The following is a 55461-nucleotide window of genomic DNA, read 5'->3' on the forward strand; positions in this document are numbered from 1 at the left end:
CTGACCCCATGCCGAACTCAGAAGTGAAACGCCGTAGCGCCGATGGTAGTGTGGGGTCTCCCCATGCGAGAGTAGGACACTGCCAGGCATCAAATAAACGTTATCAGCCTGACAACTGGTAATGAGCAGGATCGCCAAGCGCGGTTTTGCCCACATCGAAAGATGTGACGTAAAAGAATCGGTGGAGCGGTAGTTCAGTTGGTTAGAATACCTGCCTGTCACGCAGGGGGTCGCGGGTTCGAGCCCCGTCCGTTCCGCCACTTATTTGATAAGCCCTGAGTCTATGACTCAGGGCTTTTTCATATGCAAAATTCAAGAAAATCCAAATCACTACGTGATTTATGCGGTGAAAATCTGCTTTTATAAATCATTATCTGAATTGTGCACCAATATAAAGAATAATATACCCGGCAATGTTATTCTCGCCGGGTAGTCTTTTTCTTTATCGTTATTTGATATTCTGACGGGCCAGTTCCAGTTGAATATCTTTATCCAGGTTGGCGACCCAGCGGTTATAATTCGGGTGAATATTTCCGCCTTTGGCATCCATATTACTGCTGGCAATATACTTAATCTGATAACTATTCGAATTGTAATTTATACGAATATCGGCGCTATGGCCACGCAGTAAGATCTTGCCATCGATCACACCGTCACTGACTGGGTTCATGATCCAACCACGGTTAAGCCCTGCGGCGAGAATGGCCTGACGCACCTGCACATTACTGTGGCTACCTGCAACGTTTTGACTGACGTTTTTTACTGGCGCAGTGCCTGCACAGCCGCTGACCAGAATCGCTGCGAATACACCAGTTAAAATGAGTTTTAAAGGTTTCATACTCTTTTCCATGAGTGTTCGTTATTAAGATGTGTAATATTCATACATGAGATGTTATGTATGCTTACCCTCAATAAGATACTCCTCCGGGAGATTTTCGACAAATATTGCGGCTTTTCATTGTGATAATTCCCTCTGCGCTCAAGTCTCATGGCGTTATGTCGATAAATAACTCTAATCGGTTAATCGCGCATTTCAACTAAAAATAGGAATTTTGGGAATGCAATCCAGGATTAAATATAATAGATTTAGCCACGGAACTTTTCTGACCGGTAATACCATTAATGGCGGGCGACATGAATATACTCAGTTGGTGGGCAATGGCTCCCGATCGTGGAACGCGTGAAGCATGGCGTCAATGGTCATCAGATGACTTTCTTGCCTCCGATTATCAGGGCTCGTTGCCTGCCTGTTCTCATATCCCCATGATGTCGCTGCGCCGAATGAGCGCCGGAACGCGTTTGGCAGTAGAAAGCGGGCTGATCTTATTGAAGGACTATCGGGCAGATATGGCGATCTTCACCAGTCGGCATGGTGAGCTGGAGCGGACGCACAAGATTCTTCAACATCTGCATCAGGAACAACCGCTATCGCCAACGGATTTTGCCATGTCGGTGCATAACACGGCGGCGGGATGGTTAACGATTATAGCGAAGAATACCTTGCCAACCACCTCGTTGGCTGCTGGCGAGGACAGTTTTCAGCAGGGCATGATAGAGGCTCAGGCCTTGTTAGCTACGGGCAGTGCGCAGCGGGTGTTATTAATTGATTTCGACGGTACCGTACCGGATGTCTACCGGCCTTTCGCGCCAGAAAATACATTCCCTTATGCCGTCGCCCTGTTGCTGGAAAACGGTGGCTCGTTACACTGCAAGGTTGCTGAATCGGCGCAGGTTGAGGCTAGCCGTCGGGAACCACAGAGTATGGCATTTTTGCGCGGTTGGCTTGGCGCTGATGATGCATTCACGGTCCCCGGCCAACGGCATGACTGGGTGTGGGGACGCTGATGGAAAAGGCGATGCCTGCAGAAAATACGCCGGAACAATCCTCATGGTTTAACCGTTGTTGGCGGGTGATAGCTACGGGTTTTTGTTTCTCGTTGTTTGGCCTGGGCGGTCTGTTATTGTCCGGTGTTTGGTTTAATCTTATGCGTCTTGCAGTGCGTGATCCTGCTCGTCGCAACCAACTGACGCAAAGTTCTATCCGCCACAGTTTCCGTTTCTTCCTGGCTACCACGAGGTTTTTCGGCGTACTGGACTACCATTTCGACAATGCGGAGCGCTTTCGCGAAGATCGCGGTTGTTTGGTGATCGCCAATCATCCCAGCCTGTTGGATTACGTGTTATTGGCTTCGCAAATGCCACGTTGCGACTGCATAGTGAAAGAGGCTTTGCTGAGCAATGTGTTTGTCAGCGGAGTGATCAAGGCCGCCGGATATCTGGCCAATGCGCAGTCGGATATATTGTTGGAACAGTGCGGACAAAGGCTGGCTGCCGGGGGGACAATCTTAATCTTCCCGGAAGGCACCCGCACCACACCAGGCAAGGCTCTGGCACTGCAGCGAGGAGCGGCCAATATTGCGCTGCGCGGTCAATGTAGCATCCGCATTGTGCATATCCACTGCCACCCCCCCATGCTGACGAAGCAAGGCAAATGGTATAAGATCCCGGCGGTAAAACCGCAATTCCGGATCACCGTTCAGGATAAGATCGACACCCGCGCATTCATTCATGCAAATGATGTTTCGCCCGCCCTTGCGGCAAGAAGATTAACCCAGCATTTAACTGACGCTTTACAGTCAGAACCTATAAATAATGAGAAATAGCGTAATGAATTTATTGAGCACCGAAATCAAGCAATTGATCATTGATACGCTCAATCTTGAAGGTATGACACCGGAGGAGATTGACGCCGAAGCGCCGCTGTTTGGTGATGGACTGGGTCTGGACTCCATTGATGCATTGGAACTGGGGCTGGCTTTAAAAAACCGTTACGGCGTGGTGCTGTCGGCTGAAAGCCAGGATATGCGCCAACACTTTTATTCCGTGGAAACGCTGGCGAAGTTTGTTTCTGCACAGCGTAGCCAATAAGGGGTTTTCATGGATAAGCAAGAAATTTACCTGCAAATTCAGTCGCTTCTGGTCAAGCTGTTCGAGCTGGACGCCGATGACATCAAGCCAGAGTCCCGTTTGTACGAAGAGCTGGAGCTAGACAGCATCGATGCGGTGGATCTGGTGGTGCACCTGCAGAAAACGACCGGCAAAAAGATCAAACCGGAAATGTTCAAGTCAGTGCGAACCGTACAGGACGTGGTTGACGCCATTGATGAACTGCTGAAGTCAGAAAGCTAAGGCTGCGGGCTAAGGTGGAGAGTCGTTGGCTGACCCCGATGTTGCGGTTGCTGCAGGGCGCAGTATGGCTGGTGCTGTTGCTGTATCCGCTGACGGTTTGGGTCGGCCTGACGCATTGGGGAACCGCTCTCCTGGCACCGTTATTGGTGGGGGTCTTTAGCTTGCGCCTGCTGATGTTGCGCGGGAAACTGCGCCAACAAATGTGGCTGGGAAAAGCCTTGGCCCTAGTGGGCATCTTGCTGGCGCTCGCCAGTTGGGCGTTAAAGCAGAGCCACTGGTTGCTGTACTACCCGGTGCTGGTCAACGCAATACTGCTGCTGCTGTTTGCCTACTCGCTGTTTGCCCCGCCTACGGTGGTGGAGCGATTGGCCCGTATAACGGAACCGCAGTTGGACGCTGCCGGCATTGCTTATACTCGCCGGGTGACTCAGGTGTGGTGCGGGTTCTTTATTGTTAACGGTGCGATAGCGCTGACAACCTGTCTGTCCGGTGATATCACACTCTGGACGCTGTATAACGGCGGCATCAGCTATCTGCTGATGGGGGCATTAATGGGTATTGAATGGATAGTCAGGAAAAGGATCCGGCACGCCTGAGTTTGCCAATGAACCGCTGGCTCAGCACGCAACGCGATGATTCGGTGCCGATCGCCTGGCGTGGCGATCAGCTATTCTGTCTCGGCCAATTTCGCCGTGATGTTGCCGCATTGGCCGCGATACTGGCGAGTAGGGAAGAGCACCGCTGGGCGCTGTGCTTTGATGATAGCTATCGCTTTGCCGTCGCCTTGCTGGCGTCGTTGTATGCCGGCAGGCTGCCGGTGATTTTTGGTCACCAGCGAGAAGCTATCCTCAAAGAGCAACGAGCGGATTACGATGCGCTACTGACCGATTTGCCTCTCGATCCTGGCGTGCCCGTTTTGGCAGTGCGCGAGGGCGGTTGTGAGGATATCGCGCTACCCGCCTGGCCTCAGGATCCTCGTTTTATTCTTTACACTTCCGGCTCGACCGGCCAACCGCAGGCTGTGTGCAAATCCGTCGCCTGCATGGACCGTGAAAGCGAACTGTTGGCTGCCGCTTTTGGTGACGTCTTGCGAGGATGCTGCGTCGTCGCATCGGTATCCCATCAGCATATGTATGGCCTGAGCTTCCGGCTGTTTCTGCCGCTGGCTTTAGGGCTGCCGTTTGATGCGCAGTTGACGCAATACCAAGAGCAGTTGATTGCCCGACATCAGGGCCGGCGTTTGGTGTTTGTCAGCAGCCCGGCATGGCTCAAGCGTTTGGATAATCGTTTGACGCTCGCCGAGTGCGTGGAGGTTTTTTCCGCCGGCGGCCCGTTATCCGAGGTGGAAGCACAGCTTGCCCGGCAAATGCTGGGGGTATTGCCACTGGAAATCTACGGTACCACGGAAACCGGTTCACTGGCCTGGCGCAGGCAAAATCGGGACATTGCCCTGTGGCAGCCGTTTGCTTGCGTCAGGTTAAAGGTGGATTCAGACAATCGGATTGAGGTTATGTCACCCCTGATACCTGACACGGGTAAAACGTTGCTGAGCGACATTATCGAACTGGCGCCGGATGGTCGACAATTCCAGTTAAATGGCCGCGCCGACCGCATTATCAAGCTGGAAGAGAAACGGTTGTCGTTAACCGAGGTGGAACGTCGCCTGGTGGCCTTGCCGGAGGTTGCCGATGCTGCCGTGCTAACGCAGCAGCAAAGAGGGCGCACGCTGCTGGTGGCCGTTGTCGTGCTATCTCCGTACGGCGAGCTCCGCCGACAAAGCTTGTCCGAAGGGGCTTTTACCCGTGAACTGCACCAGGCGCTGCGAGGCTGGCTGGAGCCGGTGGCTCTGCCGCGCAGTTGGCGCATTATCGATGCCATTCCGCTTAATCCGCAGGGCAAGCGCGCCTATGCTGAGCTACAGGAGCTGTTCTTATGATGCAACCTGAGGTGCTGCAACAGCAGGTGAGCGATGCCACCCATGCCAGCCTGCAGCTGCATTTGCCCGCTGAACTGTTTTGGTTTCGCGGCCACTTTCCGCAGCATCCGATCCTGCCGGGGGTCACGCAACTGAACTGGGTCATGCAGTATGCCCGTCAGCTGCTGGCTATCGAGGCCGGATTCAAAGGGATCGAGGTGGTCAAGTTTCAACAACCGTTACTGCCGGGGCAGAGGGTGTTGCTGCAACTCGAATGGCAACCGGAACGGCACAAGCTGTTGTTCAGCTATCGCGTCGGTGAGGCGATCGCCAGCAGCGGCAAGATCTCGTTATGTCAGTAAGCGCCCCTTTTTCCCCCTGTCTTCTTATCCCTTGTTTTAATCACGGGCAGATGATGGCCGCGGTACTGACATCGTTGGCGGATTATGGCCTGCCTTGCCTGGTGGTGGACGACGGCAGCGCTGCTGCCACCGCCGAAACGCTACAGCGGCTGGCCGCCGAACTGCCCTGGGTTAGCCTGTTGCGGTTGGAAAAAAACCAGGGGAAGGGCGCAGCGGTCATCGCCGGTCTGCAATTGGCTCAGCGACAGGGCTACAGCCATGCTTTGCAGGTGGATGCCGACGGTCAGCATCAACTGAGTGATATACCGGCCATGATTGCCGAAGCGCGCGCTCATCCGGACTGTCTGATTTCCGGCCGGCCAGTCTATGACAGCTCGGTACCCAAAGCGCGCCTGTATGGGCGTTACGTCACCCACGTCTGGGTGTGGATCGAAACCCTGTCGCTGTCATTAAAGGACAGCATGTGCGGTTTCCGCGTTTACCCGGTAGCGCCGACGCTGGCGTTGACGGCGCGCCAACCGCTTGGCAAACGCATGGATTTCGATACCGAAGTGATGGTCCGGCTGTATTGGCAGGGGGTGCAAAGCCGTTTCTTGCCGACGCGGGTTACTTACCCGGTCGATGGCGTTTCGCATTTCGATGCGCTGCGCGATAACTTGCGTATTTCCTGGATGCACACCCGGTTGTTTTTCGGCATGTTGCCGCGGATTCCGCGTTTACTGCGTCAACGCCAACGGGCGAAGAAAGCGCAGCATTGGTCAGCAACTCAGGAGCGTCATGGCCTGTGGGGGATCCGACTTATGCTGCAGGTCTACCGGATGTTTGGCCGCCGGGCATTTCAATGGCTGCTGTACCCGGTGATCGGCTACTTTTGGCTGACCGGGCGTGCCCAACGTGAAGCTTCGCGTGATTATCTGCAACGTCTGCAGCAGTTTGCCCACAATCGACAGCAACCATTACCCACGCCGCTCAACAGCTTTCGGCACTTTATGCGTTTTGGCGATGCGATGCTCGACAAGCTGGCGAGCTGGCGTGGTGAACTTCGTGACGTTCGGCTGGTAGATCCCGCAGCCTGTGAACGGCAGATCGCTTCCGGCAGAGGTACGCTGATCCTGGCCTCGCACTTGGGGGATATCGAGTCTTGCCGCGCGTTGGGTGAGTTGAATTCTGGCGTCAAGGTGAATGCTCTGGTGTTTACCGAGCATGCCGAGCGCTTCAATCAGGTGATGAAAGAGGTCAACCCTCGTGCCAACCTTAACCTGATACCGGTGACTTCATTGGGGCCTGAAACCGCCATGCGTCTGCAGGACAAACTCGACGCTGGCGAGTGGGTGGCTATCGTTGGCGATCGCACCTCGGCCGGAAAACATCAGCGCGGTGAGCAACCGAGGGTGGTGTGGAGCCGCTTTCTCGGTCAATCGGCACCTTTCCCTCAGGGGCCTTTTGTTCTGGCCGCTGCGCTGCGTTGTCCGGTATACCTGATGTTCGGTCTCAAACAGCAGGGGCGTCTGAACGTTTATTTCGAACCGTTTGCCGATCCGCTGTCATTACCCCGGCAGCAGCGCCAACAGGCGTTGCAGGATGCGGTGGACCGCTATGCCGCCCGGCTGGAGCATTATTGCCTGCTGGCGCCGCTCGACTGGTTTAATTTTTTCGATTTCTGGCAGTTGGCGGCACCGTCGCCAACGCAACAGGGGCCTGAGACATGAAGCTTAAAGACAATCCGCGATTCTCCGTCAGGGTTGAAATCACCATCCCTTTCCATGATACCGATGCCATGGGCGTGGTGTGGCACGGGAACTACTTCCGTTATTTCGAGATCGCCCGCGAAGCCTTGCTCAAACAGTTCAATTACGGATACCGGCAGATGCAGGCGTCGGGCTATGTCTGGCCGATCGTAGATACGCGGGTGAAATATATTGCGCCTGTCCTGTTTGAGCAGCGCATCATCGTCTGTGCAGAGCTGGAAGAGTATGAAAACCGCCTGCGCATCGGCTACCGCATTCTGGATGCAGAGAGCGGAATAACCACCACCCGCGGCCATACTATTCAGGTCGCGGTGGACGCCGACAGCAAAGAAATGTGCTTTGTCTCCCCGCAAGTACTGTTGGATAACATCGAGGGGGCACAATGAAGTTTTGGATGCTGGCTGTTGTGACTTTCTTCAGTCTGGGCGTGCAGGCGGTAACGCTGCCGGAGCTGCAGCAGCGGTTTAGCCAACAGCCGGTGCTGCGCGCCGAATTTGAGCAGCAGCGCAGTATCAGCGGCATGGCAAAACCGTTAAAGTCCAGCGGTGAGCTGTTGATTTCCCAGCAGAAAGGATTGTGGTGGGCGCAACAGAAGCCTTTCCCGCTGACCCTGCTGCTGGATGATAAACGCATGGTGCAAACCCTGGCGGGCCAGCCGCCGCAGGTGATAACGGCGGACAACAACCCGCAGATGTTCCAGTTCAATCACCTGCTGACTGCGCTGTTTCATGCCGACAGCCAGGCGCTGGAACAAAACTTTGCTCTGCAGTTCACCGATTTGGGGCATAACCACTGGCGGCTGGTGCTGACGCCGAAAACCACACCGCTCGACAAACTGTTCAAGCGCATCACCCTCAACGGCGAACAGTACCTGGAAACTATTGATATCGATGATATGCAAAGTGACGCCACCCATATTCGCTTCTTTAATCAACGTACGGTGCCGCAGGCGCTGACTGACGAGGAGCAACAGCGTTTTGCGTCCTGAACTGCATCGGCGGCTGGCATTTGGCTGGCTGGCGATTTGCCTGCTGCTGATTGCGGCCTTGTGCTGGCTGTTGCCGCGCAGTCAAATCAACAGCAGCGTCCTGGCGTTATTGCCGAAACAGCAACTGGTTGGCGTGCCGGATGAATTGGCCGACGGCTTCAGCCGCCGCCTGGATCGTCAACTGATGTGGCTAGTCAGCCCGCCGCCAGGGGCGGATAACGCCGCAGTGGATTGGTGGTGGCAGCAGCTACGTCAGATGCCCGAGCTGCAGCGGGTTGGCGGGCCTATGGATGCACAACGTCAGCAGCAGTGGGGGCGTTTTTTCTACCAGCATCGCAATGTGCTGCTGGATGATGCCACTCGGCAACGTTTGCAGCAGGGGGCAGACGCGCAGAGCCAGTGGATCCTCGGCCAACTCTATTCTGCTTTCGCCGGCGTCAGCGGCAAAGAGCTGGCGAACGATCCGTTGATGCTGGTACGTGCCTCACAGTTGGCGCAGCAACAGAACGGCGGCTTGCTGAGCCTGTCCAAGGGGTGGCTGGTGGCGCGTGATGTACAGGGGCGCAGTTGGTATTTGTTGCACGCCGAGCTTAGCGCATCATCTTATGACATCAGCAGTGCCCGGCTAACGGTAGATAAACTGACAGCGTTGCAGCAACAGCTGCAGCAGCGCTGGCCGGGAACCGAAGTGCTCAGCCGCGGCACGTTGTTTTACAGCAACTACGCCAGCCAACAGGCCGAAAAGGATATTTCCACGATTGGCCTGGCGTCGGTGGCGGGCGTGTTTTTATTGGTGTTGTTTATGTTCCGCTCACCTTTGCCGCTGTTGTTGTGCGCGCTGTCGGTGGGTATTGGCGCTCTGGCCGGCACCGTCGCTACGCTGCTGGCCTTTGGCGAAATACATTTGATGACGCTGGTGCTGAGCATCAGCATCGTCGGCATTTCGGCTGACTACACGCTCTATTTCCTGACCGAGCGAATGGTGCATGGTCGGCAGTCGACGCCATTAGCCAGTTTGCAAAAGCTGTTGCCGGCATTGTCGATGGCGTTGCTGACCACCGTAGTGGCCTACCTGGCGCTGTTGATTGCGCCGTTCCCCGGTTTGCAGCAGTTGGCGGTATTTGCCGCTGCCGGATTGAGCGCCGCCTGCATTACCGTTATTTGTTGGTACCCGCAATTGTCGCGACGGTTGCCGGTACGCCCAGCGCCGGGGTTAACGCTGATCCTGAATTGGCTGCATGCCTGGCGCCATCGGCCGCTGTTGCGTTATGGGTTGCCCGGCGCGGTGCTGTTGCTGGTGGTCGCGGGGTTCAGCCAGTTGAAGGTAGATGACGACATTGGCCAACTGCAGGCATTACCTGTGGCGTTACAGCAGCAGGAGCAGCGTATCGCCGTACTGACGGGCCAACATAACGATCAGAAGTGGCTGGTGGTCTACGGCGCCAATGCCGAGCAGCTGTTGCAACGTATCGAGTTGTTGCAACCCAAACTGGCTGAGGCCAAACGGCAAGGCGTGCTGGCGGATTATCGTCTGTTGCCTCTGCCTTCTCTCCAACGCCAGCAAGAAAACATCGCTTTATTGCAGCGCGTGGCGCCGCAGGTGATGAACAACCTGCAGCAGGCAGAGTTGGTACTGAGTACACCAGATTTAACGCCTGAATGGGTGAGCCCGCAGCAGTGGCTGGGCAGCGTGGTTAGCGAGGGTTGGCGTCTGCTGTGGCTGACGTTGCCCGATGGGCGCAGTGCGGCGCTAGTGCCCGTTAACGGCGTGAAGAACAGTGCGATGATGAAGACACTGGCGGAGCAGGTTCCCGGCACCGGTTGGATCGATAGGAAAACCGAGTTCAGTGACCTGTTTGGTCAATATCGCCTGTATCTTTCTTATCTGTTGGCATTGTCAGTTGCAGCGATTGCGCTGATTTACCTGTGGCGTTTTGGTCTGCGTCATGGCTTGCGCTGCATGGTGCCGACGCTATTGTCACTGGGTAGCGGTATTGCGGTATTGGCACTGAGTGGCCATACGCTAAATCTGTTTTCACTGTTGGCGCTGGTGCTGGTTTTGGGGATCGGCATCAACTATACGTTGTTCTTTACCAATCCCCGGGGCACGCCGACCACCTCGATGTTCGCCATTTTTATGGCGGTATTCACCACCCAACTGACGTTCGGCATGCTGGTACTGAGCCACACTCAGGCCATCAGTAGTTTTGGTATCGTATTGAGCAGCGGAATTGCCGTGGCATTTTTATTGGCACCGCTGACGTTAGTATCGAAAAGAAAAAGAGGGAAAGCCTGATGCGCGGCTTACGAATGGTGCTGTTAATGTGGATTGTCGTGCTGGCCGGCTGCGCTGGTTCGCAGGATCCGACGCTGCCGCAGGCGTGGCTAAAACCCGGTACGCAGGTGACCTTACCACCTCCTGCGCGGGCTCAGCCGATTAATCAGCAACAGTTGCTGACCGCCGAAGTCAAAGGGCAACAGCACTCGATGCTGGTGCTACTCAATGCCGACGGCCAGCGTTTGCAACTGGTGGGCATGTCGCCGCTCGGTATCCGTCTGTTTAACCTGACCTACGATCGTCAGGGGATCCACACCGAACAATTGATCAAGGTGGGGGAACTGCCGCCAGCCAGCCAGGTGCTGGCGGATATCATGTTGAGCTACTGGCCGGTGAAGGACTGGCAACCCTTGCTGCCAGCAGGGTGGCGACTGGAAGACCAGGCGCTGGTACGTCGCTTGTATGACGAGCATGGGGCGGTGATCAATGAAATCCGTTACCAGCAGATGGACGGAAGGCGAGAACCGGTGTCGATCGCGCAATCCGCTTTCCATTACCGCATCATCATTCAAACGCTGGGGAACGAATAATGATCTATTTCTCCGCCGTAGGGATGGTGAATGCGCTGGGCAACGATCTGCCGCAGATCGCGCAAAACCTGGCGCGCGGTATTTCGCCCGGCATGCAGCAGCAGACGCAGTGGCTGACGGGCGGCGCGCCATCCTGGTTTGGCAACGTACAGGGGGATTTACCGGTGATCCCCGAGTCGCTCAAGCGGCATAATTCTCGCAATAATCGCCTGCTGTTGGCCGCTTTGGCGCAGATCGAGACGCCGGTACGCGAGGCCATTGCCCGTTACGGCGCCGATCGTGTCGCGGTGATTATGGGCACCAGCACTTCCGGCATTCACGAAGGCGAACTGGCGCTTCACCAGTATCAAGCGGGGCAATGGCCACCGGGTTACCATTATCACCAGCAGGAGCTGGGCGATCCGAGCCAGTTTCTCAGCGCTTTTCTCTCGACCCGTGGTCCGGCCTATACCCTGTCGACGGCCTGTTCCTCAAGCGCGCGGGCCATCATCAGCGGTAAACGTCTGATTGCAGCCGGGTTAGTGGACGCGGCGATTGTAGGCGGGGCAGACAGCCTGTGCCAAATGCCGATTAACGGTTTCCACAGCCTGGAGTCACTGTCCGCGGAGCGCTGCACGCCTTTTGCAACAGGACGCAGCGGGATTAATATCGGTGAGGCGGCGGCGTTAATGCTGTTGACGCGGGAACCTGCGCCGGTGGCGTTGTTGGGCGTTGGCGAATCTTCGGATGCCTGGCACATGTCGGCACCGCATCCAGCCGGTGAAGGCGCCGAGCGTGCAATGACCATGGCATTGCAGCAGGCCGGTTTGAGTACCGACCAAGTTGGTTATATTAATTTGCACGGCACGGCCACGCGGCTTAACGATCAGGTTGAAGCCCTGGTGGTAAATCGCCTGTTTGGCGAACAAACGCCGTGCAGTTCAACCAAGCATCTTACCGGCCATACGCTGGGGGCGGCTGGAGCGGTGGAGGCAGCGCTGAGCTGGCTGTTGTTGACCCAGTCATTGCCGCTGCCGCAGCAAGATTTCAGTACAGTTCCCCGCGATGCCGAACTGGCGCCGATCGGTCTGGTGTGTGAGCCCCAGACGTTGGGAGCGCGCGCTATCCTCTCCAATTCATTTGCCTTCGGCGGCAACAATGCCTGCCTGTTATTGGGAGATGCTCCATGAACGCTTTCCGGACTGCAGAATATTACTTACCTCATGCCTCACCGATGGTGCTGCTGGAACGGGTGCTGGAAGTGGGTGAAGAGCATGCACGCTGCGCGGTCAACGTCAGTGCGAATAGCGTGCTGGCGCCGTTTCTCGACGAGCAGGGGGCACTTCCTGGTTGGTACGGCATTGAGCTGATGGCGCAGGCGATTGGGGTTTGGAGTGGCTGGCACGGTCGCCAGAGTGCCAAGCCGCCGCAGTTGGGTATGCTGCTCGGCGGGCGGGCCATTCACTGCGAATTGTCCGCTTTTCCTGCCGGCAGCGAGCTGGTGGTTAGCGTGCAGCAGTTGTTGAAAGACGAGAAATTAGCCAGTTTTGAGTGTGAAATCAGTATCGATAATGTGCCGATCGCACAGGGCAGGTTGAACACCTATCAACCTGATCAACAAGAAATTATTCAATTGACGACCTTAAGGGGAGACGCATGATGCGTTCCGTTTTAGTCACCGGCGCCAGTAAAGGGATCGGTCAGGCCATAGCCTGCCGCCTGGCTGCGGATGGCTTTTTGATTGTAGTCCACTACCACAGCGATAAGACCGGGGCAGAACACACCTTGCAGCAAATTGTCAGTGCCGGCGGGCAAGGGCGATTGATGCAGTTTGATATCAGCAACCGCATGCAGTGCCGTGAGGTGTTGGAGCAGGATATTGAAACCCACGGCGCCTACTACGGCGTGGTGAATAATGCAGGGATCACCCGCGACGGCGCTTTCCCGGCGTTAAGCGAGGAGGATTGGGATGGGGTGATCCATACCAATCTCGACAGCTTCTACAACGTGCTTCACCCCTGTGTCATGCCAATGATTGGCCTGCGCAAGGGCGGGCGGATCATCGCGCTGTCGTCGGTGTCGGGCGTCATGGGCAACCGTGGACAGGTAAACTACAGTGCGGCCAAGGCAGGTGTGATCGGTGCCTGTAAGGCGTTGGCTATCGAACTGGCGAAACGCAAAATTACCGTTAACTGCATCGCCCCGGGTTTGATTGACACTGGCATGATCGACATCGAGCCGGCGGCGCTGGATGAAGCGATGCGGGCAATCCCGCTTAAGCGTATGGGATCGGCGGAAGAGGTGGCGGGGTTGGCCAGCTACCTGATGTCGGATATCGCCGGCTATGTAACGCGGCAGGTCATTTCCATTAATGGAGGAATGGTATGACGCAACGAGTGGTCGTCACCGGCATGGCGGGCGTTACGGCGTTCGGCAATAGCTGGGCAGAGGTATCCAGCCGGTTGAAGCAGGGCAAGAATGCGGTGCGTTACATGACGCAATGGGAAGAATATCAGGGGTTGAACACCCACCTCGGTGCCCCTATCGAGAATTTCGTACTGCCTGATCACTATACGCGCAAGCGTATTCGTTCCATGGGCCGTGTTTCGCTGTTGGCGACTCGAGCGACGGAACTGGCGCTCGAACAGGCCGGGTTGCTGGGCGAGAAGGTGCTGACTAACGGTGAGACCGGTATCGCCTACGGTTCTTCGACCGGCAGCACCAAGCCGGTCAGTGAATTCGCCACCATGCTCACCGAGAAGCACACCGGCAATATTACCGGCACCACCTATGTGCAGATGATGCCTCATACCGCGGCGGTAAACACTGGCCTGTTCTTCGGCCTGCGAGGCCGGGTGATCCCGACATCCAGTGCCTGCACCTCCGGCAGTCAGGCGATTGGTTATGCCTATGAGAGTATCCGCCACGGTTATCAGACGGTGATGGTGGCCGGCGGGGCCGAAGAGCTGTGCCCTTCGGAAGCGGCGGTGTTCGATACGCTGTTTGCAACCAGCCAGCAGAACGATCGCCCCGAGTTTTCGCCACGGCCGTTTGACCGTCAGCGAGATGGATTAGTGATTGGCGAAGGGGCAGGAACGCTGATCCTGGAGTCACTGGAACATGCACAGGCGCGTGGTGCGACCATTTACGGCGAGGTTATCAGCTTTGCCACCAACTGTGATGCGGCACATATCACTCAGCCGCAGCAGGAAACCATGCAGATTTGCATGCAGCAGGCGCTGAGGGCTTCCGGGTTGGCAACCGGTGATATCGGCTATATCAGTGCCCACGGCACGGCGACCGATCGTGGCGATATCGCGGAAAGTCAGGCAACGGCGGCGATTTTCGGCAATCGAACGCCGATCTCCTCGCTGAAAAGTTATTTTGGCCATACGTTGGGCGCCTGTGGTGCGTTGGAAGCCTGGATGACGTTGGAGATGATGCGCGAAGGCAGCTTCGCCCCTACCATCAACCTCAGCGAACCGGACAGCGCCTGTGGCGACCTAGACTATATCATGGGCGGCTATCGTCAGATTGATACCGAGTTTGTGCAGTCGAATAACTTCGCTTTCGGCGGCATCAATACTTCACTGATCCTGCGCCGCTGGGCGTAATCTTGCACTGCCGGAGGTTTTCCTCCGGCAATTGTTGCTATCTAATCAAAAGTCTTATGCACAATAGGGCGTTTTTGATCAACAAAACAGTTGCCATAATCCTCCCATATCGCTTCAACATCCTAATGAGAGAATAAAATTATGAGCATCCCTGCATTTGGTTTAGGCACCTTCCGTCTCCAGGATCAGGTGGTGATCGACTCGGTCACTACGGCACTCGAGCTGGGATACCGCGCGATCGATACGGCGCAAATCTATGAAAACGAAGCGGCGGTGGGGCAGGCGATTGCCGCCAGCGGCGTACCGCGTGAAGAGCTGTTTATCACCACCAAGATCTGGATCGCCAATTTGGCGAAAGGCAAGCTGATCCCGAGCCTGCAAGAGAGCCTGAGCAAGTTGCAAACCGGCTATGTTGATCTGACCCTGATTCACTGGCCTTCGCCGAACGACGAAGTTCCTGTTGCCGAGTTTATGGCCGAACTGGCGGAGGCGAAAAAATTAGGCCTGACGCGCCAAATTGGCGTTTCCAACTTCACTCTGGATCTGATGCAGCAAGCGATTGACGCCGTTGGGGCAGAGCAGATCGCCACAAACCAGATTGAGCTCTCGCCCTACCTGCAAAACCGCAAAGTGGTGGAGTTTGCCCAGCAGCACGGCATTGCCATCACTTCCTACATGACGCTGGCCTATGGTCAGGCGCTGAAGGATGAGACCATCAAGGCGATTGCGGCACGCCGCAATGCCACTCCGGCACAGGTTATTCTGGCCTGGGCGCTGCAGCTGGGTTACGCGGTGATCCCATCATCGACCAAACGTGAAAACCTGGCGAGCAACCTGTTGGCGCAGCAGTTGACGTTAAGCAGTGAGGAAATGGCAGAAATTGCCAAGCTGGAAAGCAATGGCCGTTTGGTCAGCCCGGAAGGCCTGGCACCGAACTGGGATTAATTTTCCGTACCTTTACATCAGAGGCGCCCAGACGGGCGCCTTTTTTATTGCCCCAGATGTTTGCTGAGAAAATCGATAAAGCTGCGCAGGCGGTTGCTGACGGCACTGTCGCTGTAATACACCGCATTGATTGGCATGGCGACCGGCAGCGTCTCCTCCACCAAGATCGGCACCAGATCGCCGCGCTCGATGTCTGCGCTAATCATAAAATCGGACAGGCAGGCAATACCGTTGCCATGCAGGCACAGGTGACGCTGAGTTTCACCACTGTTGGTGGTCAGGCCTGGGGTGATTTCCAACTGCCGACCGTCGGCGCAGGCCAGTGGCCAACGATTCAAACTGGGCAGATCGTTAAAACCGATGCAGCAGTGTTGCGCCAGGTCTTCTACCTTTTGTGGCATGCCATATTGTGCCAAATAGGCAGGGGAGGCCAGCACGCGTCGATAGCTGGTCATCAGTTTGCGTGCCTTCAGGCTGGAGTCGGTCAACTCACCGACGCGGATGGCAATATCCACCTTACGCTCAATCAGGTTAATAAAGTTCTCTGACGACACCAGTGACAGCGACATTTCCGGATACAGGCCCCTAAATTCCGCCACTAGCGGCGTTAATACGTGCAGCACGACTGGCGTGGCAGCATCGACGCGCAACAGCCCCTGTGGACGCTGACGGCTTTCCATCAGCGCATTCTCCGCCGCGGCCATATCACTCAGTACCTTCTGCACCTGGCGGAAATAGTTTTCCCCCTCCTGCGTCAGGCTGATCTGACGCGTCGTGCGGTTGAGCAGCGTGACTCCGAGCTTGGTTTCCAGCTTTTTGACGGTGCGGCTAACCACCGAATTGGCCTGATCCAGCCGTTCGGCCGCACGGCTGAAACTGCCGCTTTCCACCACGGTCACGAAAGTAATCAATTCATCGGAATTCGCTTTCACTGTTGCTCCATTGGCAAAATTCATTTGATATTTTGAGCATTTTTATCATTTAAGCACAGGCCGATAATAGCCGCCATCAACCTGAACGCTATTTGGAGTAAAAAAGATGCCTCTCGCATTACTTGCATTGACCATCAGTGCCTTTGCTATCGGCACCACCGAGTTTGTGATAGTCGGGCTAATCCCGACTATCGCGGAACAACTGGGGGTGACAGTACCGTCCGCCGGGCTGCTGGTTACCATTTATGCTATCGGCGTGGCGATTGGTGCGCCGGTACTGACTGCTTTAACCGGCCGCGTACCGCGCAAGCTGCTGCTGATCAGCCTGATGGTGCTGTTTACCCTCGGCAACCTGCTGGCCTGGCAGTCGCCGAGCTACGAGTCGTTGGTTGTGGCCCGCTTGTTGACCGGTCTGGCCCACGGGGTATTCTTCTCCATCGGCTCTACTATCGCCACCAGTCTGGTTGCGAAAGAGAAAGCCGCCTCGGCGATCGCCATTATGTTCGGCGGCCTGACCGTGGCGTTGGTGACAGGGGTACCCTTGGGGACCTTTATCGGCCAGCATTTTGGCTGGCGTGAAACCTTCCTGGCGGTGTCGCTTATTGGCGTGATTGCCACGGTGGCCAGCGTCATCCTGGTACCCAACAACATTAAAAATCAGGCCAGCGCCAGCATTGGCGAGCAGTTTAAAGTGCTGACTCATCCACGCCTGCTGCTGATTTACGCCATCACCGCGCTGGGTTACGGTGGCGTATTCACCACCTTCACCTTCCTGGCGCCAATGATGCAGGAACTGGCGGGGTTCTCCGCCCCCGCGGTCAGTTGGATCCTGCTGGCCTACGGCATTGCGGTAGCGATTGGCAACATTTGGGGCGGAAAATTGGCCGACCGCCATGGTGCCGTCCGTGCCCTCAGCTTTATCTTTGCCGCGCTGGCCGTTTTGCTGCTGGTGTTCCAGTTCACAGCCAGCCATAGCATCGCAGCGCTGATGACGGTGGTGGTGATGGGCGTATTCGCCTTCGGTAACGTACCGGGGCTGCAGGTTTACGTGGTGCAGAAAGCCGAACAGTACACGCCGAATGCGGTAGATGTCGCTTCCGGTCTGAACATCGCAGCTTTCAACGTGGGCATTGCTCTGGGATCGGTCATCGGCGGTCAGACCGTATCCACGCTGGGCCTGGCGCAAACGCCGTGGATTGGTGCGCTGATCGTGCTGGTGGCTCTGCTGCTGGTGGGGGTTAGCGGGCGTCTGGATAAGAAGTACCGGCAGCAATTGGCTTGATAGCCACACTTTCCCCTTCTTTGGCCCGCAAAATGCGGGCCTTTTCGCATTTATCATCGATCACCGCTAACCTTTACACACATATACTGTCAGAAGATTGAAATCCCTACCTCACGCCCCTATAACTGGAAAGGATATACCCCGTAAAAGCCATGCCGTCAGGTGAGGGCAGGCGTATAATCGATTCAATGTTGGCGGGAATGTCACCGTCAGTTTCATCCTAATGGGAAATAGGCGAATAGCGTGCCGAAACGAACTTATGCAATGAGGTATGTTGCAGGTCAGCCAGTTGAGCGAATTTTCCCTGGCGCTATTAATCAACCGCTGCCGCCCGGGGCTGCATTGCCTACGTCCGGCGCGTTGCGAGTGATGGTGTGGAACATCTTTAAACAGCAACGGGCAGACTGGCTCTCGGTGTTGAAAAGCTATGGCAAGGATGCGCAACTGGTCCTGCTGCAGGAGGCGCAAACCACGCCTGAACTGGTGAGCTTTGCCACGTCAAACTATCTGGCTGCCGATCAGGTGCCGGCTTTTGTATTGCCGCAACACCCTTCGGGCGTGATGACTTTGGCGGCAGCGCATCCAGTGTATTGCTGCCCATTACGCGAACGCGAACCACTGCTGCGGCTGGCCAAATCGGCGTTAATCACCGTCTACCCGTTGTTTAACGGACAGCTTTTGATGGTCGTAAATATTCATGCGGTGAACTTCAGCCTGGGCGTGGACGTCTACAGTAAGCAACTGGGGCCGATTGGTGAGCAGATTGCCAACCACCACGGGCCGGTGATTATGGCCGGGGATTTTAATGCCTGGAGCCGCAAACGAATCAATGCGCTGTATCAGTTCGCCAGCGATATGGCACTGCGTGAGGTGAACTTCACGGACGATCATCGTCGTAAGGCGTTTGGCCGCCCGCTGGACTTTGTGTTTTATCGCAATATGGGCGTGGCGGAGGCTTCGGTGCTGGTGACCAGCGCGTCAGACCATAATCCGCTGCTGGTGGAGTTTCATCCCGAGGCTGACAAACCGCACTGGTGATTATCGTCCGTATTCAGACAATAAAAAAGCACCCCGAAGGGTGCTTTTTTTGTGCCGAAAATTTAGGTATCCGGCGACGACTTATCACTGACAAACAGGGTCAATTTCAGACCCGGTTGCAGATTGTTAGCCTTGGCTAGCGTTGAGTTCCAACGCATCACGTCGTTAATATCGACGCCGTGACGACGTGCAATACTGGCCAGCGAATCACCTTTGCGAACCTGATAGGTGATACTGCTGTTACTGCCGGTGTTGCTGGCCACTTGCAGGGTTTGCCCAACTTTTAAGGTGCTCTTGGCACGTAAGTTGTTCCAACTCTGCAAATCGCTGGATTTAATATTCAACCGCTTGGCAATGCCCGATACCGTGTCGCCGGAGCGAACCTTATACGAGCTACCGCCTGTCAAACCGCTGTTCTTCGCCAACTGAGTGGTTGGCTGAGTCACTGCGATCTGGCCATCGGCCAACGAGTCTTTCAGCTGATCGGCATGACCCTTGGGAACCATAATGTAATGGGGCCCGTTGGGTGCCGTAACGCCTTTTTTGTAGCCTGGGTTATAAGCTTTCATCTTGGTGATTGAAAGCCCAGCCATCTCAGCCGCCTGAGTTAACTGTATTTGCTGCCCAACATCGATACGCGCCAGTGCACGGGTATTATCAGTCTTCGGAAGATTGATACCGTACTTCTTGCTGTTTTTAATGATGTCGCTCAGCGCCAGCATTTTCGGAACATAAATTGACGTTTCACGCGGAAGCGACAATGCCCAGAAATTGGTTGGCTTACCCTGGCGTTTATTCGCCTTAACCGCTTGCATGACACGGCCTTCACCACTGTTATAAGCGGCAACGGTCAGTAACCAGTCACCGTTAAACATGCGGTTCAAATACTGCATCATATCAAGCGCAGCAGTCGTCGAGGCGACGACATCGCGTCGCCCGTCATACCACTGGTTGTTTTTCAAACCATAATTGCGACCCGTTTGCGGCACGATTTGCCATAGCCCTGCGGCGTTGGCACTTGACGTGGCGTGTGGGTCAAAAGCGCTCTCCACTATGGGTAGCAGTACCAGTTCCATCGGCATATTGCGTTTCTTAATCTGCCCGACTATCCAGTACATGTACGGCTCTGCCCGTAATGTTACATCGTGGAGATAGCTCTTACTTTTTAGGTACTTTCTTTTTTGATCACGGATCCGGGAATTTTCCGGAACCTCCATCTTCAGCTCGTCGCTAATGAAGTTCCACAGGTTCTGTTGCGCGGCACCACTATTGTTATCTAGCCACCGCGCCGAGCTCGCTCGACCATTCGCTGTGTACTCTCCTGCTTCACTCTCTTGACCTGCCGAAGACAAACTCTGTGCATGCTGTTCTGGGGCCGGTGCGTCCTGCCTGGACGACTGGCACCCCACTAGCAAGACTGAGGCGAGAAATATCGCTTTAGCCTTCATGTGTGTGTCAATGTAGTTGCTTAAAAGACGAGCAATCATACTTTGCTTCGTCAAATAACACAACTAAAAGCTCAGAAGTTGTCTTTTCGCAGGCGTAATTCGGAAAAAACCGAATGAAGGTGCTGTGGTGGCGAGTGAAAGCCTAATTTTCTTTGTAAATCAGTGTCATGACAGCGTAAAAATAGGTTAATTTTACGCTCTAATTGTAGCTGAGTGGGGACGCTAGGCAGGCCTTTTGCCCGTAACGCTTCAACTTGTTGCTGATATGTTTCAATTCCTCGATCTTCCGGCAAAATAGCCCGCGCAAACTTAAGATTTGAAAGTGTATATTCATGCGCGCAACAAATTAAGGTGTTATCGGGAAGTTGCGCGAGTTGTTGAAATGAGTCGTACATTTGTTCTGCGGTCCCTTCAAACAACCTGCCGCAGCCGGCAGAAAAAATAGTGTCTCCGCAGAAAAGATAAGGGGCGCTATAGAATGCAATATGACCCAAGGTATGTCCGGGAACCGCGATTACGGCGAATTTTCGGCCATCGATCTCGAGGGTTTCTCCGTCATGAACGATGTGGTTAGCGCCTTTGTCGGCAGTTTCCTGTGGCCCATAGACCTTCAGCCCAGGATAGCGTGCCACAATTTGCGCTACGCCACCGACGTGATCGTGATGATGGTGGGTCAACAGAATCGCGTCAGGCGTCAAATTCAGGCGTTCCAGCGCATCAAGTACCGGCTGTGCCTCACCGGGATCGACAATGATGCCGTGCCCCTGCTGGTTATCTAACAACCAAATGTAATTGTCCTGGAAGGCGGGAATACTGATAAGATTCATCTTGGACCTCTCGTTGGCAACGGCTTGAAAGAAGATAATAAATCATGAAACCAGCCCATACTCTACAAAAGCTCGCCAGCCCACAGTCTTGGGCCGAGTTGCCGTGGGGGGAATACTATCGTGAGGCGCTAGAGCGGCAGTTGCAACCCTGGTGGCCGAAGCTGTTTGGTTTCCACCTGCTTAAAATCGGTAATCTCAGCGCCAGTCTGGCAACGGATAAATGCGCCATTTCCCACCAGGTCAACGTCAGCCTGGAAGGCGATAACCTGCAGGTAGTCGCAGATGCTTACCAATTGCCCTTCGCCGCCAAGTCGGTAGATGCCTGTTTGCTGGCACACACGCTATCCTATGCTGACGATCCGCACCGCATGCTGCGTGAAGTCGATCGCGTGTTGATCGACGACGGCTGGCTGGTGATCAGCAGCTTCAACCCGTTCAGTCTGTTGGGGTTGGGGAAACTGGTGCCAGGGTTACGTCGCCGCCAGCCTTACGTCAGCCGGATGTTTACTCAAATGCGCCTGCTGGACTGGCTGAGCCTGTTGAATTATGAGGTGTTGCATCAGTCGCGTTTTCACGTGCTGCCGTGGCAGCGTAAGGGCGGGAAGTTTTTGTGCACCCATTTACCGGCGCTGGGGTGTATGAGCGTGATTGTGGCGCGTAAGCGCACTTTGCCGTTGACGCCAACGCCGATGAAGTTCGGGGCGCGAAAGCCTTCTCTCAGCCGCGCCGTCGGCGCGACCAAGAGTTATCGCAAGCAGCCTTAGTTTTCCGGTTTGTAACCCACGTCTTCCTGCGTTGGATTGCCGGCCGCCTCGCGTGCCAGTACGTCGCAGCGTTCGTTTTCCGGATGGCCGGCGTGGCCCTTGACCCATTCCCATTTGACGGTGTGGCGCTGAATGGCCAGGTCCAGACGCTGCCAAAGATCGACATTCTTGACCGGCTTTTTGTCGGCAGTCTTCCAGCCACGCTTTTTCCAGTTATGGATCCAACTGGTAATGCCCTGGCGTACATATTGGCTGTCGGTGCTGAGGATCACTTCGCAAGGCGTGGTCAGCGCTTCCAATGCGACAATCGCCGCCATCATCTCCATGCGATTGTTGGTGGTCAGGCGGAAGCCCGCGCTAAAGGTTTTTTCCGTCTGCTTATAGCGCAGTATGGCGCCGTAACCACCGGGACCCGGGTTGCCAAGGCAGGAGCCGTCGGTGAAAATTTCTACCTGTTTAAGCATCTCTGGTAGACTCTTCCTATCAGTTTTATAAAAGCCAAGTCTGACATAAACGAACGCTGTGAGCACTGCAATATGATCACTACAACCACCAGACAGATTGTCCTCGATACCGAAACCACCGGTATGAACAAGCTCGGGGTGCATTACGAAGGCCATCGCATCATTGAAATTGGTGCGGTCGAGGTCATTAACCGTCGCCCGACCGGTCGCCACTACCACGTCTACATCAAGCCGGATCGGCTGGTGGATCCGGAGGCCTATGGGGTTCACGGCATCAGCGACGAGTTCCTGGCGGATAAACCGACGTTCGACCAAATTGCCGATGAGTTTATCGACTTTATCCGCGGCGGTGAGTTAGTTATCCATAATGCGGCGTTCGACATCGGCTTTATGGATCACGAATTCCGCATGCTGCAGCAGGGCATTCCGAAGACCGATACCTTCTGCACCATCACCGACAGCCTGTTAATGGCGCGTCGCCTGTTCCCGGGCAAGCGCAACAACCTCGATGCCCTGTGCAGTCGTTATGAGATAGACAACAGCAAGCGTACGCTGCACGGCGCATTGCTCGATGCCGAGATCCTGGCGGAAGTCTATCTGGCGATGACCGGCGGTCAGACGTCAATGGCCTTCCAGATGGAAGGGGATACGCAAAACAACAATTCGACGCAGGACATTCAGCGCATTGTGCGTCCGGCAACGGCAATGAAAGTAGTCTACGCCAGCGATGAAGAAGTGATGGCCCATGAGGCGCGTCTGGATTTGGTAGCGAAAAAGGGCGGCAGTTGCCTGTGGCGTACGGAAGCGGAATAACGGTATTTTCGCCGTAAATAAACCGGGCGTTATCACCTTTGGGTTCCGTTAGCTGAAAAACTGTGCAAACGGTTCATTTGGTAAGAAAAAGGCATTGACGACATAGTGGCTCAACCGTAATATGCGCCTCGTTCCTCTCGCAAGAGAAGAACGGCGCGGAGCGGTAGTTCAGTTGGTTAGAATACCTGCCTGTCACGCAGGGGGTCGCGGGTTCGAGCCCCGTCCGTTCCGCCAACATTTAGAAGCCCTGAGTTAGCAATAACTCAGGGCTTCGTTGTTTTTAATCTTTGCTCAATTGCGTTTTGGCGAAGGTCACCGCCTGATTGGCTGCCCACTCCCGGCGAGCAATGATCCGATAACAGCCCCCACCCAACGCTGCCCCGATAAACCAACTGAAGTTAGCCACCTGATGCAAACTCGGCGTGAAGCTGATCGCCAACCCGATAATCACTGAGGGTACCAGTGCCCAAATCGCATTCGGATTGAAGCCGTTTTTATACCAGTAACGGCCGCCTGGCGTGGCATTGTACAGGTCGTCGACGTGCAGTTCACCGCGTTTGATAATGTAGAAATCCACCAACAGAATGCCGAACAACGGGCCGATAAAGGCCGCTAATACGTCCAGCGTGTAGTGAATCAGCTCGGGTGACTGGAACAGGTTCCAGGGGGTCAACAGGAACGAGCCGACGGCGGCAATCATCCCGCCGGTACGGAAGCTGATCTTCTGCGGCGAACAGTTGGAAAAATCAAAGGCCGGCGAGACAAAGTTGGCCACGATATTGATGCCGATGGTGGCGACGATCATCGTCAGCAACCCAAGGGCCACGGCGATATCGCTGTCGAGGCGGGTGACGGTTTCGATCGGATCGGTGATCAGTTGCCCGAAAAGCGGCAGGGTGCCGGAAACGATCACCACGGTTACCAACGAAAACAGCAGGTAGTTGAAGGGTAAACCCCAGCGATTGCCGCGCTGTACCTCAGCAAAACTTTTTCCGTAGCGGGTAAAGTCGCCGAAGTTAAGCAGCGGGCCGGAGAAATAAGAGACCACCAGCGCGGTGGCGGTCAGCATCAGCCAGCCTTGCTCACCGGCACTCAGGTTTTTGCTCGCCAGAGTAAGGGAGAGATTAGAGAAACCGACTCGGTATACAATCCAGCCAGCCAGCGCGAACATCACCACGTAAACCGCCGGCCCGGCGATGTCGATAAAACGCTTAATCGCCTGCATACCGTGCCAAAACACCATCGCCTGCAGCAGCCACATGGTGATGTAACAAACCCAGCCAAGCTGCGACAGCCCAAGAAAATGCGGCTGGGTCATCGGTTCCAGCGACGGGAAGAATTTCAGCAGTGTGAGCATCAGCGCGTTGGAGGCCAGATAGGTTTGGATGCCATACCAGGCGAAGGCGATCATGCCGCGGATCACCGCCGGAATATTGGCGCCGAACACGCCAAACGCCTGGCGGCTTAAGACGGCGTAGGGCACGCCGCCGAGCTGGCTGGGCTTGGCCACCAGGTTAGCGCAAAACTGCACGATGCAAATCCCCACCAGCAGGCAAATCAGGACCTGCCAGCTCGACAGGCCGAGGGCGAAGAAGCTGGCGGCCACCACATAGCCGCCCATGCTGTGTACATCGGACATCCAGAAAGAAAAAATGTTGTACCAGCTCCAGTTCTGGTCACGCGTTGGTGCCAGATCGTCGTTGCACAGCTTGGGACTGTAGTTTTCATTAGGGTTTGGCATAAATCGTGCTCCTCTCAAGAACGTCACCCGGATGTTGTTATCTGTTTTTTGGCAAAGGTTGCTGAGAGGGCTTTTGCAGGATCCAGGCCAGACTTTTCTTTTTTGTATACAAAAGATCTTCATCTTGTATACGATTTGACTATTCAAGGGGACGGGGAGCAGAAAAATGGTCGGCACGACGATCGGTACCAACGCCGCGTGGCATGGGCAACAGGCCACTTATTTCATTGAAGATAAAGACGATCATATTTACAACTCGTTGGTGAAAGCCATTGTCGAACATCGGTTGCTGCCCGGCAGCAAATTGCCGGAAGAAGCCTTGGCCGAGACCTTCGGCGTAAGCCGAACCGGGATCCGTCGGGTACTGCAGCGCCTTGCCGCAGTGCAATTGGTGACCCAACTGCCCAAACGTGGTGCACAGGTCGCTACGCCCGGGCAGGACGAGGCAACCCAGGTATTCCAGACGCGCAAGATGCTGGAATGCACCAACCTGCCGCAGGTGCTTGCCCACTGCGACGAAAATCATCTGCTGGCGATGGAAGAGATCGTGGCGCAGGAACAGCAGGCGCACCGCGATCAGGACGGCGCTGCGGCGATCCGTCTGTCCGCCGCGTTTCACGTTCAACTGCAGGCTATCGCCGGTAATCAGGTGCTGACCGAAATGGTGTCGCAGCTCACTTTGCGATCGTCGCTGGCGATTGCCGTTTATGGTTCACCCTGGCAGCAGGGATGTCGCTGCCACGATCACAGCGATTTGCTGGCGTTGTTGAGGGGGAAAGACAGCGCGGCGCTGGCAGATCATATGGTCCGCCATTTTGACGATATTGTGGCTAATTTACGGTTTAACCACGACGCGAATGAAACGCCGGATTTCGCCCATATTTTTGCCGACGCCGATCCACGGGAGACGCTATGACAACTCGCTGCATTATTCAGGTCATTAATCCGAACACCAGCCAGGCAATGACCGAAACCATCGCCGCTGCGGCGCGTGCGGTGGCTGCGCCGGGCACCGAAATCCTGGCGGTCTGCCCGCAGGAAGGGGCGCCATCGATAGAGGGACATTTTGACGAAGCCATTGCTGCCATTGGCGTTTTGCAGCAGGTGAAAGCCGGCCGAGAAGCCGGTGTGAGCGGTCATGTCATTGCTTGCTTTGGCGATCCGGGTTTGCTGGCCGCGCGTGAGCTGGCCGACAAGCCGGTGGTCGGTATCGCCGAGGCGGCAATGCACATGGCGACGCTGGTGGCGACGCGTTTTTCAATTGTTACCACGCTGCCGCGCACGTTGGTCATTGCAAGGCATTTACTGCATCAATACGGTTTTGAGCGGCACTGTGCGGCGCTGCATGCGATTGATCTGCCGGTGTTGGCGCTGGAGGACGGTAGCGGTCGGGCTCAGCAAAAAGTGCGTGAGCAGTGCATCCGGGCTAAGCAACAGGATGGCAGCGGGGCGATTGTGCTTGGCTGCGGCGGCATGGCCGATTTGGCGCGCGAACTGACGCTGGAATTGGGGATCCCGGTAATCGACGGCGTCAGCGCTGCGGTAAAAATGATCGAATCGCTAAGCGCGCTCGGTCTGAGCACCAGCAAGCACGGCGATCTGGATTTTCCGCGGGCAAAACCTTTGTCCGGCATGTTCAGTCATTTTAACGGGTGATCGGTAAGGGGAAACAACGATGAGTGATTTCGCGTTCAATAAAGATTATCCCCGTGATTTGATCGGCTACGCCGGTCGTCCGCCGCATGCTCGTTGGCCTGGTCAGGCTCGCATCGCGGTGCAGTTTGTCCTCAATTATGAGGAAGGGGCTGAAAACAACGTGCTGCATGGCGACGCCGGCTCCGAACAGTTTCTTTCCGATATCATCGGCGCGGCCAGCTATCCAGAACGGCATATGTCGATGGATTCCCTTTACGAATATGGTTCACGCGCCGGGTTCTGGCGCATCCACGATGAGTTTCAGCGTCGCGGCCTTCCCTTGACGGTGTTTGGCGTGGCGATGGCGCTGGCGCGTAACCCGCAGGTGGTCGAAGCGATTAAAAACGCTGGTTACGATGTGGTCAGCCACGGCTGGCGCTGGATCCACTATCAGCAGATGGATGAAGTGACCGAACGGCAGCACATGCAGCAGGCGATGACGGTATTGCGGGATCTGTTCGGCCAGGCACCGCTCGGTTGGTATACCGGGCGGGACAGTCCCAATACCCGTCGTTTGGTGGTAGAGCACGGTGGCTTGCAATACGACAGCGACTATTACGGAGACGATTTACCGTTTTGGACCGAGGTGCAGTGCGCCAATGGTGAAACAAAGCCGCACCTGATCGTACCCTATACCCTCGAGGCCAACGATATGCGCTTTGCCTCGCCACAGGGGTTTAACACCGGCGAGCAGTTCTTTACCTATCTGAAAGACAGCTTCGACGTGCTGTATGCCGAAGGCGAGGAGTCGCCGAAGATGCTGTCGATCGGCATGCACTGCCGTTTATTGGGCCGTCCGGGCAAGTTTCGCGCGCTGCAGCGATTCCTGGACTATATCGAGCAATACGATCGGGTTTGGGTATGTCGACGCCAGGATATTGCTGACCACTGGCTGGCACAGCATCCTTTTAAGAAGTAAAAAAGGGCCGATGTGGCCCTTTTCGTTATGTTTGAGCGCAGGATTGCGCTCGGGCATGGATCAGAACAGTACGGAGTAGTTCAGACCAAAGGTACGGCCGCGGCCTTTATAGCTGTAGAGCTCGGATGAGCCGTAGGTCGGGCTATAGAGAATGGGTGCGCGCTGGCCCCAAACGGTGGTGTATTCCTTATCCAGCAGGTTTTCCACGCTAAAGCTGAGTTTACCCACCGGCAACGCGTAGCTGCCGAGGAAATCGATGGTGTTGTAGCCATCAATTTTACGCCCCTGGGTAGAGCCGGCCTTGGTGTAATCGCCGTCATCCGATACGTCGAAAGTCTGCTGTGACTGCAGGCGCAGGTTCCAGTCGCCCGGCGCCCAGCCGACATAGGCAGTCACTTTGGATGGGCTGGCGGTATCCACTACCAGCTTTTTCCATTCGCCGTTGACCTTGGTCTCGGAGCGGATGAAGTTAAAGTTGGTGCCCGCGCTCCAGTCGCTGTCTTCGAAGAAGTAATCGACCGCACCTTCCATCCCGTAAATACGGCGTTTGTCCGAGTTGACGTTAATGGTCATGTCGGTTTTGTTGATCGAAATACTCTTATCGGACAGGGAGTAGTAGCCGGCAATCTGCGTGCGCAGGTTATCGCCGGTGTAACGCCAGCCAAGTTCGTAGGAGTTAACCTTAATGCCTTCCAGCTTGGAGTCGCCAACGTTGACGCTTTTGTTCAACTGGTAGTGGCCGTTGTTCAGCGCATAGGTACCGTTGCCGTAATATTTGCCCGGATCCGGGATCTCGTAACCCTGCGAGAAGTTGATCCAGGTCTGCTGGCGTTCGGTCAGGTGTGCCAACAGGCCGGCGTTGAACAGGGCGTTGTTGTAGTCCGTTTTCCCGCCCGGGATAGCATCAGCCGAGGTGGCGGCGCCGGTAGCGATAGCCTGCTGCTGGTTGTAGCCGACGAAGTCATCAATCTTGTTTTCTGTGTACTGGTAGCGCACGCCGCCGCTCAGGGTAAAGATAGGGTTGATGTCGTAGCTTGCCTGCAGGAAGGACGCCAGGTTGGTGGTGCTGTAGCCCGGGTAGCGGCCGGTGTTATAGGCGTTTTGCAGGTCCATACCGCCAGACTGCTGCGCTTTCGCCAGATCGAAGAACTGCTGGTTGGAGTTGAACGTCTCATGCTCGGCGTCGATGCCGTAGGTTAACGTCAGGGCCTCGATCGGCTTACTGTTCAGCGTCAGCTTGCCGCCGTAAAAGTCGGTCTTTTGCTGGGAAGCGCCGATGCTGCTGACGTAATAATCCGGGGCTTTGCCTGCCAGCGTCGGGAACGGATAGAAGGTCAGCGACTCATCGCGATAGTAGACCTGCGCCACCAGATCCTGGCCGAGGAAATCGGTGTTGGAGTACTGCAGGTTGATCAGGTGGCGTTCGGTGCCTGGAATACGATCCGAATTGAGATTACCGCTGTTGTACGCCTTGGCGCTGCCGGTCACCGCGGCGAAATTTTCCCCCAGGAACAGGCCGTGGTCGCCATCGGACTGGCTTTTGTAATACTGAGTGGTCAACTGCAACTGCTGGTGGTCATCGATATTGATGGTGCCGGTGCCCATCACGTCGAGGCGATCGGAATATTGCAGGCCGGTCTGAGTATTATCAATCAGGACTTCGTTGCCCTTGCCGTCATACCAGCCACCGTAGCGCTGATAGGAGACCGACAACCGGCCCGAGGCGTTGTCGTTGCCGCCGCTGACCGCTGCCGCTACGTTCTCGTCGTGGTCGGTGTGGCCGCCAAAGCCGGTTTTACCGCCGATCTGCAGTTCAACCTGCTGCTCTTTCTGGCCTTTTTTGGTAACGATGTTGATCAAGCCGCCGGTGCTGCCGCCGCCGTACAGCGAGGTAGCACCGGAGATCACTTCAATGTGATCGATATTAAAGGGATCGATCGAATCCAACTGGCGACTGTCGCTGCGCGATGAGTTCAAACGTACGCCGTCGATCATCACCATCATTGAGCGGCCGCGCAGGTTCATGCCGTAGTTGGTACGCCCCTGACCGCTGACGTCCATACCCGGGATCAACTGCGCCAGCATGTCCTTGATCTCTTTGCCGCCCTGGACTTGCTGCTCAATTTCCTGGCTCTCAATCACCCAGGTGGTCTGCGCCATTTCTGCCACTGTACGGTGCGTACGGCTGGCGGAAACCACCATTTGCTCTTCGCTTTTTTGTTCTTCTGCCCAGGCCGTAGGGGCGAGCATCGCCAGCAGGCAAGGGTTTAATACCCAGAGGTGTTTGCGTTTCATCGTTATTTTCCAGAGTGTCCCATATTGGTGTGTAGTTAAAACTCGGTGTAATTGAGCATGACGTGCTCGGCGCGGGACGGAATACCCGGCTGCCGACTACGCCATTGGATCACAGCCGGGGTGGACGTTAAATCGAACTGGTCGCGTCCTAAAGCCCGGTTGAGAATGCGTGCCGAACGCCAGGCCATCAGGCTGAGCTGGGGTTCGGCGATGCCGTGGCTGTGCATGCCGGCATTAACGGCAAACAGGCAGTTTTCCTTGGGGCCTTCCCACTCCAGGCTGAAGTCGGGGGCTACGCGGAACTGGTCATCGGCGGTGGTCAGCAGGCGATCGGCCAGCGGTTCGAGGAACGCTGGGCGATCCTGCTGATAGCCGGTGGCGAAAATCACCACGTCGGTGTCGAAGGTTTCTTTACCCTGATCAAGATGGTGATGGGTAACCAACTGCCAGCCATCGCCTGCGGCCTGGATTGCCGCCAGCGAACGGCTTGGCAGCAGGTGCGCCCAGGGCTTTTCGCGCAACACTTCAAACTGGTGATACATCGCGCGGTAAATAGCCAGCAGCGAATCGCTGGTGATGCCGTCAGAGGTCATCTTCTGCTCGGTCAGCATGCGCTGCTTCGCACCGTCGTTCAGGCCATAGAAGCTGTCAACGTAGTCCGGCGTGAAGTACTCGTTGGCGAAGGCGGCTTCATCCAGCGCGTTATAGTTATTGCGGCGCGAGATCCAATTCAGTTGTGCAGGCTGCCCCCATTCGGCGCGGAAGATGTTCAGGAACAGGTCTGCACCGCTCTGGCCGCCACCGACGATGGTGACGCGTTTTCCGGCCAGGTTCGGGTTGCGCATCGTCATTTCGCTGGCATGGAAGCAGCGATCGTTTTGCTCGGTAACGCAGTCCGGCAGTTTTATGCGTTTGCCTATGCCCAGGCAGACGTGGCGCGCCCGGTAAGTCGCACGCTGGGTAGTGACGACGAATTGGCGCTGCTGGTCGTCAAAATCGACGCTCTGAATATCCTGACTGAACTCCAGCGACTTCAGCCCGTTGGCGGCCCAGTCGAGGTAGTCGGCGAACTCTTCGCGCGACACCGTACGCAGCTCGGTGGTCAGGAATCGATAAAACTTCTTCCTTTTCACCAGGTAGTTAAGAAAGCTGTAGGGATTGGTTGGCGATACCGCGCTGACCAGATCTTTCAGGAAGCTGGTCTGCATATGGCAATCCGGCACCATCATGCCGGGATGCCAGGAAAAGTGCGGCTTGCGTTCGAGGAATTTACTGTTAAAACCGGCAACTTCACTGCCGAGTGCGGCAATGCTGAGGTTGAACGGGCCGATACCAATGCCGATGAAATCCAGGGGCTGATTCATTGGGCAAACTCCTTGGTGACCAAGTAAAGAGGGTTATCCAGATCCTGCAGATAGTTTGGCAACATGCGGCTGCCGCCATCCTGCTCTGAGTAGGTGAGTTTTACCGGGTTGAGCACCACGCGAATAATTTGTGGTTTGAAAAGATCAAACAACGCAAAGCGTTCCGCCATGTCCGGATGCTGTGCCATATAGCCTTTCAGCACCTGTGCCAGCAGTTGATAGAAGCGGGTTTCACTGACCCCACAGGCCTTCATCAGCGGCGAGATAAAGCGCAGCACGGTGACGAAATGCCCGGTTTGCAAATCATGGATCAAATAGTCGGCGGACAGGCGCACGGTGACGTCTCTCACCACTTTCGGCAGTGATGTCGCTTCGGGGAAGTCCTGATCCACCAGACGCATATCGCCCTGGAAGTCTTTCAACAGCACGCGCTGCGGCACATGATCTTTCATCACCAGCGTGATGTTTTGCCCATGGGCGATCAGCGCTACGCCGTAGCGGCACATCAGGTGGTACATCGGCACCACCACCACCCTGAACATCTGCTGCAGCCAGGCTTCAGCGCTCAGGCCGGAACGGGCGATATAGGCGGCAATCAGCGGTTGGCCGTGGTTGTCGGTTTCCATCAGCGTCGCCATCAAGATGGCCTGTTCGCCTTCCTGCAGGTAGCAAGAGGGGTTTTCACGCCAGATCACCCCCAGCATTTCCTGGTAGCGATAAGGCGCTTTGGCCAAAGAGGCGTAGGTCGGGTGGGTCATATAGCCTGCCGCCGGCTCGCCGAGGATCTCGGCACCGCTGGCGCTCAGCGTATCGTCCTCGGTAAAAATCTGCTGCAGCCAACGGGAAGCGGCCGGCCCGGCGCTGATGTACTTGCCCGGAATGCCGCGATAGCACGAGGTGTTGTAAATGGTCAGCGGTAGCTTGATGTCGAAAGCGGAACGGCGGCTGATGTTGGTCAGCGTGCGTAAAGATTGCTGCGCCAGATAGCTGTCGCCGAATTCACCCAGTTCCACCAGATCCCCTTCGGCCAACTGCGGCAGGAAGTGCAAAGCGATCTTTTGCTGCCACTGCCACGGGTGCAGCGGGACCGGGATCCAGTCATGGGTCAGTTTCAGCTCGCGCCAGCGGCGGTCGAAGCGTTGGCGTTCGGCACTGTCCATCGCGCTGTTAAGCAGGTTATCCAGTGAATACTCTTCGTCGGCGCACCAGACAAAGCTGCCGCGTTTAGCCGCCACCCAGTGCAGTTGGAACTGCCCCTGGTATTCGGGCGCGTACTGATGCAGCGCGGTCAGGCCCCAGCCACGACGACCTTTATTGAAGATAAACTTGGGGTGTCCGGCCAACAGGCACTGCAGCGCGTCAGCATCCAGGGCAATCAAATCCTGTGCGCTCATGCCGTGACGGGCGGACAGCAACTGCATATCGCCGCGCAGCGTGGCGTACAAATCCTCCAGATGCTCGGCGACCTGCGCATCGTCCATTTTCAACACCTGAGCCAGTTGGCGCAGCGTTTGGTCGGCGGCTAACGGCGATTGATCACAGGTCAGCGTTGCCGGGTCGATGTGCAGCCAACCCCAAATGCCGCGTTCGGCGCTGAAGCTATACTGAGCGTCGCCCAGCAGAATGCGCCATTGCTCGCCGTGCTGTTCGGCCTGCAGCGTGCGTTCATATTCCAGCTCTGCGAGGATCTTGGCGATCATCTGGCGGTTTACGCGCTGCCAGTCGGCGTAATCTACGGTGTTCATACTGAAGCCCCCCGGAAGAATTCATCACGCTGATTCATGATCAAACGCGAGCGCTTATGCGGGAAATCGAACTCTTTGACTGTGTGGTAGCCGGCTGTCGGCAGGTGACGGAACAGTCGCTGGTTATCCGCGCGCGGTTCGGCGACCACGCGCGTGGTGCGCGGTTCATCCAGATACAGATAATGCGTCAGGCCGCGTAGCCAACTGCGGATGTATTGCGCGCCGCGGCAGTCTTCTTCACCGACCAGCATGTGCAGCCCGCGGTCGAACGGCTGCCAACGGTAGTGGCGACCGATGCGATCTTCCGGAGCCCAATAGACTTCGAAATAGCCGAACGGGCGATCGTCAAAGCACCCCAGCAACGGATAGCAGTAGCTGGAGTCCAACTGACGCTGCAGGTAGGCGGCCTGGGTTTCGAGCGGGCCACTCATTTCCCAGAAGGCATCCACGCGCGGTGAATTCATCCAGCGGGTGAACTGCTCGGCGTCGTGTGCCACTTCCGGCAGGCGGAAGCTCAGGGTTCGCTTGAGCTGCGGATCGTAACGGTGATACACCTCGCCGCTGGGGCGTGCGGGGCGCTGTGGGAACCACAGGCTACGCTCGGCGTCATACTGCATTTTCCCGGACGCGGAGTGGCGCTCGGCACCGAGCCACAGCGGTAACTGATAAAAGGTTTCGCGCGCCAGATAGTCACTGCTGGCTAACGCGAACAGCGCCTGTGCCTGCGGTTCTTCGCACCATTGCGCATAGGGCAAGGTGACACCGCTGAGCTGCGGTGCCGCCACCAGCAACTGGTCCAGCGCCTGCACCAGCCAGTCCTGCGGCAGTGGCCCCGGATAGTGCAACACCGCGCTACCGTCCAGGCCCAGACTGAGTTGCAGCGCCTTTCCCAGCTGCTCGCAGCAAAAACCGTTGCCGGCATGCGTCAGTTTGGCTTGCGGCATCATTGAGCAGCTCCCTGGCGCAGCGGGTTGACGAAGTCGAAATAAATCACCGCCGGATCGACGATGGTGTTTTCGTTGTGGTCATGCAGATAACAGAAGAAGTTGCCTTTGCAGTTCCAGTGGCTGCTGTCGAGGACGTAGTCCAGACACAGGGTGTTTTTGGCGTTGGCACGCAGACCACTCAGCGCATCGCGCACCCGGGCCATCAGCTGTTCTTCAGTGTCGAAGCCGGCCGCGGCTAACGCCGCAGTGACCGCCAGGCTGGAGTTCACCAGCAGGTAGTAAGGGAAGTAACGCAGTAACTGCTGTTCGCTGAAGCGGTTTTCCGCCTCGGCCTCGCCAATTTCTTCTAACCACGGCCCGGCATCGCGGGTAAAGCCGCTGCCCTGACAGTCGCGATACAGCATGCCGATCGGCAGATCCTGCTGCATTTCCACCAGAATATTTTGTTGGTGGGCCAGCAGCACCAGCCCGTAATCGGCTTCGGTGCTGAACAGCGGCAGTAAGACGTGTTGGCAGTAAGCATCCAGCCAGGTATGAGCGGCCTGTTGCACCGGCAGATTCAGTCGGGCGGCTAAACGCCGCACCGCCGCTGCCAGCAGGCTGTCGCCGCCGTCCGGTGCGGCCTGGGTCAGGGTTACCAGCACATTGGTCTGGCTTTCCGGCTGCTCAAACAGCAGGTTATCGCGCAGTGCCATCAGGCTTTCTTCCTGAATCGTCCCGTCCGCAGAACGCAGCCCGGCCCAGCCGTCTTCCTGCATCACGCGGAAGGTGGGATAACGTGCCTGCAGTTGCTGCCAACGTGGCGTTTGCGCCAAACGAGCCAAACGGATGCCGCGCTTCACTTCTTTTACCGACAGGGTACGCACCGAGTTGGTCAGGCGCACGCTGAGGGAGAATTTAATCATGTCGCGATTGCTGGCGCTGTACAGCGAGCGGGAAGAGCTGGTTGGCAGCCAGCGCTCGCCGGCTTCGCCCAGATCGCTGAGTAATCCCTGGGTCACCAGTTCCTGGCACCAGGTCTGAGTCAGTAAATGGTCGGCCTGCCACGGATGCATCGGCAACAGCCAGACGTCATCGGTAAAATGCGCCAGCAGTTGCGGTGCGCTTTCGGCGGCAAAACGCTGCAGGCGCTGCTGCAACGTCAGGTTCAGGCTGTCGCCGCACAGGTGGTTTTTATCGACGGCAAACCAGCGCAGCGGGAAACGGGCACCAAAATCTGGCAGGTAACGGCGCGCCTGCTGTTCGTCGAAAGGTTCATGGGATTTAGGCGCCGGGTGGAAGGCGTGGCCTACCAACAGACCCTGTTCCGCCTGAGCGAAGTTGAGCGGCTTGTCGCGCAGCGTCGGCCAGTCCAGGCGAACCGCGATCGCCTGTTGGGTATTGTCATGACTCTCCAGTACGCGCTGGCGGAAACGGGTAACGACCTCATCCGGCAGTTCCCCCTTCACCGACGGTTTTTCCAGCAACAGGGTCACCAGTTGCTCCACGCTCAGCGCAACACCAGCGCCGTCGTCTTGCTGATGCAAGCGGGCAGGGAACAGATACTGGTGATGTTGGGTGGGGGAGGTGTGACGTAAAGTGATGCGGATAGCCTGAGAAGGCGAAAGTGGAATATGAAGCTGCGGATACTGTTGGTTGTTGGCCGCCGGAACGATTTGCCAGTCCCGGGTTTCACGCATCAACGCGTTGAGAAAACATTGCGCAGCCACGTCGGTCGTCGCGGTTTCAAACTGGATTGTCATGATCCCATTTCACTATTGAATCAATTGAGAATGATTCTTATATCAATAATATTTATTGTTATCAATCGTCGTATGATACAATTTTTCAATGAATTGAACATAACCTTATAATTTTATTAACGGTAAATTTACGTTTGATGCATATTTCATCTCCCCCTAAATCACCGCCAATAGCGAATACGTCTCCTTCCAACTGGCCGCTGGCGTTGTGCGCCGGGCTGCTGGGTATCGGGCAAAACGGCCTGCTGGTGGCGTTACCGGTGCTGGTCAGCATGACCCAGCTGTCGCTTTCAGTCTGGGCCGGGCTATTGACGCTCGGCTCGATGCTGTTTTTGGTGGGGTCACCCTGGTGGGGCAGGCAGTCTGAAATTCGCGGCTGCAAGTTCGTAGTAACCATGGCGTTAGCAGGGTATTTGTTCAGTTTTGCTTTACTGGCATTGGCGGTTTGGGGGTTGGCGGCTGGCTGGCTTTCATCGACGCTGGGGCTGGGCGGCCTGATTGCGGCACGCATTATCTACGGGCTGACGGTGTCCGGCATGGTGCCAGCGAGCCAGACCTGGGCGCTACAGCGTGCCGGCTATGAACAGCGTATGTCGGCGCTGGCGACCATCAGTTCCGGGCTGAGCTGCGGGCGACTGTTGGGGCCGCTGTGCGCCGCGCTGGCGTTGTCGATTCATCCGATGGCGCCGCTGTGGTTGATGGCGCTTGCGCCATTGATCGCCCTATTGGTGGTGTGCCGCCAGCATAACGATCCACCGCTGCCGCCGGTTGCCCATCAGCAAAACCGACTTCGCCTCAATATGATGCCCTACCTGCTGTGCGCACTGTTGCTGGCCGCGTCGGTCAGCTTGATGCAATTGGGATTGGCACCGCATTTGACCGGTTTATTCAGTCATTCCGCCACCACCGTCAGTCATCACGTTGCGGTGTTGCTGAGCGTGGCGGCGGCCTGTACGCTGTTGGCTCAGTTTCTGGTGGTGCGCCCGCAGCGTTTTAGCGCGTCGCAGCTGCTGCTGATTGCCGCCGTGCTGATGATAGTGGGACTGGGCCTGATGTGCGCTCAGCCTTTGGCGCTATTCTATGTCGGTTGCGCACTGGCCTCTTTTGGCGCAGCCATGGCGACGCCGGGTTATCAACTGATGTTGAACGAGAAATTGTCTACCGGCAAAGGGTCGGGGGCCATTGCTACCAGCCATACGCTGGGTTACGGCCTGAGCGCATTGATGGTGCCGGTGGTGGCCAAATTTTATGGTGAGTCGCAGCTGATTGCGGCGGCTTTGACGATGGCGGTTCTGCTGGGGGGTATCAGCGGCTGGCTGTGGCGCCAGCACCGCATCAGTGCAAATTCTGCGGGAGAGTAACAAGTATGTCCGGCGCATCAAGCTACAGAATTTTTGATATCACACTGAAAATAAAAGAAAACGTATCACCTTCCTTGCTGCGTTGCGTTTTTGAGGGGCCGGATGTCCATCGCATGAAGCTGGAGGCGCCGGATCAGCGCATCAAACTGTTGTTCCCGGCCGAAGAGGGGCAGATTCTGCGTCTGGAAAACAGCGACGACTGGTATCGCGACTATATGGCGATACCGAAAGATCAACGCCCGGTGATGCGCACCTATACGCTGCGGGCGCTGCGTGCCGAACAGAATCAAATGGACGTCGAGTTTGTGCTGCATGGCGTGAACGGCCCGGCCTCGGCGTGGGCGACCCATGCCAAACCGGGGGATGTTATTCAAACCGTAGCCCCCAATGCCGATTTTGACGGTGACAGCGGCGGTTACGAATGGGTTCCCCCGAGCGAGCTGCAGCAGGCGCTGTTAATCGCCGACGAGACGGCGGTACCGGCGGCGGTAGGCATTCTGGAACAGCTGGCGCAGCGGGCCAATCCGCCGCGGGTACAGGCTTTCTTCGAGGTTCCTGTGGCGGGCGACTGCCTGAACATGGATCGCTTCCCATTCGCCGAGGTCTATTGGCTGCCGCGTGACGTCGGGCATCAGCAGATGCACGGTACGCTGCTGGTGGAGTCGGTGCGCCAACGGGTAAATATTCCCGAATCGGCGCGGACGCAAGCGCAGTCGCTGGCGGAAAACAGTTTGGGCGGCGATCTGCTGTGGGAACGAGCCGAAGGGGCGAAAAGCTTCTACGCCTGGGTTGCGGCAGAGTCTTCCGCGGTGAAGGCGCTACGCCGTTATCTGATTGGCGAACGCGATCTCGATCGCTCCACCGTTAACTTTATGGCGTACTGGTGTTGAGGGACCCGGTCAGTAACCGGCTTCACTTTGATAGCGCACTGCCAGCAGTACAGCGGTGCTGCCATCAAAATGATACAGGGCAATATAGCCGCTGTTGCCGAAATCGTTCGGCCATTCCCTAAATTCAATTTCCATATCTTCAATGGGCCGACCGGCCTGAGGATGATGGGCCAGGATATTGATGCTGCTACGAATGGATGCCACGGCCTTTTGCGCAGCGCTTCGCGCTTTTCTTCTCGCTCGACGTATTCACGGATAGCCTCGCGCATAATCCAGTGCGCACTTCGCTGACGCGTGGCCGCGATTTGTTGTACCCGTTGCTTGAGCTCATCATCAATTTTTATCGATGTAGCCGTAGTCATAAGTAGCCTCAGTTAGCTAAAGGTAATACCTCTGACGACTATAAGGCTCAACATGCCAGACTATCCATTTTTTGTGCGCCGGGTTTGCCTTAAGCCATCAAGCTCACGTGCGCGGCGACGATGCGCCAACCGCAGGGCAATTTGACCCAGGTTTGCATCTGGCGGCCAACGCTTTCGCTGCCGGGGCGGCGGAATTCGGTACTGGCGACGGCCATATCGTCACCGTAGGTGGTGATAACGGTGTTCTCCAATAGGCGATCCAACCCTTTGGAAGGACGCTGTTGGCGGAAGTCACGGATCTGATCGATGCCGTACAAATTCTCCGTCGCGCCGTAACGGACGGTACGACCATCGTGCCAAAACAACTCATCCAGCACCTCAATATCATTGCCGATCAGCGCCTGTTCGTAACGGTAAAAGGCGGCGTTCACCTCTGCCAGCACCGCCGGACGATCGATATACTCACTTTTCATCATTTAGTCCTGTTTTCCCGGTAAAACACATCTTGCCACGCCACGTTGTTCCAGCGCATAGGCGGCACGCAGTGCCAGATCCTCTCGCCAGGGGGGGGCAATCAGCTGCAGGCCTATCGGCAGGCCAGAGTCGGTTTTCAGCGGCACCGTCACTACCGGCAGGCCGAGGAAAGAGACCGGCTGCGTCAGCATGCCCATACTGGCGCGGATCGGCAGATCCGTGCCGTTGATATGCATGGTTTCCTGGCCGATCGGCGTGGCGCTGCAGGGCGTTGCGGGGGCGATGAGGATGTCCCAGCGTTCGAACAGCGGCAGCACCTGTTGCTGAAAATGGGTACGAAAGCGCTGCGCCTGCACATACCAGGCGGAGGGCAGCATGGCACCGGCCAGCAGGCGTTCACGCGACAGCGGCTCAAAGCGGTTTGGCTGGCTGCGCAACAGCGGCAGATACTGATTGCCCCCCTCGGCGGCGCTGATGATGAACGCTGCCGACCGGGCCAATTCGGCCTGCGGAAATTCAACTTCAGCCACGGCCTCCAGTGCCTGCGCAGCCTGTCTTACAGCGGTTTTAGCATCATCGTTGCACCATTGCTGAAAATACCCGCCCAGCACCGCGCAGCGCAGGCCTTGTTGGCCACGGGGCAACAGCGATTCGGTTTGCGTGACCGGTTTATCCGCCTGAAAACGGTCTTCAATATCCGTGCCCTGCATCACGTCATACACCGTTGCCAGATCTCGCACCCGGCGGGCAAAGGGGCCGAGATGATCCAGACTGGCGACGAAAGGCTGACTACCGCTGCGCGACAGACGGCCAAAGGTTGGCTTCAGCCCAAAGATGCCGCACAGCGACGCGGGTACGCGTATTGACCCATTGGTGTCGCTGCCGAGGGAAAATGTCACCAGCCCGGCGGCGACCGCCGCTGCCGAACCGCCTGAGGAGCCACCGGCAATACGCGTGGTGTCATGCGGGTTACGCGTCGCGCCGTAGTGGCTATTTTCGGTGGTAAAACCGTACGCATAGGCGTCCATATTCAGCATGCCGGACAGCAAGGCACCTTGGCCGGCCAGTTTGCCGATCGCCCAGGCGTCCTGTTTGGCCGGCGGGTTATCGCTGAACAGACTGGCCCCCGCCAGGGTGGTTTCGCCGATGACGTCGAACAGGTTTTTTACCGCGTAAGGGATCGCCGCCAGGCTCGGCAATGGGAGACCTTTGGCACGTGTGCGATCGAGGTGATCGGCTTCGCTCAACATGCGTTCGCGCGTGATGTGGGTATAGGCGTTCAGCGCCGGATCCCGTGCGTCAATATTCTCTAACGTCTGTTGGGCAATCTCACGTGCAGAAATCGCACCTTGCTTCAGGGCCGCGCGGATCTCGGCGATCGATAGGGCACTTAACGAATTCATGCGCGATACACTCCTGCGATCTCCAGGCGTGGATCGAGCGGGAAGGCCATCAAGGGTTCCGCCAGTGCAGCAATGCGATTGAACTGGGTCAGCAGTTCCTGACGGCGCGCGTCATCCATTTCCAGCGCCAGTATCGCTTCCATTTGGCTGATATAGGCCGCCCAGTCGACGACAGGTTGGTTTTTCATTTTACTTCTCCCCAATAAAAATGGCGGCTAGAAGCCGGCGGCACTGCCGTTGCTGCGGGGATCGAAAGCCCCTTCAAGCATGCCGTTAGTATGGCGAACAATGGCGCCGGCATGGCCGACCGCTTCGCTAAAGTCCGGTAACAACTCCACGTCGTGGCCCCGTTGGCGCAGGTAGTCGACGGTTTCCGCGCTAAAGCGACCTTCCAGCTTCAGCGAGTCAGAGCTTTCACCCCAGGTGCGTCCCAGCAGCCAGCGCGGCGCGCTGATCGCCTGCTGCAGCGGCAGGCCCTGCACCACATGGCGAACAAACACCGCCGCCTGGGTTTGCGGCTGGCCGTCGCCGCCCATGGAGCCATACACCAAGGTGCGTCCGTCATACAGGCGAGCCGCCGCGGGGTTCAGAGTGTGGAAAGGCTGTTTGCCTGGCGCCAGTGCCAGCAGATGGGCGGCATCCAGGCTGAAGGACGCACCGCGGTTTTGCCACAGCACGCCACTTTGCGGCAATACCACACCGCTGCCGAATTCGTGGTAAATGCTTTGGATAAAGGACACCGCCAGACCGCTGCTGTCCATCACGCCCATCCAGACGGTATCGCCCGGCCCCTTGCCTTTGCCCCAGGCCGCGGCATGCTCAGGATCGATATGCTTGGCCAGCGCATCCAGGCGTTCTGTCGTCAGGAGTGCCTGCGGATCCTGCGTCATTTGGCGTGGATCGGTGATGAATTGGTCACGCAGACCGAAAGCCAGCTTGGTGGCCTCGACGATGCCATGCACCACTGCGCCTTCGCTTTTGCTGGCCAGGGGCAGGCGATCGGTCAAACCGAGGATTGCCAGCGACACCAGGCCTTGAGTCGGTGGGGTGAGGTTGAAGACTTCACCTTTCTGATGCTCAAGTCGCAAAGGCGTGCGCCGACGCGGCCGATAATCCGCCAGATCTTGGGCGGTGAGCGGCATGCCCAGCCGGGCCATATCGGCCGCCATGCTTTGCGCCAGTCGGCCGCGATAGAAGCTGTCCAATCCCTCTTCAGCCAGGGCAATCAGGGTATCCGCTAACCGTGGCTGGCAGAAACGCTGTCCGGCAAGGGGGATTTCCCCCTGCGGTAAATAAGTGCGGGCAAAATGTTCCACATCCGCCAGTTCATGATATTTGCTGCGTGTGGCGGCCTCCTGTGAGGCGGTAACCGGAATGCCGTCCGCCGCATAGCGAATGGCATCGGCCAGCAGACGCGGTAGCGGCAGCTGTTCGCCGCCCAGCTCGCCGGAATAGTCTAGCGCTTCACGCCAGCCGCCAACGGTGCCGGCAACGGTCAGCGCCGCCCTGGGGCCGCGATGCGGGATGTGGCTTTCACCGGCGTAAAAATCCAGCGTGGCTAAGGAACCGGCAGCGCCGCTGGCGTCGATCGCCACCGGATCGCCCTGTGGCGGCACAATCAGCCAGAAGCCGTCACCGCCCAGGCCATTCATGTGCGGATAAACCACGGCGATAGTCGCGGCGGCGGCGACCATGGCTTCGATGGCGTTACCCCCTTCACGCAGAACCGCCAGCGCGCTTTCGCTGGCGAGGTGGTGAGGCGTGACGGCCATGCCCAATGGCGCGGTATTGCTGTTAATCATTTCTTGGCCCTTGTTTGAGGTCAGCTTCTGTCTCAAAGACAAGCAAGAGGCGTTCCATGTTTTCTTCGGTGGTAATAAACGCTTGCCAGCGGGTAGATTGGCCGTGCTATGTTCCGCTGAAACAAAGGTTACAAGCAGGAGCAGCAATGAAGCAGATCGATGAACGCCTTCGCGGGGAATATTCGCAGCTTACGCCGCAGGAACAGCGGGTAGCCGATTTTATTTTCGATCACTTTGACGACCTGATCAGCTACAACAGCGCCGAGTTGGCGCGCCTGAGCGGCGTATCCAAAGCTACCGTCAGCCGTCTGTTCAAACGCCTGGGCTACCCAAGCTACCGTGCAATGCGTGATGAACTGCGCACCCTGCGCCAGAGCGGTATGCCGCTGACGGATAATCGTGATGCGGTGCAGGGCAACACCCTCTTGGCGCGGCACTACAAGCAGGAAATGGCCAACCTTACTCAGTGGGTGAACCATATTGACGCCGGCCAGTTCAATGCGGTGATCGCCGCCCTGGTGCAGGCTCGGCGTGTGGTACTGATGGGGTTTCGCAACAGTTATCCGATTGCCATGCACCTGCGCCAGCAACTGATGCAGGTACGTGAGCAGGTGTTATTGATGCCGCAGCCCGGGCAAACGCTGGCGGAAGAGCTGGTCGATTTGGACCACGGGGACGTGGCGGTAGTTGTGGCTTTTCGCCGCCGGCCGCGTCAGTTGCGGGCCTTGCTGACGCAGTTGCAGATTCAGCAGGTTCCGACGCTGCTGGTGTGCGAACCGCAGGCGCAGTCGCTGATCCCACTGGCGAACTGGCACCTGGCGGCGCCGCTGGATAGCGTTTCCGCCTTTGACAGCTATTCCGCCGCCATGAGCCTGGCCAATCTGCTCAGCAATGCCTTGCTGCATGAGACGCTGACGCAAGGACGCCAACGGATCCATCAGATCGCCGATCTGTATGGCGATCTGGATGAGTTGGAACAGCGCTAATTTCCGCGCCATTTTGGTGCCTTCGCACTTTGATGGTGCGCATTTTTCTCCGTGATATCCCTTCCTCCTGCCACAGTCATGGCAGGGGAGTTTCCTCTTAGCCCCCTAACTCAAAGACAGAAAAGGTTAAGCTGGTTGACGCTCTCGATTGGCACATTAGTTGCAAAGTGATAATCAAAGAATCTTTTGTTTCATCATTTCACCATCGGGGATAGTCTATGAACTTCAAGAAAATCGGGATAGCGGCGTTAGGGGCGGTGCTGTTGATGGCGCAGGCCACGTCGGTGATGGCGGATCAACTACAAGAAATCCAGCAGCGCGGCGTGCTGCGGGTAGCGGTACCGCAAGACTTCCCGCCGTTTGGCTCGGTAGGCACCGATCTGCAGCCGCAGGGTTATGACATCGATATGGCGCAGTATCTGGCCGACAAGATGAAACTTAAGTTGCAGCTGGTGCCGGTCACCAGTGCCAACCGCGTCCCTTATCTACAGACTAACAAAGTGGATTTGGTGATTTCCAGCCTGGGCAAAAATCCTGAACGCGAAAAGGCTATCGCTTTCAGCCGTGCCTATGCGCCGTTCTTCCTGGGGGTGTTTGGCCCTAAAGACACCGCGTTGAGCGATGCCGCTCAATTGGAAGGCAAGACCGTTGGCGTGACGCGCGGGGCGGTAGAAGACATGGTGTTGAGCGACACTGCGCCGAAGGGCGCGCAGATCAAACGCTACGAAGACAACAACACCACGCTGTCGGCCTACCTGTCCGGTCAGGTGCAATACATTGCTACCGGCAATCTGGTGGTGAGCGCTCTGGCGCGACAGAACCCGACCAAAGCGCCGGTGGCCAAGTTTATGTTGAAGGATTCGCCATGCTTCGTCGGCCTGCGTCTGGGCGAACCGGCGCTGAAAGCCAAAGTGGATGAATTGATTGAACAAGCGCTGAAAGACAACACCCTGAATGGGCTGTCGGAAAAATGGCTGAAAGCGCCGCTGCCCGCCCATCTTGGCGCGTAATGGGAGCACCCGATGACCTATCAGCTAAATTTTCCCGCGCTGTGGCCCTATCTGCCGGAGCTGTTGGCCGGTTTGCTAACCACGGTTGAGTTGACGGCACTGGCCACCCTGATGGGCGTTGCGCTGGGGATTTTCGGGGCGGCGATCCGCAGCGGCAAAGCCAACCTGTTTAGCCGTGCCTGGGGGATTTACGTCGAGGTGGTGCGCAACACGCCGTTCGTGGTGCAGCTGTTCTTCATTGTCTTTGGTCTGCCGAGCCTGGGGTGGAAGCTGACCGCCGGGCAGGCGGCTCTGTTGGCGATGGTGATTAATCTGGGCGCCTACAGCACCGAAATTATACGCGCAGGCATTCAGGTGACGCCGAAAGGGCAGTGGGAGGCCGGGCGGGTGCTGGGCTTTAGCCGCAGCCAGACATTTTTGCGCATCGTGTTACCGCCTTCGCTGCAGCGCATTTACCCGGCGTTGGTCAGCCAGTGCATTATCGTCATGCTGGGCTCGTCGGTGGTGTCGCAGGTGTCGTTCGAAGAATTGACCTTTGCCGCCAACCTGATCCAGTCGCGCACCTTCCTCAGTTTTGAGGTGTATTTAGTGACGGCGTTGTTCTACCTGCTGCTATCGATACTGATGCGCCAACTGTTGCTGGCCGCCGGCCGCCGCTTTTTAGGGAGCCAGAACTGATGCTGACTTTTACCGACTGGGACATTGTGCGCAACCTGCTGCTGGCCGCGCGCTGGACGCTGTTGCTGTCGCTGACGGCGTTCTTTGGCGGCACACTGGTGACGCTGCCGCTGTTATTGCTGCGCCTGAGCAAGCGCCGGTGGGCCCTGCGTTTTGTCCGCTGTTATTCAGAGCTGTTTCAAGGCACGCCACTGCTGATGCAGCTGTTCCTGGCCTTCTTTGGGCTGGCGCTGTTCGGCATTGATGTTAGCCCCTGGGCCGCTGCGGCACTGGCACTGACGCTGTTTACCAGCGCTTTTCTGGTGGATATCTGGTCCGGCAGCATCGCCGCGTTGCCCAAAGGCCAATGGGAAGCGTCGCGCTGTCTTGGGCTGAGCTTCGGCCAGACCCTGGTGCGGGTAGTGGTGCCACAGGCGGTTCGCATTGCCATTGCGCCGACCGTCGGTTTTTCAGTTCAGGTGATCAAGGGCACCGCGTTGGCGTCGATCATTGGTTTTGTCGAACTGACCAAGGCAGGCACCATGTTAAACAACGTCACTTATCAACCCTTTAAAGTGTTCGGCCTGGTCGCGCTGGGCTATTTCCTGATGTGTTACCCGCTGTCGCGCTACAGCCATTATCTGGAGAGGAAGTTCCATGCCGCTCATCACAATTAATCAGGTTCAAAAATATTACGGCCAGAACCACGTGCTGAAGGGCGTGGATCTGGATATCGATATGGGCCAGGTGATTTCGATTATCGGCCGTAGCGGGTCGGGCAAGAGCACCCTGTTGCGCTGCATCAACGGGCTCGAGGGGTACCAGGAAGGCAGCATCAAACTGGGTGGCATGACCATCACCGACCGTGATTCGCAGGCGCGTGAGATCAGTCGCTCCATTGGCATGGTGTTCCAGAACTTCAATCTATTTCCCCACATGACCGCGTTGGAAAACGTGATGTTGGCACCGCGTCGGGTGCTGAAGAAAAGCCCGGCGGAATGCCGCGAGCTGGCGGAAGAGATGCTGAACAAGGTTGGGCTGGGTGAGCGGATGCATTATTCCCCGGCTAACCTTTCCGGGGGGCAGCAGCAGCGGGTGGCGATTGCCCGGGCGCTGGCGATGAACCCGAAGGTGTTGCTGTGCGACGAAATCACCTCGGCGCTGGATCCTGAGCTGGTGGGCGAGGTGCTGAAAGTCCTGGAGCAGTTGGCCAAAGAGGGTATGACGCTGATTCTGGTGACCCATGAAATGAACTTTGCCCGTGAGGTCGGTGACCGGGTGGTGTTTATGCACCAGGGCAAAGTGTGGGAGCAAGGCGACAGCCGCACGCTGTTCGCCAATCCGCAAACGCAGGAATTAAAACAGTTTATTGCTTCAGTTCGCGGCCTGTCCGAGGCGTGATATGCCATGAGGCGTGTGCTGAGTTCTGAGTTTACTGAGTTATTAAGCTGGTAAGGAATTAACATGTTGGATATTACCCAGTTCGATCAGATTAACCCACCTGCCCGTCTGCTGATGGGGCCAGGGCCGATCAACGCCGATCCGCGCGTGCTGCGTGCCATGTCTAGCCAGTTGATTGGGCAGTATGATCCGGCAATGACCGGCTACATGAATCAGGTTATGGAGCTGTATCGCGCGCTGTTTCGTACCGAAAACCGCTGGACGATGCTGATCGACGGCACCTCCCGTTCGGGCATCGAAGCGATGCTGGTCTCCTCCATCCGCCCCGGCGACAAAGTGCTGGTGCCGGTGTTTGGCCGTTTTGGCCATTTGCTGTGTGAAATTGCCCGCCGCTGTCGTGCCGAAGTGCACACCCTCGAGGCGCCGTGGGGGGAAGTGTTCAGTGCCGATCAGATTGAAGATGCGATCAAGAAGGTGCGTCCGCGTCTGCTGTTGACGGTGCAGGGAGACACTTCGACCACCATGCTGCAGCCGCTGGATCAACTGGGGGATATCTGCCGCCGCCACGGCGTATTGTTCTATACCGACGCGACCGCATCCTTCGCCGGTAACCCGCTGGAAACCGATGCCTGGGGGCTGGACGCGGTATCCGCAGGCCTGCAGAAATGTCTGGGTGGTCCGTCCGGCAGTTCGCCGGTCACCCTAAGCCCGCAGTTCGAAGAGATCGTCCGCCGTCGCAAGTGCGTGGAGCAGGGGATCCGCACAGCCGACCATGCCGACGGCGACGATGAGATGATCTACTCCAACTATTTTGATCTCGGCATGATCATGGATTACTGGGGCCCCGAGCGTCTGAATCACCACACCGAAGCCACCAGCATGTTGTTCGCCGCGCGCGAATGTGCCCGGGTGATCCTGGAAGAGGGGCTGGATAACACCATCGCTCGCCACAGGCTGCACGGCGCGGCGATGCTGGCCGGCATTCAGGGCATGGGGCTTGAGGTGTTCGGCGATCTCGATAACCGCATGAACAACGTGTTGGGGGTGGTGATCCCGCCGCAGGTGCATGGCGAGCAGGTGAGGCAGATGATGCTCAATGATTTTGCCATCGAGATTGGCACTTCGTTTGGCCCGCTGCAGGGCAAGATTTGGCGCATCGGCACCATGGGCTACAACGCGCGTAAAGACTGTGTGCTGCAAACCTTGACTGCGCTGGAAGCGGTGCTGAACCGTCTGGGTTTCGCCAGCAAGCAGGGGGAAGCGCTGCAGGCGGCCTGGAACACCTACGACGACGGGAGCCGGTGATGGCGTTGCGGTTAACCGTCCAGGAGGCGGAACAGGCGGCCGCACGGGTGATGGCGCGTTGCGACGCGCTGGCGGCGATCAGCGCTACGCCAGGCCAGCTGACGCGGGTTTATCTGTCGCCGGAGCATCGGCGCGCCAACCTGTTGGTAGGCGACTGGATGCGCAGTATCGGTATGCGGGTCTGGCAGGACGCCGTTGGCAATGTTTGTGGCCGCTACGAAGGTCAAACGCCAGGTGCGCCCGCGCTGTTACTCGGTTCGCATTTGGATACGGTGCGCAATGCCGGCCGTTATGACGGCATGCTCGGCGTATTGACCGCCTTGGAGGTGGTGGCGCATTTGCATCAGCAGCAGCGGCGTCTGCCGGTGGCGGTTGAAGTGATTGGCTTTGCCGATGAAGAAGGGACGCGATTTAGCGTCGCCCTGCTGGGCAGCCGGGGCATTACCGGCCAGTGGCCAGCCGAGTGGTTGGCGCGGACTGATGCCGAGGGCATCAGCGTGGCGCAGGCGTTGCGCGAGTTTGGCCTGGATCCGGCGGCGGTGGTTGAGGCGCGGCGAGCACCAGGTGATATCTGCGCTTATCTGGAATTGCACATTGAACAAGGGCCTTGTCTGGAGGCCGCCGATCTGGCTCTGGGCGTGGTGACGGCGATTAACGGCGCGCGTCGACTCCATTGCACCTTTAGCGGCGAGGCAGGCCATGCAGGCACCGTGCCGATGGGGCAACGCAAAGACGCCTTGGCGGCCGCGGCAGAGTGGATGGTGGCGGTTGAAGCAATAACCCGTACCCGCGATGAACATTTGGTGGCGACTGTCGGCTGTATCGAAAGTCTTCCGGGGGCGGTCAACGTCATTCCCGGTGAGGTGAAACTGTCGCTGGACGTTCGCGGCCCGCAAGATGGCCCGCTGGCGGCATTGCTTACGCAGCTGTTGGAACGGGCGCAGGAGATCTGCGCACGTCGCGGATTAGGTTTTGCCAGCGAGGAGTTTTATCGCATAAACGCAACGGAATGTGATGCAGATTTGCAGCAACGTTGGCAGCAGAGCGTGGCGGCGGTGCAGGGGAGCAGCATGGCTTTGCCCAGCGGTGCCGGGCATGACGCGATTGCCGTGGCGGCTTGCTGGCCGGTGGGCATGCTGTTTGTCCGTTGCGATCGCGGCATCAGCCATCATCCGGCCGAAGCCGTAAGCCAGGCCGACGTGGCGCTGGCTATTCAGGCCTACTGCCAGACGGTGGCCAGTTGGGAGAACACCGATGAATCTGCAACAGTTTAATCAATTGCCCGTGGCGGAAGCCGAGCGATTGCTGCAGCCCTGCGTGAACATTGCGAGTTGGATAGCTTCAGTGATTGCGGCCCGGCCGTTCAGCAGCAGCGATGCCGCGTTGGCGGTGGCCTGGCAGGCGGCGCAGCGTTGGCGACCTGAAGAGGTCAGCCAGGCATTGGCGCAGCACCCGCGTATTGGCGAACGTGCCGCAGGCCAGGGGAAAGAGGCGCAGTTCTCCAAGCGTGAACAGTCGGCGGTCAATGCCCGGGATCCGGAATTGGCTCAAGCGCTGCTGGTGGGCAACCGGCGTTATGAACAGCAATTTGGCCAGGTGTTTTTGATCCGTGCCGCCGGCCGAGATGGGCGAGCCATTCTGAGTGAGCTGGAACGACGCTTGAGCAACGACGTGGAGCAGGAGCGGCAGGAAACCGCCGAACAGCTGCGCGAAATCGTGATGCTGCGTTTTAAGGAGTTACTGAGCGATGAGTAATATCAGCACCCATATTTTGGATACCTCCCTGGGTAAACCGGCGGCAAAGGTGCGAGTCTGGCTGGAGCGGGAACAGCAGGGGCAATGGCGGGCGATAGCCGAAGGCACCACCGATGCCGATGGCCGCGCCCGTGAGCTAACGCCGGATGAGCTGCCCGCGGGTCATTACCGCCTGCATGCCGACGTGGGCGGTTACTTTACCGCAGACAATCGTGAAACGTTATACGCCACGGCGATCATCGATTTTGTCATCAAGGATGCGGCGCAGCATTACCATTTACCGCTGCTCATCAGCCCGTATTCCTATTCAACCTACCGGGGCAGCTAGACGCCCTTAGCGGTTAACCCGCATTGACGAGGTATCTATGGCTCTGTCTCAGGATAAGGGCGCGGCTTCGTGCTGCCCGGAAGATGAAAAATTGCCGCTGGCAAAAACCTTCGCCTACGGCCTGCAGCATATTCTGACCATGTATGGCGGCATCATAGCGCCGCCCTTGATCATAGGTTCTGCCGCAGGGTTAGACGCCGCGCAAATTGGCCTGCTGGTGACGGCAGCGCTGTTTGTCAGCGGTTTGGCGACGTTATTGCAAACGCTTGGTGCGCCGGGTTTCGGCTCTCGTTTGCCGTTGGTGCAGGGCGTTTCCTTTGCGGGAGTCGCGACCATGGTGACCATAGTCACTGGCGACGGCGGGTTGCCTGCGGTGTTTGGTGCGGTGATCGCGGCGTCGTTGATTGGGTTACTGATCGCGCCGTTTTTCTCGCAGATTATTCGCTATTTCCCGCCGGTGGTGACCGGCACCGTGGTGACGGTGATTGGGCTGTCGCTGATGCCGGTGGCGGTACGCTGGGCGATGGGGGGCAACGCCAAGGCCGCAGATTGGGGATCAACCGGAAATATTGGCCTGGCGGCTTTCACACTTGCGGTTATTTTGTTGCTGAACAAGGTGGGTTCCCCGGCGTTAAAACGGTTATCGGTGCTGCTGGCGATGGCTGTCGGCTGTGTGGCGGCTGCGTGGGTGGGTAAGCTGAGCTTCGCTGCCGTAGGCCACGGGCCTTGGCTGGCATTCCCCGCGCCTTTTGCCTACGGTTGGCCAACCTTCGAACTGAGCGCAGTGCTATCCATGCTGTTGATCGTACTGGTATTACTCACGGAAACCACCGCCGGGCTGATGGCCGTCGGTGAAATTGTCGGCTCGCCGGTGAATGCGCGCCGTATCGCCAACGGGTTGCGTGCCGATATGTTGTCCAGCGCCCTGTCGCCGGTATTCAATTCGTTTCCGCAAAGCTCGTTTGCCCAGAATATCGGGCTGGTGGCGATCACCGGCGTGAAGAGCCGCTTTGTGGTCAGCGCCGGCGGGGCGATTCTGGTGCTGCTGGGGCTGTTGCCGGTCCTGGGGCGACTGGTGGCCTGCATTCCGCTGCCGGTCTTGGGCGGCGCGGGTGTGGTGCTGTTCGGCTCGGTGGCCGCCAGCGGCATCCGCACTCTGGCCAAGGTTGAGTATAAGGACAACATGAATCTGGTGGTGGTAGCGACGGCGATTGCCTTCGGCATGATCCCTATCGTGATGCCGACCTTTTACGATCAGTTTCCGAACTGGGTGCGTACTTTGCTGCATTCGGGCATCAGTGCCTCGTGCCTGGTGGCGTTGTTGCTGAACCTGTTGTTTAACCGCATTGGGGGGACAGAAGAAAAAGCGGCGGAAGAAGAGCTTTCCTGAAGCAACGGGCGCGGTGTACCGGTACCGCGCCCGAAATGCTTAATCGTGGCGCAGGAAACTGTCGGCATCCCGCCAGGCCGGGAAGGCACTGCGATAGCTTTGCAGGGTTTCCAGCGACAGTTCCGCGTCAAGCCTTGCGGCAATGCCGGGTTCCGCCTGCGCCAGCGTTTCGCCCTGCGGGCTAAGGATCAGGCTGTCACCGCTGTAGTTCAGACCGTTGCCGTCTTCGCCGACGCGGTTGCAGCCGGCCACGTAGACCTGATTCTCAATGGCCCGTGCCGCCAGCAGCGTTTGCCAGTGTTTGCTGCGCGGTGCCGGCCAGTTGGCGACGTACAGCGCCAGATCGTAATCCTGCTGGTAGCGAGACCAGACCGGAAAACGCAGGTCGTAACAAATTTGCGGCAGGATGCGCCAGCCGCGCCATTCGAAGATTTCACGCCGTTTGCCTGCCTGATAGTGCAGGTGTTCACCCGCCATGCGGAACAAGTGGCGCTTATCGTAGGCATGCACCCGGCCGTTGGGCTCCACCAGCAGGAAACGGTTAACCGCGCCCTCGGCGGTTTTCAGCGCCACGCTGCCGCCAACCAGCGCGTTGTTTTTGTTCGCCCAGCCGTGCAGCCAGTCAATCACCAGCTGTTCCGGCAGCGCACTTTCCCCGGCATCCATGGCAAAACCGGTAGTAAACATCTCCGGCAATACGATCAGATCGCGGCCGCTTAAGGGGGCCAGCAAGGCGTCAAAATGTTGCAGATTGGCTTGGCCATCTCGCCACACTAGGGGTTGCTGCAACAGGGTAATTTTTAAAGTCGACATAACCGCTCCGCAGCTGCATCCAGCGTGGCATCCTGTTTAGCGAAGCACAGCCGGATCAATTTATGAGGGAAAGGATCGGCACAGAAGACCGACAGCGGGATCGCCGCCACGCCTACGTGCTCGGTTAACCAATGACAGAATGCCACGTCGTCCAGATCCGAGACCGCGCTGTAATCCGCCAGTAAGAAGTATGTCCCTTCGCAGGGTAAAATTTCCAGTCGGCTACTGGACAGCGCCTGCACGAAACGGTCGCGCTTGGCGCGGTAAAACGCAGATAGCTGCTGCCAGTGTTCCGGTTCGCTGCGCAGCATATCGGCCAGCGCCAACTGTGCCGGGGTGTTAACCGAGAAGGTCAGGTACTGGTGTACCTTGCGCACTTCCGCACTCAGCGCTGCCGGGGCGACGCAATAACCCACTTTCCAGCCGGTCATGTGGAAGGTTTTGCCGAAGGATGACACCGCAATGGCGCGTTGACGCAGCTGCGGGTGGGCCAGCACGCTGGCATGTCCCCCTTTGGCGAAACAAATATGCTCATAGACTTCATCGCTGAGCACATAGATTTCACGCTCGCTAATGGCATGCCACAGCTGTTGCATATCTTCCGCCTGCCAGGCGGTGGCGGAAGGGTTGTGCGGCGTATTGAGGATCACCAGGCGGGTGCGGGGCGACAATAATTCTTCGAACTGTCGCCAATCGACGCTAAAGGCCGGTGGCTGCAGCGCAATGCGTTTCAGCGTACCGCCGGACAAGGTGACCGCCGGCGCATAGCTGTCATAGCTGGGATCGAAGCAAATTACTTCATCTCCCGGACGCACCAACGCGCTGATGGCGGCGAACAGCGCTTCGGTAGCCCCAGCCGTGACGGTAACTTCGGTGGTCACGTCCGGCAGCCAGCCATACAGCGCCGCCGTTTTCTCGGCGATGGCTTCGCGCAGAGACGCGACGCCGGTCATCGGTGCATATTGGTTTGCGCCCTGGCTGACATGCCAGGCCAGACGCTCTTTCAGGTAGTCCGGGCCATCGAAATCGGGGAAACCCTGAGACAGGTTGATTGCCTGATGCTGCGCTGCCAGCGCGCTCATCTGGGTGAAAATGGTGGTGCCCAGAGCGGGCAGTTTGCTTTCGGGAATCAATGCTGAAGTGCTCATAGCAGGCTAATACTCCTGGCGCTTATGTTGCCGTCAATATAACACGATGTTAGTATTTGGCAATCAAGACGCTTAGATGGCTAAATGAAGAAAAAATCTAATCATTAATCAAATCATTCTAAGCTTCACCTGCTGGACGACCTTACTGACCGGGAAACGATAATGACCGAAAATCCGCAACTTACAGCGCTGTTGTCTGCCTGTCACTGGATTGGCGAAAAGGGCTGGTGCCCGGCGACCGGCGGCAACATGTCGCTGCGTCTTGATGACCGACACTGTCTGGTGAGCGAATCCGGCAAGGATAAAGGCAGCCTGAGCGAATCGGATTTCCTGCTGGTGGAAACCGCCACCAACCATGTGCCGAGTGGCCGCACACCCTCGGCGGAAACCGGCCTGCATACCTTGATTTACCGGCTGTACCCGCAGATTGGCGCGGTGTTGCATACGCATTCGGTGAATGCGACAGTGTTGTCACGCGTTGAATCCAGTGAGCGTTTGGTGTTGCAGGGCTATGAGATGCAAAAATCTCTCGCCGGGCAGAGCTCTCATCTGGATACCGTAGCGATCCCCATTTTCGACAACGATCAGGACATTCCGCGCTTGGCCGCGCGCGTCGCGGCCTATTCCGAAGTGACGCCATTGCAGTACGGTTTTCTGGTGCGGGGTCACGGCCTGTATTGCTGGGGCTGCCAGGTTGCGGAGGCTCGTCGTCACCTTGAAGGGCTGGAATTCCTGTTCCAGTGCGAACTGCAACGCCGTTTACTGGAGGCAAAATGATCCGCGCCATCGTCACTGACATTGAAGGTACCACCAGCGATATCCGCTTTGTTCATCAGGTGCTGTTTCCCTATGCGCGTGAACGTTTGGCACCGTTTATCCGTCAGCACCAGGCAGAGGCTGAGGTGGCTGCGCCGCTGGCTGCCTTGCGTCATGAGATTGACCAACCGCAGGCGGATATTGAGCAGCTTATTGCCGCGCTCTACCGTTTTATGGACGAAGATCGCAAATCCACCGCGCTGAAGGCACTGCAAGGCATCATCTGGCGCAGTGGTTACCACAACGGTGATTTCCGCGGGCATTTATACCCTGAAGTGGCCGGGCAGCTGAGCGCCTGGCAGCAGCAGGGGCTGAAGCTATACGTTTACTCTTCTGGCTCGGTGGAAGCCCAGAAACTGCTGTTCGGCAACAGTGATGCCGGCGATCTGCAGCCATTGTTCAGCGGATATTTCGATACCCACGTCGGGGCCAAGCGTGAAACCGCCTCGTACCGCAATATTGCCAATGAAATCGGTATCGCCGCCGACGAGCTGCTGTTCCTTTCCGATATTCATCAAGAGCTGGATGCCGCGCGAGCCGCCGGTTGGCACACCTGTCAGCTGATCCGCGACGACGCCGATGCGCAGAGCCAGCACCCGCAGGTTAACCGTTTTGATCACATCGATTTAGGGGAGTTTGCCTCATGAGTGGATTGACGATTTTCAGCGATAAAGAGCCGCAGCAGCCGCTGTGGCAGAGCCGCGATGCCGAAGCTATTCAGCTGCAACTGGCACAAATCGGCGTGCGTTTTGAACGCTGGCAGGCCGATCGTGAACTGGGTGACAACCCGGAACCGGCGGCGGTGATTGCCGCTTACCAGCATGAAATTGATCGTCTGGTGGCGGAAAAAGGCTACCAGAGTTGGGATGTGATCAGCATGCGTCCGGACAACGCCCAGCGCGAAGTGCTGCGCGAGAAGTTTCTTTCCGAACACACCCATGGTGAAGATGAAGTGCGGTTTTTTGTCGAAGGCGCGGGGTTGTTCTGTCTGCATCTGAACGGCAAGATCTACCAGATCCTGTGCGAGAAGAACGATCTGATTTCAGTGCCGGCAGACACTCGCCATTGGTTTGACATGGGATCGGCGCCGAATTTCACGGCGATCCGCGTGTTCGATAACCCGGAAGGCTGGGTGGCACATTTCACCGGCGATAAAATCGCCGATGCTTATCCGCGTCTCAACTGATACTGCGCGGGCGTTAGCCTAACGCCCGCTGGAAGATCCCATCATTGACCTGCTGTGGTGTAATCACACCGCTGTCAAACACCCAACCGCTGATAAGCTTCGCCGGCGTGACGTCAAACGCCGGGTTGTAAACCTGCGCATCGGTTGGCGCCCATTGGCATGAGCCAAAACTGCCCGACACACCGGTCACCTCAGCTGCGGCGCGCTGCTCGATAGGGATGGCTGCGCCGTTCGGACAGTGGGGGTCGTGCGTTGTATGCGGGGCGGCAACGTAGAAGGGGATGTTGTGGTAATGCGCCAGGACTGCCAGGCTGTAGGTGCCTATTTTATTGGCAACGTCACCGTTGGCAGCGATGCGATCGGCACCCACCCATACGGCGTCGACCTGGCCCTGCGCCATCAGGCTGGCAGCCATGGAGTCGCAAATCAACCGATAAGGAATACCCAGTTCGCCCAGCTCCCAGGCGGTCAAGCGGCCACCCTGCAGCAGCGGCCGGGTTTCATCCACCCACACCTGCTGCACTTTGCCCTGCTGATGGGCGCGTAGTAGCACGCCAATGGCAGTACCGACGCCAGCGGTCGCCAAGCCACCGGTATTGCAATGGGTCAGCAGGCGACTGCCGGGTTTTACCAGTTCGGCTCCGTGGTCGGCAATGCGATCGCACAATTTGCGGTCTTCTTCCACTAGCCGCAAGGCTTCTTCCACCATCGCCGCCACCCAGTGCGGTTGCGCCAGCGCCAGCTTCATGC

The 55461-nt window shown here is 57.2% G+C and carries 58 protein-coding genes, 2 tRNA genes, 1 rRNA gene and 1 pseudogene (1 of these 62 only partly in view); 42 read left to right on the forward strand and 20 right to left on the reverse strand.

Annotated elements, in window-relative coordinates; genetic code table 11:
- Window positions 1–88, forward strand: a 5S ribosomal RNA gene (gene rrf / locus M2407_RS19730); the annotation flags it as partial.
- Window positions 89–183: 95 nt separating this feature from the next.
- Window positions 184–260 (forward strand) — tRNA-Asp (locus M2407_RS19735).
- 188 nt (window positions 261–448) lie between these two features.
- On the opposite strand, the gene M2407_RS19740 is transcribed toward M2407_RS19735, so the two are convergent.
- Window positions 449–838, reverse strand: a complete 390-nt coding sequence (locus tag M2407_RS19740; RefSeq protein ID WP_128864347.1) for a hypothetical protein — start codon at window positions 836–838, stop codon at window positions 449–451.
- A gap of 284 nt (window positions 839–1122) precedes the next feature.
- On the opposite strand from M2407_RS19740, the gene M2407_RS19745 reads away from it, so the two are divergent.
- The 17 genes from M2407_RS19745 to dkgB all read left to right on the forward strand — a co-directional run bounded on the left by M2407_RS19745 (window position 1123) and on the right by dkgB (window position 15608).
- A complete protein-coding gene (locus M2407_RS19745) occupies window positions 1123–1845 on the forward strand; it encodes a beta-ketoacyl synthase chain length factor (RefSeq protein WP_122077312.1) in 723 nt (240 codons plus the stop codon).
- Window positions 1845–2663 carry a 1-acyl-sn-glycerol-3-phosphate acyltransferase gene (locus tag M2407_RS19750; RefSeq protein WP_128864348.1) on the forward strand — a complete coding sequence of 273 codons (819 nt, stop codon included), beginning with the start codon at window positions 1845–1847 and terminating at the stop codon, window positions 2661–2663. The genes M2407_RS19745 and M2407_RS19750 overlap by 1 nt, the downstream gene beginning before the upstream one ends.
- A gap of 4 nt (window positions 2664–2667) precedes the next feature.
- The gene (locus M2407_RS19755) at window positions 2668–2928 is read left to right on the forward strand and encodes a phosphopantetheine-binding protein (RefSeq protein ID WP_044548404.1); all 261 of its coding nucleotides are present in this window, start codon (window positions 2668–2670) and stop codon (window positions 2926–2928) included.
- Window positions 2929–2937: 9 nt separating this feature from the next.
- Complete coding sequence (locus M2407_RS19760) at window positions 2938–3189, forward strand: acyl carrier protein (protein ID WP_128864349.1); 252 nt, start codon at window positions 2938–2940, stop codon at window positions 3187–3189.
- A gap of 38 nt (window positions 3190–3227) precedes the next feature.
- Window positions 3228–3785 (forward strand): hypothetical protein, encoded by a 558-nt coding sequence (locus M2407_RS19765; protein ID WP_128864471.1) that lies wholly within the window; start codon window positions 3228–3230, stop codon window positions 3783–3785.
- The gene (locus M2407_RS19770; RefSeq protein ID WP_128864350.1) at window positions 3752–5125 is read left to right on the forward strand and encodes an AMP-binding protein; all 1374 of its coding nucleotides are present in this window, start codon (window positions 3752–3754) and stop codon (window positions 5123–5125) included. Before M2407_RS19765 ends, M2407_RS19770 begins: the two co-directional genes overlap by 34 nt.
- Window positions 5122–5466: a 3-hydroxyacyl-ACP dehydratase FabZ family protein gene (locus tag M2407_RS19775; RefSeq protein ID WP_020825309.1), complete on the forward strand. Its 345-nt coding sequence runs from the start codon at window positions 5122–5124 to the stop codon at window positions 5464–5466. Before M2407_RS19770 ends, M2407_RS19775 begins: the two co-directional genes overlap by 4 nt.
- Window positions 5457–7175, forward strand: a complete 1719-nt coding sequence (locus tag M2407_RS19780; RefSeq protein ID WP_259219008.1) for a glycosyltransferase — start codon at window positions 5457–5459, stop codon at window positions 7173–7175. Before M2407_RS19775 ends, M2407_RS19780 begins: the two co-directional genes overlap by 10 nt.
- On the forward strand, window positions 7172–7600 hold the full coding sequence (locus M2407_RS19785; protein ID WP_046374459.1) for a thioesterase family protein: 429 nt from the start codon (window positions 7172–7174) through the stop codon (window positions 7598–7600). Before M2407_RS19780 ends, M2407_RS19785 begins: the two co-directional genes overlap by 4 nt.
- Entirely contained in the window at window positions 7597–8202 is a 606-nt protein-coding gene (locus M2407_RS19790; RefSeq protein ID WP_122077335.1) for an outer membrane lipoprotein carrier protein LolA, read from the forward strand. Before M2407_RS19785 ends, M2407_RS19790 begins: the two co-directional genes overlap by 4 nt.
- Window positions 8192–10498 (forward strand): MMPL family transporter, encoded by a 2307-nt coding sequence (locus M2407_RS19795; RefSeq protein ID WP_259219009.1) that lies wholly within the window; start codon window positions 8192–8194, stop codon window positions 10496–10498. Before M2407_RS19790 ends, M2407_RS19795 begins: the two co-directional genes overlap by 11 nt.
- Complete coding sequence (locus tag M2407_RS19800; protein ID WP_128864353.1) at window positions 10498–11070, forward strand: DUF3261 domain-containing protein; 573 nt, start codon at window positions 10498–10500, stop codon at window positions 11068–11070. Before M2407_RS19795 ends, M2407_RS19800 begins: the two co-directional genes overlap by 1 nt.
- Complete coding sequence (locus tag M2407_RS19805; protein ID WP_128864354.1) at window positions 11070–12239, forward strand: beta-ketoacyl-[acyl-carrier-protein] synthase family protein; 1170 nt, start codon at window positions 11070–11072, stop codon at window positions 12237–12239. The genes M2407_RS19800 and M2407_RS19805 overlap by 1 nt, the downstream gene beginning before the upstream one ends.
- On the forward strand, window positions 12236–12709 hold the full coding sequence (locus M2407_RS19810) for a hotdog family protein (RefSeq protein ID WP_115060021.1): 474 nt from the start codon (window positions 12236–12238) through the stop codon (window positions 12707–12709). The genes M2407_RS19805 and M2407_RS19810 overlap by 4 nt, the downstream gene beginning before the upstream one ends.
- Window positions 12706–13437 (forward strand): 3-ketoacyl-ACP reductase FabG2, encoded by a 732-nt coding sequence (locus M2407_RS19815; RefSeq protein WP_115060019.1) that lies wholly within the window; start codon window positions 12706–12708, stop codon window positions 13435–13437. Before M2407_RS19810 ends, M2407_RS19815 begins: the two co-directional genes overlap by 4 nt.
- Window positions 13434–14663, forward strand: coding sequence for a beta-ketoacyl-ACP synthase (locus M2407_RS19820; protein ID WP_115060017.1), 1230 nt, complete (start codon window positions 13434–13436; stop codon window positions 14661–14663). The genes M2407_RS19815 and M2407_RS19820 overlap by 4 nt, the downstream gene beginning before the upstream one ends.
- 141 nt (window positions 14664–14804) lie before the next feature.
- Window positions 14805–15608: a 2,5-didehydrogluconate reductase DkgB gene (gene dkgB, locus M2407_RS19825; protein ID WP_020825319.1), complete on the forward strand. Its 804-nt coding sequence runs from the start codon at window positions 14805–14807 to the stop codon at window positions 15606–15608.
- 44 nt (window positions 15609–15652) lie between these two features.
- Here dkgB and yafC read toward each other — a convergent pair whose 3' ends face one another.
- Entirely contained in the window at window positions 15653–16540 is an 888-nt protein-coding gene (gene yafC, locus M2407_RS19830; protein WP_046374452.1) for a DNA-binding transcriptional regulator YafC, read from the reverse strand.
- 106 nt (window positions 16541–16646) lie between these two features.
- On the opposite strand from yafC, the gene M2407_RS19835 reads away from it, so the two are divergent.
- Window positions 16647–17822 (forward strand): MFS transporter, encoded by a 1176-nt coding sequence (locus tag M2407_RS19835; RefSeq protein WP_020825321.1) that lies wholly within the window; start codon window positions 16647–16649, stop codon window positions 17820–17822.
- A gap of 243 nt (window positions 17823–18065) precedes the next feature.
- The gene (locus M2407_RS19840; protein WP_071844577.1) at window positions 18066–18860 is read left to right on the forward strand and encodes an endonuclease/exonuclease/phosphatase family protein; all 795 of its coding nucleotides are present in this window, start codon (window positions 18066–18068) and stop codon (window positions 18858–18860) included.
- A 62-nt stretch (window positions 18861–18922) separates the two neighbouring features.
- On the opposite strand, the gene mltD is transcribed toward M2407_RS19840, so the two are convergent.
- Window positions 18923–20308 (reverse strand): murein transglycosylase D, encoded by a 1386-nt coding sequence (gene mltD, locus M2407_RS19845; protein WP_170868526.1) that lies wholly within the window; start codon window positions 20306–20308, stop codon window positions 18923–18925.
- Between the two features lie 71 nt (window positions 20309–20379).
- On the reverse strand, window positions 20380–21135 hold the full coding sequence (gene gloB, locus M2407_RS19850; RefSeq protein ID WP_046374451.1) for a hydroxyacylglutathione hydrolase: 756 nt from the start codon (window positions 21133–21135) through the stop codon (window positions 20380–20382).
- A 44-nt stretch (window positions 21136–21179) separates the two neighbouring features.
- Between gloB and M2407_RS19855 the strand changes: the two genes are divergently transcribed.
- Window positions 21180–21899, forward strand: a complete 720-nt coding sequence (locus M2407_RS19855; RefSeq protein WP_020825326.1) for a class I SAM-dependent methyltransferase — start codon at window positions 21180–21182, stop codon at window positions 21897–21899.
- Here the strand turns inward: M2407_RS19855 and rnhA are convergent.
- Window positions 21896–22363, reverse strand: coding sequence for a ribonuclease HI (gene rnhA / locus M2407_RS19860; RefSeq protein ID WP_020825327.1), 468 nt, complete (start codon window positions 22361–22363; stop codon window positions 21896–21898). The genes M2407_RS19855 and rnhA overlap by 4 nt on opposite strands.
- A 72-nt stretch (window positions 22364–22435) precedes the next feature.
- On the opposite strand from rnhA, the gene dnaQ reads away from it, so the two are divergent.
- Both dnaQ and M2407_RS19870 read left to right on the forward strand, forming a co-directional pair.
- Window positions 22436–23176, forward strand: coding sequence for a DNA polymerase III subunit epsilon (gene dnaQ / locus M2407_RS19865; protein ID WP_020825328.1), 741 nt, complete (start codon window positions 22436–22438; stop codon window positions 23174–23176).
- Between the two features lie 157 nt (window positions 23177–23333).
- Window positions 23334–23410 (forward strand) — tRNA-Asp (locus tag M2407_RS19870).
- A gap of 46 nt (window positions 23411–23456) precedes the next feature.
- Here the strand turns inward: M2407_RS19870 and M2407_RS19875 are convergent.
- Complete coding sequence (locus M2407_RS19875) at window positions 23457–24917, reverse strand: NCS1 family nucleobase:cation symporter-1 (RefSeq protein ID WP_020825329.1); 1461 nt, start codon at window positions 24915–24917, stop codon at window positions 23457–23459.
- A gap of 166 nt (window positions 24918–25083) precedes the next feature.
- Between M2407_RS19875 and M2407_RS19880 the strand changes: the two genes are divergently transcribed.
- The 3 genes from M2407_RS19880 to puuE are packed head-to-tail and all read left to right on the forward strand — an operon-like array spanning window position 25084 to window position 27531.
- Window positions 25084–25833: a GntR family transcriptional regulator gene (locus M2407_RS19880; RefSeq protein WP_020825330.1), complete on the forward strand. Its 750-nt coding sequence runs from the start codon at window positions 25084–25086 to the stop codon at window positions 25831–25833.
- Window positions 25830–26573 carry an allantoin racemase gene (hpxA, locus tag M2407_RS19885; protein WP_046374450.1) on the forward strand — a complete coding sequence of 248 codons (744 nt, stop codon included), beginning with the start codon at window positions 25830–25832 and terminating at the stop codon, window positions 26571–26573. The genes M2407_RS19880 and hpxA overlap by 4 nt, the downstream gene beginning before the upstream one ends.
- A gap of 19 nt (window positions 26574–26592) precedes the next feature.
- On the forward strand, window positions 26593–27531 hold the full coding sequence (gene puuE / locus M2407_RS19890) for an allantoinase PuuE (RefSeq protein ID WP_020825332.1): 939 nt from the start codon (window positions 26593–26595) through the stop codon (window positions 27529–27531).
- A 60-nt stretch (window positions 27532–27591) separates the two neighbouring features.
- Here the strand turns inward: puuE and M2407_RS19895 are convergent, their stop codons facing one another.
- From M2407_RS19895 to M2407_RS19915, 5 genes are read right to left on the reverse strand one after another with little or no spacing between them, the layout of a single operon-like run.
- Window positions 27592–29826: a TonB-dependent siderophore receptor gene (locus tag M2407_RS19895; protein ID WP_259219010.1), complete on the reverse strand. Its 2235-nt coding sequence runs from the start codon at window positions 29824–29826 to the stop codon at window positions 27592–27594.
- A 35-nt stretch (window positions 29827–29861) separates the two neighbouring features.
- Window positions 29862–31190: a lysine N(6)-hydroxylase/L-ornithine N(5)-oxygenase family protein gene (locus M2407_RS19900; protein ID WP_044548447.1), complete on the reverse strand. Its 1329-nt coding sequence runs from the start codon at window positions 31188–31190 to the stop codon at window positions 29862–29864.
- Window positions 31187–32935, reverse strand: coding sequence for an IucA/IucC family siderophore biosynthesis protein (iucC, locus tag M2407_RS19905; RefSeq protein WP_020825335.1), 1749 nt, complete (start codon window positions 32933–32935; stop codon window positions 31187–31189). The genes M2407_RS19900 and iucC overlap by 4 nt, the downstream gene beginning before the upstream one ends.
- Window positions 32932–33882, reverse strand: coding sequence for a GNAT family N-acetyltransferase (locus M2407_RS19910; protein ID WP_128864357.1), 951 nt, complete (start codon window positions 33880–33882; stop codon window positions 32932–32934). The genes iucC and M2407_RS19910 overlap by 4 nt, the downstream gene beginning before the upstream one ends.
- The gene (locus M2407_RS19915; RefSeq protein WP_116691239.1) at window positions 33879–35624 is read right to left on the reverse strand and encodes an IucA/IucC family siderophore biosynthesis protein; all 1746 of its coding nucleotides are present in this window, start codon (window positions 35622–35624) and stop codon (window positions 33879–33881) included. Before M2407_RS19915 ends, M2407_RS19910 begins: the two co-directional genes overlap by 4 nt.
- 137 nt (window positions 35625–35761) lie before the next feature.
- Here M2407_RS19915 and M2407_RS19920 point away from each other — a divergent pair, with 137 nt between their 5' ends.
- Window positions 35762–36985 carry an MFS transporter gene (locus M2407_RS19920; RefSeq protein WP_259219011.1) on the forward strand — a complete coding sequence of 408 codons (1224 nt, stop codon included), beginning with the start codon at window positions 35762–35764 and terminating at the stop codon, window positions 36983–36985.
- 5 nt (window positions 36986–36990) lie between these two features.
- Window positions 36991–37875, forward strand: a complete 885-nt coding sequence (locus tag M2407_RS19925) for a siderophore-interacting protein (RefSeq protein WP_041414248.1) — start codon at window positions 36991–36993, stop codon at window positions 37873–37875.
- A gap of 9 nt (window positions 37876–37884) precedes the next feature.
- Here M2407_RS19925 and M2407_RS19930 read toward each other — a convergent pair whose 3' ends face one another.
- The 6 genes and pseudogenes from M2407_RS19930 to M2407_RS19955 all read right to left on the reverse strand — a co-directional run bounded on the left by M2407_RS19930 (window position 37885) and on the right by M2407_RS19955 (window position 41916).
- On the reverse strand, window positions 37885–38079 hold the full coding sequence (locus M2407_RS19930; protein ID WP_238387424.1) for a type II toxin-antitoxin system RelE/ParE family toxin: 195 nt from the start codon (window positions 38077–38079) through the stop codon (window positions 37885–37887).
- Window positions 38061–38237: pseudogene (locus M2407_RS19935) on the reverse strand (CopG family ribbon-helix-helix protein); the annotation flags it as partial. The pseudogene M2407_RS19935 and the gene M2407_RS19930, both read right to left, overlap by 19 nt.
- Before the next feature lie 89 nt (window positions 38238–38326).
- Complete coding sequence (hpxZ, locus tag M2407_RS19940; RefSeq protein ID WP_041415223.1) at window positions 38327–38710, reverse strand: oxalurate catabolism protein HpxZ; 384 nt, start codon at window positions 38708–38710, stop codon at window positions 38327–38329.
- 3 nt (window positions 38711–38713) lie between these two features.
- Entirely contained in the window at window positions 38714–40114 is a 1401-nt protein-coding gene (locus M2407_RS19945) for an AtzE family amidohydrolase (protein WP_259219014.1), read from the reverse strand.
- On the reverse strand, window positions 40111–40302 hold the full coding sequence (gene hpxX / locus M2407_RS19950; protein WP_115059989.1) for an oxalurate catabolism protein HpxX: 192 nt from the start codon (window positions 40300–40302) through the stop codon (window positions 40111–40113). Before hpxX ends, M2407_RS19945 begins: the two co-directional genes overlap by 4 nt.
- A gap of 27 nt (window positions 40303–40329) precedes the next feature.
- The gene (locus tag M2407_RS19955) at window positions 40330–41916 is read right to left on the reverse strand and encodes a gamma-glutamyltransferase family protein (protein ID WP_259219015.1); all 1587 of its coding nucleotides are present in this window, start codon (window positions 41914–41916) and stop codon (window positions 40330–40332) included.
- 146 nt (window positions 41917–42062) lie between these two features.
- Here M2407_RS19955 and M2407_RS19960 point away from each other — a divergent pair, with 146 nt between their 5' ends.
- From M2407_RS19960 to M2407_RS20005, 10 genes are all read left to right on the forward strand, one after another.
- Window positions 42063–42902 carry a MurR/RpiR family transcriptional regulator gene (locus M2407_RS19960; protein ID WP_020825346.1) on the forward strand — a complete coding sequence of 280 codons (840 nt, stop codon included), beginning with the start codon at window positions 42063–42065 and terminating at the stop codon, window positions 42900–42902.
- Window positions 42903–43120: 218 nt separating this feature from the next.
- Window positions 43121–43912, forward strand: a complete 792-nt coding sequence (locus M2407_RS19965; RefSeq protein ID WP_020825347.1) for a transporter substrate-binding domain-containing protein — start codon at window positions 43121–43123, stop codon at window positions 43910–43912.
- Between the two features lie 12 nt (window positions 43913–43924).
- Entirely contained in the window at window positions 43925–44590 is a 666-nt protein-coding gene (locus M2407_RS19970; RefSeq protein ID WP_259219016.1) for an amino acid ABC transporter permease, read from the forward strand.
- Window positions 44590–45246: an amino acid ABC transporter permease gene (locus M2407_RS19975; RefSeq protein ID WP_046374437.1), complete on the forward strand. Its 657-nt coding sequence runs from the start codon at window positions 44590–44592 to the stop codon at window positions 45244–45246. The genes M2407_RS19970 and M2407_RS19975 overlap by 1 nt, the downstream gene beginning before the upstream one ends.
- Window positions 45227–45970: an amino acid ABC transporter ATP-binding protein gene (locus tag M2407_RS19980; RefSeq protein WP_044548464.1), complete on the forward strand. Its 744-nt coding sequence runs from the start codon at window positions 45227–45229 to the stop codon at window positions 45968–45970. The genes M2407_RS19975 and M2407_RS19980 overlap by 20 nt, the downstream gene beginning before the upstream one ends.
- A gap of 63 nt (window positions 45971–46033) precedes the next feature.
- Complete coding sequence (locus M2407_RS19985; RefSeq protein ID WP_046374436.1) at window positions 46034–47275, forward strand: alanine--glyoxylate aminotransferase family protein; 1242 nt, start codon at window positions 46034–46036, stop codon at window positions 47273–47275.
- Window positions 47275–48549: an allantoate amidohydrolase gene (hpxK, locus tag M2407_RS19990; RefSeq protein ID WP_259219019.1), complete on the forward strand. Its 1275-nt coding sequence runs from the start codon at window positions 47275–47277 to the stop codon at window positions 48547–48549. The genes M2407_RS19985 and hpxK overlap by 1 nt, the downstream gene beginning before the upstream one ends.
- Complete coding sequence (gene uraD, locus M2407_RS19995; protein ID WP_259219021.1) at window positions 48530–49030, forward strand: 2-oxo-4-hydroxy-4-carboxy-5-ureidoimidazoline decarboxylase; 501 nt, start codon at window positions 48530–48532, stop codon at window positions 49028–49030. The genes hpxK and uraD overlap by 20 nt, the downstream gene beginning before the upstream one ends.
- Window positions 49023–49358, forward strand: a complete 336-nt coding sequence (gene uraH, locus M2407_RS20000) for a hydroxyisourate hydrolase (protein WP_046374433.1) — start codon at window positions 49023–49025, stop codon at window positions 49356–49358. The genes uraD and uraH overlap by 8 nt, the downstream gene beginning before the upstream one ends.
- A 37-nt stretch (window positions 49359–49395) precedes the next feature.
- The gene (locus M2407_RS20005) at window positions 49396–50748 is read left to right on the forward strand and encodes a nucleobase:cation symporter-2 family protein (protein ID WP_020825355.1); all 1353 of its coding nucleotides are present in this window, start codon (window positions 49396–49398) and stop codon (window positions 50746–50748) included.
- A gap of 39 nt (window positions 50749–50787) precedes the next feature.
- Here M2407_RS20005 and M2407_RS20010 read toward each other — a convergent pair whose 3' ends face one another.
- Complete coding sequence (locus tag M2407_RS20010) at window positions 50788–51561, reverse strand: amidohydrolase (protein WP_129982477.1); 774 nt, start codon at window positions 51559–51561, stop codon at window positions 50788–50790.
- The gene (locus tag M2407_RS20015) at window positions 51549–52709 is read right to left on the reverse strand and encodes a pyridoxal phosphate-dependent aminotransferase (protein ID WP_259219023.1); all 1161 of its coding nucleotides are present in this window, start codon (window positions 52707–52709) and stop codon (window positions 51549–51551) included. Before M2407_RS20015 ends, M2407_RS20010 begins: the two co-directional genes overlap by 13 nt.
- A gap of 162 nt (window positions 52710–52871) precedes the next feature.
- On the opposite strand from M2407_RS20015, the gene M2407_RS20020 reads away from it, so the two are divergent.
- The 3 genes from M2407_RS20020 to M2407_RS20030 are packed head-to-tail and all read left to right on the forward strand — an operon-like array spanning window position 52872 to window position 54711.
- Window positions 52872–53486 carry a methylthioribulose 1-phosphate dehydratase gene (locus M2407_RS20020; RefSeq protein WP_128864368.1) on the forward strand — a complete coding sequence of 205 codons (615 nt, stop codon included), beginning with the start codon at window positions 52872–52874 and terminating at the stop codon, window positions 53484–53486.
- Window positions 53483–54172: an acireductone synthase gene (gene mtnC / locus M2407_RS20025; protein WP_116691228.1), complete on the forward strand. Its 690-nt coding sequence runs from the start codon at window positions 53483–53485 to the stop codon at window positions 54170–54172. Before M2407_RS20020 ends, mtnC begins: the two co-directional genes overlap by 4 nt.
- Window positions 54169–54711, forward strand: coding sequence for an acireductone dioxygenase (locus M2407_RS20030; RefSeq protein ID WP_128864369.1), 543 nt, complete (start codon window positions 54169–54171; stop codon window positions 54709–54711). The genes mtnC and M2407_RS20030 overlap by 4 nt, the downstream gene beginning before the upstream one ends.
- 13 nt (window positions 54712–54724) lie before the next feature.
- On the opposite strand, the gene mtnA is transcribed toward M2407_RS20030, so the two are convergent.
- Window positions 54725–55461 carry the 3' portion of an S-methyl-5-thioribose-1-phosphate isomerase gene (mtnA, locus tag M2407_RS20035; protein ID WP_020825361.1) on the reverse strand. It continues 292 nt past the right edge of the window, so the window shows 737 of its 1029 coding nt (coding positions 293–1029); its start codon lies off the right edge, out of view; it ends in the stop codon at window positions 54725–54727.

The sequence above is a fragment of the Serratia sp. BIGb0234 genome (genome assembly GCF_024809915.1).
Taxonomy (GTDB): Bacteria; Pseudomonadota; Gammaproteobacteria; order Enterobacterales; family Enterobacteriaceae; genus Serratia; species Serratia liquefaciens.

Bases quoted from the DNA above. Each gene is read 5' to 3' on its own strand.
- M2407_RS19910 (WP_128864357.1), bottom strand. From the start codon at position 33,882: ATGATGCCGCAAGCCAAACTGACGCATGCCGGCAACGGTTTTTGCTGC.
- M2407_RS19790 (WP_122077335.1), top strand. From the start codon at position 7,597: ATGAAGTTTTGGATGCTGGCTGTTGTGACTTTCTTCAGTCTGGGCGTG.
- M2407_RS19875 (WP_020825329.1), bottom strand. From the start codon at position 24,917: ATGCCAAACCCTAATGAAAACTACAGTCCCAAGCTGTGCAACGACGAT.
- M2407_RS20005 (WP_020825355.1), top strand. From the start codon at position 49,396: ATGGCTCTGTCTCAGGATAAGGGCGCGGCTTCGTGCTGCCCGGAAGAT.
- uraD (WP_259219021.1), top strand. From the start codon at position 48,530: ATGAATCTGCAACAGTTTAATCAATTGCCCGTGGCGGAAGCCGAGCGA.
- M2407_RS19750 (WP_128864348.1), top strand. From the start codon at position 1,845: ATGGAAAAGGCGATGCCTGCAGAAAATACGCCGGAACAATCCTCATGG.
- M2407_RS19810 (WP_115060021.1), top strand. From the start codon at position 12,236: ATGAACGCTTTCCGGACTGCAGAATATTACTTACCTCATGCCTCACCG.
- uraH (WP_046374433.1), top strand. From the start codon at position 49,023: ATGAGTAATATCAGCACCCATATTTTGGATACCTCCCTGGGTAAACCG.
- M2407_RS19965 (WP_020825347.1), top strand. From the start codon at position 43,121: ATGAACTTCAAGAAAATCGGGATAGCGGCGTTAGGGGCGGTGCTGTTG.
- M2407_RS19765 (WP_128864471.1), top strand. From the start codon at position 3,228: ATGTTGCGGTTGCTGCAGGGCGCAGTATGGCTGGTGCTGTTGCTGTAT.
- M2407_RS19920 (WP_259219011.1), top strand. From the start codon at position 35,762: ATGCATATTTCATCTCCCCCTAAATCACCGCCAATAGCGAATACGTCT.
- M2407_RS19900 (WP_044548447.1), bottom strand. From the start codon at position 31,190: ATGAATCAGCCCCTGGATTTCATCGGCATTGGTATCGGCCCGTTCAAC.
- M2407_RS19770 (WP_128864350.1), top strand. From the start codon at position 3,752: ATGGATAGTCAGGAAAAGGATCCGGCACGCCTGAGTTTGCCAATGAAC.
- M2407_RS19785 (WP_046374459.1), top strand. From the start codon at position 7,172: ATGAAGCTTAAAGACAATCCGCGATTCTCCGTCAGGGTTGAAATCACC.
- hpxA (WP_046374450.1), top strand. From the start codon at position 25,830: ATGACAACTCGCTGCATTATTCAGGTCATTAATCCGAACACCAGCCAG.
- M2407_RS19760 (WP_128864349.1), top strand. From the start codon at position 2,938: ATGGATAAGCAAGAAATTTACCTGCAAATTCAGTCGCTTCTGGTCAAG.
- M2407_RS19775 (WP_020825309.1), top strand. From the start codon at position 5,122: ATGATGCAACCTGAGGTGCTGCAACAGCAGGTGAGCGATGCCACCCAT.
- puuE (WP_020825332.1), top strand. From the start codon at position 26,593: ATGAGTGATTTCGCGTTCAATAAAGATTATCCCCGTGATTTGATCGGC.
- M2407_RS19740 (WP_128864347.1), bottom strand. From the start codon at position 838: ATGAAACCTTTAAAACTCATTTTAACTGGTGTATTCGCAGCGATTCTG.
- M2407_RS20020 (WP_128864368.1), top strand. From the start codon at position 52,872: ATGACCGAAAATCCGCAACTTACAGCGCTGTTGTCTGCCTGTCACTGG.
- mtnC (WP_116691228.1), top strand. From the start codon at position 53,483: ATGATCCGCGCCATCGTCACTGACATTGAAGGTACCACCAGCGATATC.
- dnaQ (WP_020825328.1), top strand. From the start codon at position 22,436: ATGATCACTACAACCACCAGACAGATTGTCCTCGATACCGAAACCACC.
- M2407_RS19955 (WP_259219015.1), bottom strand. From the start codon at position 41,916: ATGATTAACAGCAATACCGCGCCATTGGGCATGGCCGTCACGCCTCAC.
- iucC (WP_020825335.1), bottom strand. From the start codon at position 32,935: ATGAACACCGTAGATTACGCCGACTGGCAGCGCGTAAACCGCCAGATG.
- M2407_RS20030 (WP_128864369.1), top strand. From the start codon at position 54,169: ATGAGTGGATTGACGATTTTCAGCGATAAAGAGCCGCAGCAGCCGCTG.
- M2407_RS19880 (WP_020825330.1), top strand. From the start codon at position 25,084: ATGGTCGGCACGACGATCGGTACCAACGCCGCGTGGCATGGGCAACAG.
- mltD (WP_170868526.1), bottom strand. From the start codon at position 20,308: ATGAAGGCTAAAGCGATATTTCTCGCCTCAGTCTTGCTAGTGGGGTGC.
- M2407_RS19780 (WP_259219008.1), top strand. From the start codon at position 5,457: ATGTCAGTAAGCGCCCCTTTTTCCCCCTGTCTTCTTATCCCTTGTTTT.
- gloB (WP_046374451.1), bottom strand. From the start codon at position 21,135: ATGAATCTTATCAGTATTCCCGCCTTCCAGGACAATTACATTTGGTTG.
- M2407_RS19975 (WP_046374437.1), top strand. From the start codon at position 44,590: ATGCTGACTTTTACCGACTGGGACATTGTGCGCAACCTGCTGCTGGCC.
- M2407_RS19745 (WP_122077312.1), top strand. From the start codon at position 1,123: ATGGCGGGCGACATGAATATACTCAGTTGGTGGGCAATGGCTCCCGAT.
- M2407_RS19755 (WP_044548404.1), top strand. From the start codon at position 2,668: ATGAATTTATTGAGCACCGAAATCAAGCAATTGATCATTGATACGCTC.
- M2407_RS19800 (WP_128864353.1), top strand. From the start codon at position 10,498: ATGCGCGGCTTACGAATGGTGCTGTTAATGTGGATTGTCGTGCTGGCC.
- hpxZ (WP_041415223.1), bottom strand. From the start codon at position 38,710: ATGAAAAGTGAGTATATCGATCGTCCGGCGGTGCTGGCAGAGGTGAAC.
- rnhA (WP_020825327.1), bottom strand. From the start codon at position 22,363: ATGCTTAAACAGGTAGAAATTTTCACCGACGGCTCCTGCCTTGGCAAC.
- M2407_RS20010 (WP_129982477.1), bottom strand. From the start codon at position 51,561: ATGTCGACTTTAAAAATTACCCTGTTGCAGCAACCCCTAGTGTGGCGA.
- M2407_RS19925 (WP_041414248.1), top strand. From the start codon at position 36,991: ATGTCCGGCGCATCAAGCTACAGAATTTTTGATATCACACTGAAAATA.
- M2407_RS19980 (WP_044548464.1), top strand. From the start codon at position 45,227: ATGCCGCTCATCACAATTAATCAGGTTCAAAAATATTACGGCCAGAAC.
- M2407_RS19815 (WP_115060019.1), top strand. From the start codon at position 12,706: ATGATGCGTTCCGTTTTAGTCACCGGCGCCAGTAAAGGGATCGGTCAG.
- M2407_RS19805 (WP_128864354.1), top strand. From the start codon at position 11,070: ATGATCTATTTCTCCGCCGTAGGGATGGTGAATGCGCTGGGCAACGAT.
- M2407_RS19855 (WP_020825326.1), top strand. From the start codon at position 21,180: ATGAAACCAGCCCATACTCTACAAAAGCTCGCCAGCCCACAGTCTTGG.
- M2407_RS20015 (WP_259219023.1), bottom strand. From the start codon at position 52,709: ATGAGCACTTCAGCATTGATTCCCGAAAGCAAACTGCCCGCTCTGGGC.
- hpxK (WP_259219019.1), top strand. From the start codon at position 47,275: ATGGCGTTGCGGTTAACCGTCCAGGAGGCGGAACAGGCGGCCGCACGG.
- M2407_RS19985 (WP_046374436.1), top strand. From the start codon at position 46,034: ATGTTGGATATTACCCAGTTCGATCAGATTAACCCACCTGCCCGTCTG.
- M2407_RS19820 (WP_115060017.1), top strand. From the start codon at position 13,434: ATGACGCAACGAGTGGTCGTCACCGGCATGGCGGGCGTTACGGCGTTC.
- M2407_RS19835 (WP_020825321.1), top strand. From the start codon at position 16,647: ATGCCTCTCGCATTACTTGCATTGACCATCAGTGCCTTTGCTATCGGC.
- M2407_RS19915 (WP_116691239.1), bottom strand. From the start codon at position 35,624: ATGACAATCCAGTTTGAAACCGCGACGACCGACGTGGCTGCGCAATGT.
- M2407_RS19945 (WP_259219014.1), bottom strand. From the start codon at position 40,114: ATGAATTCGTTAAGTGCCCTATCGATCGCCGAGATCCGCGCGGCCCTG.
- hpxX (WP_115059989.1), bottom strand. From the start codon at position 40,302: ATGAAAAACCAACCTGTCGTCGACTGGGCGGCCTATATCAGCCAAATG.
- M2407_RS19970 (WP_259219016.1), top strand. From the start codon at position 43,925: ATGACCTATCAGCTAAATTTTCCCGCGCTGTGGCCCTATCTGCCGGAG.
- M2407_RS19960 (WP_020825346.1), top strand. From the start codon at position 42,063: ATGAAGCAGATCGATGAACGCCTTCGCGGGGAATATTCGCAGCTTACG.
- dkgB (WP_020825319.1), top strand. From the start codon at position 14,805: ATGAGCATCCCTGCATTTGGTTTAGGCACCTTCCGTCTCCAGGATCAG.
- M2407_RS19895 (WP_259219010.1), bottom strand. From the start codon at position 29,826: ATGAAACGCAAACACCTCTGGGTATTAAACCCTTGCCTGCTGGCGATG.